General features: G+C 34.3%; 47 protein-coding genes (1 of these 47 running past the window's edge). 28 read left to right on the top strand and 19 right to left on the bottom strand.

Annotated elements, in window-relative coordinates; genetic code table 11:
• The 15 genes from EAH81_RS24170 to EAH81_RS24095 form a co-directional block, all read right to left on the bottom strand.
• Positions 1-487: the 5' portion of a hypothetical protein gene (locus EAH81_RS24170; protein WP_140511574.1), read on the bottom strand. Its footprint begins 158 nt before the window's first position; 487 of the gene's 645 nt are visible here — the first part of the coding sequence; it begins with the start codon at positions 485-487; its stop codon lies off the left edge, out of view.
• 510 nt (positions 488-997) lie between these two features.
• Positions 998-1,471 (bottom strand): hypothetical protein, encoded by a 474-nt coding sequence (locus tag EAH81_RS24160; protein WP_140511572.1) that lies wholly within the window; start codon positions 1,469-1,471, stop codon positions 998-1,000.
• A gap of 92 nt (positions 1,472-1,563) precedes the next feature.
• On the bottom strand, positions 1,564-2,460 hold the full coding sequence (locus tag EAH81_RS24155) for a hypothetical protein (protein ID WP_140511571.1): 897 nt from the start codon (positions 2,458-2,460) through the stop codon (positions 1,564-1,566).
• A 201-nt stretch (positions 2,461-2,661) separates the two neighbouring features.
• Positions 2,662-3,168, bottom strand: coding sequence for a hypothetical protein (locus EAH81_RS24150; RefSeq protein WP_140511570.1), 507 nt, complete (start codon positions 3,166-3,168; stop codon positions 2,662-2,664).
• The gene (locus tag EAH81_RS24145; protein WP_241676648.1) at positions 3,161-4,042 is read right to left on the bottom strand and encodes an RHS repeat-associated core domain-containing protein; all 882 of its coding nucleotides are present in this window, start codon (positions 4,040-4,042) and stop codon (positions 3,161-3,163) included. The genes EAH81_RS24150 and EAH81_RS24145 overlap by 8 nt, the downstream gene beginning before the upstream one ends.
• A gap of 32 nt (positions 4,043-4,074) precedes the next feature.
• Complete coding sequence (locus EAH81_RS24140) at positions 4,075-4,557, bottom strand: hypothetical protein (protein WP_140511568.1); 483 nt, start codon at positions 4,555-4,557, stop codon at positions 4,075-4,077.
• 66 nt (positions 4,558-4,623) lie between these two features.
• Positions 4,624-5,106, bottom strand: coding sequence for a hypothetical protein (locus tag EAH81_RS24135; protein WP_140511567.1), 483 nt, complete (start codon positions 5,104-5,106; stop codon positions 4,624-4,626).
• A 137-nt stretch (positions 5,107-5,243) separates the two neighbouring features.
• Entirely contained in the window at positions 5,244-5,468 is a 225-nt protein-coding gene (locus EAH81_RS24130; protein WP_140511566.1) for an RHS repeat domain-containing protein, read from the bottom strand.
• A gap of 178 nt (positions 5,469-5,646) precedes the next feature.
• Positions 5,647-6,264: a hypothetical protein gene (locus EAH81_RS24125; protein WP_140511565.1), complete on the bottom strand. Its 618-nt coding sequence runs from the start codon at positions 6,262-6,264 to the stop codon at positions 5,647-5,649.
• A 28-nt stretch (positions 6,265-6,292) separates the two neighbouring features.
• Positions 6,293-16,144 carry a SpvB/TcaC N-terminal domain-containing protein gene (locus tag EAH81_RS24120; RefSeq protein WP_140511564.1) on the bottom strand — a complete coding sequence of 3,284 codons (9,852 nt, stop codon included), beginning with the start codon at positions 16,142-16,144 and terminating at the stop codon, positions 6,293-6,295.
• Between the two features lie 199 nt (positions 16,145-16,343).
• Positions 16,344-18,311, bottom strand: a complete 1,968-nt coding sequence (locus EAH81_RS24115) for a T9SS type A sorting domain-containing protein (protein ID WP_140511563.1) — start codon at positions 18,309-18,311, stop codon at positions 16,344-16,346.
• A gap of 31 nt (positions 18,312-18,342) precedes the next feature.
• Positions 18,343-19,074, bottom strand: coding sequence for an outer membrane beta-barrel protein (locus tag EAH81_RS24110; protein WP_140511562.1), 732 nt, complete (start codon positions 19,072-19,074; stop codon positions 18,343-18,345).
• A gap of 14 nt (positions 19,075-19,088) precedes the next feature.
• Positions 19,089-19,790 (bottom strand): outer membrane beta-barrel protein, encoded by a 702-nt coding sequence (locus tag EAH81_RS24105; protein WP_140511561.1) that lies wholly within the window; start codon positions 19,788-19,790, stop codon positions 19,089-19,091.
• A gap of 548 nt (positions 19,791-20,338) precedes the next feature.
• Complete coding sequence (locus EAH81_RS24100) at positions 20,339-21,442, bottom strand: fatty acid desaturase family protein (RefSeq protein ID WP_140511560.1); 1,104 nt, start codon at positions 21,440-21,442, stop codon at positions 20,339-20,341.
• A 349-nt stretch (positions 21,443-21,791) separates the two neighbouring features.
• Entirely contained in the window at positions 21,792-23,726 is a 1,935-nt protein-coding gene (locus EAH81_RS24095) for an oleate hydratase (RefSeq protein ID WP_140511559.1), read from the bottom strand.
• Positions 23,727-24,404: 678 nt separating this feature from the next.
• Here EAH81_RS24095 and EAH81_RS24090 point away from each other — a divergent pair.
• The 3 genes from EAH81_RS24090 to EAH81_RS24085 are packed head-to-tail and all read left to right on the top strand — an operon-like array spanning position 24,405 to position 26,934.
• Positions 24,405-25,745 (top strand): glycoside hydrolase family 9 protein, encoded by a 1,341-nt coding sequence (locus tag EAH81_RS24090; RefSeq protein WP_206669111.1) that lies wholly within the window; start codon positions 24,405-24,407, stop codon positions 25,743-25,745.
• Between the two features lie 45 nt (positions 25,746-25,790).
• Positions 25,791-26,144: a glycoside hydrolase family 9 protein gene (locus EAH81_RS27775; protein ID WP_206669112.1), complete on the top strand. Its 354-nt coding sequence runs from the start codon at positions 25,791-25,793 to the stop codon at positions 26,142-26,144.
• A 13-nt stretch (positions 26,145-26,157) separates the two neighbouring features.
• Positions 26,158-26,934: a ThuA domain-containing protein gene (locus tag EAH81_RS24085; protein WP_140511558.1), complete on the top strand. Its 777-nt coding sequence runs from the start codon at positions 26,158-26,160 to the stop codon at positions 26,932-26,934.
• Between the two features lie 515 nt (positions 26,935-27,449).
• On the opposite strand, the gene EAH81_RS24080 is transcribed toward EAH81_RS24085, so the two are convergent.
• Together EAH81_RS24080 and EAH81_RS24075 are read right to left on the bottom strand one after the other, a co-directional pair.
• Complete coding sequence (locus tag EAH81_RS24080) at positions 27,450-28,145, bottom strand: LytR/AlgR family response regulator transcription factor (RefSeq protein ID WP_140511557.1); 696 nt, start codon at positions 28,143-28,145, stop codon at positions 27,450-27,452.
• Complete coding sequence (locus EAH81_RS24075; protein ID WP_241676647.1) at positions 28,142-29,785, bottom strand: sensor histidine kinase; 1,644 nt, start codon at positions 29,783-29,785, stop codon at positions 28,142-28,144. Before EAH81_RS24075 ends, EAH81_RS24080 begins: the two co-directional genes overlap by 4 nt.
• A 125-nt stretch (positions 29,786-29,910) precedes the next feature.
• Here EAH81_RS24075 and EAH81_RS24070 point away from each other — a divergent pair, with 125 nt between their 5' ends.
• Positions 29,911-32,286 (top strand): outer membrane beta-barrel protein, encoded by a 2,376-nt coding sequence (locus tag EAH81_RS24070; RefSeq protein WP_140511555.1) that lies wholly within the window; start codon positions 29,911-29,913, stop codon positions 32,284-32,286.
• 51 nt (positions 32,287-32,337) lie between these two features.
• On the opposite strand, the gene EAH81_RS24065 is transcribed toward EAH81_RS24070, so the two are convergent.
• The gene (locus EAH81_RS24065) at positions 32,338-33,159 is read right to left on the bottom strand and encodes a phospholipase A (protein ID WP_140511554.1); all 822 of its coding nucleotides are present in this window, start codon (positions 33,157-33,159) and stop codon (positions 32,338-32,340) included.
• A gap of 91 nt (positions 33,160-33,250) precedes the next feature.
• Positions 33,251-34,270 carry a hypothetical protein gene (locus EAH81_RS24060; protein WP_140511553.1) on the bottom strand — a complete coding sequence of 340 codons (1,020 nt, stop codon included), beginning with the start codon at positions 34,268-34,270 and terminating at the stop codon, positions 33,251-33,253.
• Positions 34,271-34,472: 202 nt separating this feature from the next.
• Here EAH81_RS24060 and EAH81_RS24055 point away from each other — a divergent pair, with 202 nt between their 5' ends.
• From EAH81_RS24055 to EAH81_RS23940, 24 genes are all read left to right on the top strand, one after another.
• Positions 34,473-34,988 (top strand): RNA polymerase sigma factor, encoded by a 516-nt coding sequence (locus EAH81_RS24055; RefSeq protein ID WP_140511552.1) that lies wholly within the window; start codon positions 34,473-34,475, stop codon positions 34,986-34,988.
• 49 nt (positions 34,989-35,037) lie between these two features.
• Entirely contained in the window at positions 35,038-35,937 is a 900-nt protein-coding gene (locus tag EAH81_RS24050) for a FecR family protein (RefSeq protein WP_140511551.1), read from the top strand.
• A 27-nt stretch (positions 35,938-35,964) separates the two neighbouring features.
• Positions 35,965-38,472: a TonB-dependent receptor gene (locus EAH81_RS24045; RefSeq protein WP_241676646.1), complete on the top strand. Its 2,508-nt coding sequence runs from the start codon at positions 35,965-35,967 to the stop codon at positions 38,470-38,472.
• A 317-nt stretch (positions 38,473-38,789) separates the two neighbouring features.
• Positions 38,790-39,701: a hypothetical protein gene (locus tag EAH81_RS24040; protein ID WP_140511549.1), complete on the top strand. Its 912-nt coding sequence runs from the start codon at positions 38,790-38,792 to the stop codon at positions 39,699-39,701.
• Between the two features lie 137 nt (positions 39,702-39,838).
• A complete protein-coding gene (locus EAH81_RS24035; RefSeq protein WP_140511548.1) occupies positions 39,839-40,234 on the top strand; it encodes an OB-fold protein in 396 nt (131 codons plus the stop codon).
• A gap of 2 nt (positions 40,235-40,236) precedes the next feature.
• Complete coding sequence (locus EAH81_RS24030; protein WP_140511547.1) at positions 40,237-41,082, top strand: DUF5777 family beta-barrel protein; 846 nt, start codon at positions 40,237-40,239, stop codon at positions 41,080-41,082.
• Positions 41,083-41,093: 11 nt separating this feature from the next.
• Complete coding sequence (locus EAH81_RS24025) at positions 41,094-41,444, top strand: cytochrome c (RefSeq protein WP_140511546.1); 351 nt, start codon at positions 41,094-41,096, stop codon at positions 41,442-41,444.
• Positions 41,445-41,456: 12 nt separating this feature from the next.
• Complete coding sequence (locus tag EAH81_RS24020; RefSeq protein WP_140511545.1) at positions 41,457-42,002, top strand: YceI family protein; 546 nt, start codon at positions 41,457-41,459, stop codon at positions 42,000-42,002.
• A gap of 124 nt (positions 42,003-42,126) precedes the next feature.
• Positions 42,127-42,528 carry a hypothetical protein gene (locus EAH81_RS24015; RefSeq protein WP_140511544.1) on the top strand — a complete coding sequence of 134 codons (402 nt, stop codon included), beginning with the start codon at positions 42,127-42,129 and terminating at the stop codon, positions 42,526-42,528.
• 737 nt (positions 42,529-43,265) lie between these two features.
• Positions 43,266-43,640 (top strand): hypothetical protein, encoded by a 375-nt coding sequence (locus EAH81_RS24010; RefSeq protein ID WP_140511543.1) that lies wholly within the window; start codon positions 43,266-43,268, stop codon positions 43,638-43,640.
• A gap of 306 nt (positions 43,641-43,946) precedes the next feature.
• Positions 43,947-44,249 carry an urease subunit gamma gene (ureA, locus tag EAH81_RS24005; protein ID WP_140511542.1) on the top strand — a complete coding sequence of 101 codons (303 nt, stop codon included), beginning with the start codon at positions 43,947-43,949 and terminating at the stop codon, positions 44,247-44,249.
• Positions 44,250-44,260: 11 nt separating this feature from the next.
• Entirely contained in the window at positions 44,261-44,629 is a 369-nt protein-coding gene (gene ureB / locus EAH81_RS24000) for an urease subunit beta (protein ID WP_140511541.1), read from the top strand.
• Between the two features lies 1 nt (position 44,630).
• The gene (gene ureC / locus EAH81_RS23995) at positions 44,631-46,352 is read left to right on the top strand and encodes an urease subunit alpha (protein ID WP_140511540.1); all 1,722 of its coding nucleotides are present in this window, start codon (positions 44,631-44,633) and stop codon (positions 46,350-46,352) included.
• A 71-nt stretch (positions 46,353-46,423) separates the two neighbouring features.
• Positions 46,424-46,936: an urease accessory protein UreE gene (gene ureE / locus EAH81_RS23990; RefSeq protein ID WP_140511539.1), complete on the top strand. Its 513-nt coding sequence runs from the start codon at positions 46,424-46,426 to the stop codon at positions 46,934-46,936.
• Entirely contained in the window at positions 46,929-47,621 is a 693-nt protein-coding gene (locus EAH81_RS23985; RefSeq protein WP_140511538.1) for an urease accessory protein UreF, read from the top strand. Before ureE ends, EAH81_RS23985 begins: the two co-directional genes overlap by 8 nt.
• Positions 47,622-47,650: 29 nt before the next feature.
• On the top strand, positions 47,651-48,289 hold the full coding sequence (gene ureG, locus EAH81_RS23980) for an urease accessory protein UreG (RefSeq protein WP_140511537.1): 639 nt from the start codon (positions 47,651-47,653) through the stop codon (positions 48,287-48,289).
• A complete protein-coding gene (locus EAH81_RS23975; protein WP_140511536.1) occupies positions 48,289-49,074 on the top strand; it encodes an urease accessory protein UreD in 786 nt (261 codons plus the stop codon). Before ureG ends, EAH81_RS23975 begins: the two co-directional genes overlap by 1 nt.
• Positions 49,075-49,085: 11 nt before the next feature.
• Positions 49,086-49,787 (top strand): hypothetical protein, encoded by a 702-nt coding sequence (locus EAH81_RS23970; protein ID WP_140511535.1) that lies wholly within the window; start codon positions 49,086-49,088, stop codon positions 49,785-49,787.
• 23 nt (positions 49,788-49,810) lie between these two features.
• Positions 49,811-50,701: an urea transporter gene (locus tag EAH81_RS23965; protein ID WP_140511534.1), complete on the top strand. Its 891-nt coding sequence runs from the start codon at positions 49,811-49,813 to the stop codon at positions 50,699-50,701.
• Positions 50,702-50,806: 105 nt separating this feature from the next.
• Positions 50,807-52,084 carry a RidA family protein gene (locus EAH81_RS23960; RefSeq protein ID WP_140511533.1) on the top strand — a complete coding sequence of 426 codons (1,278 nt, stop codon included), beginning with the start codon at positions 50,807-50,809 and terminating at the stop codon, positions 52,082-52,084.
• A gap of 226 nt (positions 52,085-52,310) precedes the next feature.
• Positions 52,311-53,579, top strand: a complete 1,269-nt coding sequence (locus tag EAH81_RS23955) for a hypothetical protein (RefSeq protein WP_140511532.1) — start codon at positions 52,311-52,313, stop codon at positions 53,577-53,579.
• Between the two features lie 44 nt (positions 53,580-53,623).
• The gene (locus EAH81_RS23950) at positions 53,624-55,879 is read left to right on the top strand and encodes a TonB-dependent receptor (protein ID WP_140511531.1); all 2,256 of its coding nucleotides are present in this window, start codon (positions 53,624-53,626) and stop codon (positions 55,877-55,879) included.
• A gap of 47 nt (positions 55,880-55,926) precedes the next feature.
• Positions 55,927-56,799: a helix-turn-helix domain-containing protein gene (locus EAH81_RS23945; RefSeq protein ID WP_140511530.1), complete on the top strand. Its 873-nt coding sequence runs from the start codon at positions 55,927-55,929 to the stop codon at positions 56,797-56,799.
• 645 nt (positions 56,800-57,444) lie between these two features.
• The coding region (locus EAH81_RS23940; RefSeq protein WP_140510179.1) for a transposase at positions 57,445-57,671 on the top strand (227 nt) is incomplete at its 3' end.

The raw sequence follows: 57,671 nt of genomic DNA, 5'->3' as shown, positions 1-57,671 counted from the left end.
CCATTGACGCTGTGGTTGCATTGCCAAAAACCAATTCTTCACTGTTTTTTTTACCAAAATAATAGGCTGTATTTGCAAAAGTAACAACGGTACTTGTTCCGCCTGCATTTGGTCTTCTGCTGCCTTCGGCACTGATGCCTCCAATTTTCACATCTTTGTCATAAATAATATAAAACCAAAGCTTTTTCTTAGATCTCGAAAATTTACCTGTCAAAAGGTTGGCTGTTGTTGCGTATAATCTTTCGGCTATATACTTAGTATCATCAGATGATGCATACTCGATTTTTTTAATGTCTGTACTTGCAATTTTTTCCTTTTTTGCTTCTTCATCTGTTTTGAAATGCACTTTAGAATCATCACTTTCAACCATTTCAGCAAGACCTTTTTTAATTGATCCGTCTTCCATATACAAAACTGCTTTATTGTATTTGGCATGTCCTACAGTTGCAAATAAAAAGACTATTACAACTAAAATTATTTTCTTCATTTTTTAAATATATTAACAGTAAATGTAATTGAATTTAATTTTACTATACAACAAAAACATAAGAAAAATCAAACATAAATAATTCGCGATATATCTCAATAGTTCTCAATTATTTATATCATTAACTTTTAATTTTTTCCATGTTTCGCGCCTTCTTTCAATTAAATGAAATGATACAATAAAAATTATCATTGCAAAAAGATAACAATAAATATCATCGTAATTTAAAAAACCATATGCCACAAAATAGCTAATCAGAAATGACAGAACTCCAATCATAAAACCAACAAATAAGAAAATAATCTTATTTCTTTTGCTCAAAACCAAAAAATAGATGGAACTCAAAATTACAATCATTTGCAGACCTGTTAACATTCCGCCATCTTTTCCGGAATGATAAGACAAATCGGTTTCTATTTTAAAATTAACACAAAATATTATGCTTGTATTAATTAGGATTAATAGTATTTTGAGGTAGTTTTTTTTCATTTGATTTGTCTCGTATTATTCCTAATTCGGTACATTTACATACCCATCTTCTTCTAAACTTTTTAATCCACATGTAGGATGAGTTGTTTTATATACTTTTCCCAAAGAATCAGTCAAAATCCTTATTTTAAAAGAAGGATTTCCTCCTCCAGATTTCTCGATCGTATATTTACAATTCGACTTAAATTTAAAATCTTTTGCTGATTTACCCTCAAAGTAATGAAAGTCTTTATTAATATTAATAAAGGAGAATTCATCTGGAGCCAAACTTGGATTACCTTTCCATACTAAAAACTTCCCGCCTTCATACAAAAAACCATCTGGCTTAATAGAATCATTCTGAATCAATAATTTAACTATTCTTTCATTATCACAACTTTTTATTGACTGTTTATTAATATCAAAATAAAATTGATGATCAGTTGTTTTACATGAAGAAAGCAAAATTGATAATATTAATAAAAATCCATATTTCCTTATTTTTCTATTTCTCATGAGGATTTTTCATGTTTTTAGTTTTTCAAATTTATATCATAACACGAACTAAAGAAGCAATTTGAAATTTTGTTATGATGAAATAACCAATATCATTCGTAATCATTATTTTTATATTCATAATTTTTAAAATCAATTCCTAACTTTTCAAGTTTTAGAATAAATTTCCATCCTTCAGAATTAGCCTTTTCAATCTCTTTATTCTCTTTTTTTAACTTATTAATTTCTAGAGTATCTCCTTTTATTTTTGCTAATAGGTACTTATTTACGACCTCATCTTGAATATAAAACTTAACCACTTTATTAGACGGCATTTGTACATTAATTGATATTGGTTCATTAATATCAACATTTAAACTATCAATATAGTAATTTGTTATCTCGAATTTATTCTTAAATCCTTTTAAAGCACTTGAAAAAGGAGGACTTTGATTTTGTTCCAATTTTTTATAAGGATTCGCTCCTGCTTTTATTAAGATTTTAACCATTGTCAGATCTAATGCACTAGCTTCATGAATTGCAGAAGTAGCCATGTGATAATTTCCTTCTTTATCTGTAAAATCATTTTCTACAATGTAATTTGGATTAGCTCCTTTCTCTAATAATAATCTAATATATCTTAAATCAATAGTGTAAGGTTCTGGTTTACTGTAAAAAGTACACGCATCTATTAAAACACTTCGTTTAGTAATAGGGTTAATGAAATTTGGATTAGCTCCTAATGCCAATAATTTCTTAAAGCATTCGAAATTTTCAAGTGTCAATGCTAAACTTAAAACATTAGAGCCTGAAACAGGATCGATTACTTCCAATAGTTTTATATCGCTTTTGACTAAGCTTTCTACTTTATTTAAATCTTCTTTTTCAACAGCTTTAGCTAAATCATAAGCTTTTGTATCTTTAAAAAACGTAACATTTCTATTTACTTGTTTACAACTTATTACAAATAAACAAAGTACAATAGGGACATACTTTAAACAAATTCTCATATTTTTTTGTTTTTTAATTTATATCATACACTTACTAAAAAGGCACTTTGAAACTTTATTTATATTAAAATAAGACAATATCCTAAACACATAAAAAAAGCCTCGCTTCAGTGAGGCTTTTGTGTTTATTCTATTCTTTGCCTATATTCTTTGAGTTCACAAGCGGTATGCTAGTACTAGTTTAAAAATATAATTTCTAATTTACCAAATAATTAAAACAGGTAAATTATAACGCTTAAACTGACTAAAAACATTTATAAAATCTTTATCTTGTAAAGGCTTTACCCAACCCAAATCCCTATTTTGTAAACCTATTGAATTTTTATCTAAAGATATTTCACTTTCAAAAATCAACTTATTTTTAGAATATATATAAATCTTACTTTGTATTGTAGAGACATCAGCTCCTATATAACTCAATTCCGAATTAAGTAAATTAACTATTACTTTCTCATCTTCACATTTTAATATATTCCATTTTGGAATATCAATATTTAAATTATCAACTTCTTCGTTGTTCAAGACTAAATAAACTTTACATTTTTTTATTTTATCCACTTTTATAAAATCTTTTAATTTAAAAACAGAACCCGTTTTTAAATTAAAAGAACTAACTGTTTCACTACCCTTTAATTGGATTACGAACGGCTTATACATACAATAAAAAAATACAACTATAAGCAACACAATAAAAAATTTCTTAATCATCTTTTTTCCCTTTTTTAACTATTTGCTCTCCTTTATTTGCTTTTAATAAATCACTATCTGTCCTAACACCTCCATCAAATTGTGTTCTTACATTAGATCCATTCACAGTTGATGTCGCATCTAATTTTTTACTAAATTGATCAACAACACTGTCCTCAATAATTCCACCTACTGCAGTTCTACAAGCTGCTGTAACATTTACCCACGATCCTTTTGCAAAAGCTTTACTTTTCAAATCTTTTGCATCAAAATCTTGTCCAAACAAACCACCAGTATATCCTGCATCTAAATCTCCAGGAGTAGCATGTCCAACATAATAAAAGCTAGTTATTTTATCATTTTCTCTTGAATTACCTCCTGTTTTATTATTTACATAATCAATAATTTCATCAGTATCAGACACAACTTTCATTGTCACACCAGCTTTATTTGCTAATTTTTCATACTTTGCTAGTGTTTCCTTAGTATATCCATTTTCTTTTGACCCATCACTATAAACTAGCCAAGTAACCTTTTCTGATTTTGATTGTCGATGTTTTAAAGCACCTTTAACCCTATCCAATCCATTAACTAAAAAATGTTCTCTGTTTTTATGTGGTCCTGGTTGACCTGAAACGACAATCCCTTCTTTACCATCTGGATCAATAACGGTCAGAGGACTATTAAAAGCGTACACATAAGCTCCCATATTTTGCATTTTCTCCGCCAGAGGATCAACATTCAACCAAATCGAAGTCTTCATGTCCAAATACCTAGCCCCATAATAACTCAAATTCGTTTCCCTATCTAATTCCTTCCCATTAAACAAATAAGGAGAAGAAAACGAACTCGAATGCTCTTCAAACAAAACCTCTCCAAAAGCGATATACTCCACATGCTGCGAGATAGAACCGGATAAACACTACCCTATTTTTCTTCAACCGATAATATTTTTAAAGGCAATTGACTTAATACTCTATTTTTAAACCGTTCTTCAATTTCCTTTTTTTCTGATCTCGGTAAATCTTCAAAAGTTTTCCATCCTAATAAATATTCTTTTGCACGAAAAACTGATCTAATTGAAACTCCTGCAGTAGTAGTTTTTTCAAGTGGAGGAATAACTGAGACATAATACATTTCTTCTACATTAACATTTTTTTCATTAATATAAAAAATCTTCCCTTGTAAAAAACTATATCCTGTTTCGTCCCAATCGTCATACATTTTCCAGTCTTCTGGAATCCTCAAAGAAACATTATTCTTTTCAATACTATCCAGGTAAAAATTTAATTGATTTTTATCGCAATCAAATCTGTAGACATTTCCTCCTCCTAACGTTCCTGAAAATCCTAAATTACAAGAAATCAAAAGATTCAAACTTAAAACTCCTATTAATAAATATTTTTTCATAATTATTTACCTATTTCAATTATTTCAAATGCTTTAACCATATTTACAGCAGCATCATTTGTCATCTTATACAGGTGCTCCAGTAAAAGGATCTATTGCTTTATTTTTATACATTGCTTGAATTTGCTTACTCATATCAATAAGTAATCTATTTGCTTTCGTCGATTGAGGAGATATTACTCCACCAACACCTTCTAATCCACTTGAATCATATGCTTTATCATGTAAAAACCCACCAAAATCCGCAATATTTTGTGGCGGTTGTGAATAATCATATTTAATAGGATTTCTTCCATTTTTAGGATTATCTCCACCAGCATATGTAGTCCCTACATTACCTAATCCGGGAAATGAATTTTGAGCAGCGCCTCTATCCGAAGTATTTAATACAAATTCTCCTTTTGCATTATTCCACATGAAATTTCCCTCCTTATTGGTAACAGACCACACTCCTGCTTTTTTCTGCTGACCATTATGCGATTTGCCATCAGAATATGTATACTTATTAAGTTTTGAATCAAAATTATGATACTTACCATCTGGCGCCATTACTTGAATTCCTTTTCCATTCTCATTTGGTTTCAGATATATAGTTGTAGTTTTTTTGCAACTACTTCTCCTGGAGGTGCACCTCCAGGACCTAAACCATCACCTGGTCCTGCCATACGTCCATCAGGATCAATGAATCACATCGGATTATTAAAACTAAAAACATATCCTCCATAGTTTGGCATTTTTTCAGCAAGTGGATCGACGGCATACCAAATATTATATTTATTCTCATAATACCTCGCCCCATAATAACTCAAATTCGTCTCCCTATCCAATTCCTTCCCATTAAACAAATAAGGAGAAGAAAACGAACTCGAATGCTCTTCAAACAAAACCTCTCCAAAAGCGATATACTCCATTTGTTGCGAGATAGAGTTACTTTAAAACTTTGTTTATAACAAGAATAAGACAATCTTAAACCTATAAAAAAACCTCGCTATACAGTGCAGTGAGGTTTTTACTTTTGTTCTATTCTTTGTCAATATTCTTTGCGTTTATGAGCAAGATACTTGCGGTAATTGAAAGAATTCAGTTTGGTTATTTTATTTCTTTAAATAATTTTTCGCTTTTTTTTATAAAAAGTTGATTACTTGAATCATATTTATATTCCGAAATGAAAACCTTATCTCTAATGTTAATATAAATATTTATTGTTTTATCATCTTTAATTACTAAACTATCAGAAAGATATAATGAAACAAGATTACTTTTTTTATTAAGAAATAGAACTTTTTTTGTACCTGGATAACTATTGTACTTAATACTACCATCACTAAAAACAGCTAATTCAAGATCAATTCCATGAGGAATTAATTGTGAATCTTCTTTTTTAAATCTACTACTACATTCGGAATCATTTAATTCAAATTCACTTTTCAAAACTTCGTAATATATTCTATCACTATTATTTTTTAAATATTTATATACTGAAAAAAAACTTTTTTCCTCCTTAAAAAAAATCTGGCTTGAATCAGGATACATATAATGCAAAACACTATCTGTTACGTTTCTTATATCTATTGATTTCTCAATAAATTCATTTTTAACTACTTGATTTTTTGTATTATTTATTTTTATACTTTTTTCTTGAAAAAAATTACAGCCATAAATAATAGCAAATAGAATCAAAAGTAAATTTGCTTTAATATTAAACATAGTTTCTTATTTAATTTTTATTATACACTTATTGAGCTTCATTAACCATTTTTATTACATCTTCTTTATAATCTTCTTTTCTTTTTGAACCATTATAATCTCTAATTGCATTTTCCCATTGTTCTCCTCCAAACCAATTTTTTGTTTGAGTAAGTCCTCCATTATCCGGATCTCTCAAACCTTTCTGGAATAAAATACCAATACCAGCTTTGATACTTTGTGCTGGAGTAGCTCCACCACCTTTGGTTAATCCGAATTGCTTTTTATCAGAATTCCAATCATTACTTGTTGAGCTATAATAGACATTTGATTGCATTATATCTTGAGTTGGATCATTACTTCCTCCACTTTTACCACTTCCCATAACAGTTTCTTCCATAATTATCCCTTTTACAATTGTTGGATCTAACTCAGGAACTTTACTTGATGCATCTGATAACATTTTACCACCAGTTGTTGGTACAATGTCCATTTCTTTATTTTGATTAAAAATATATGTAAGTGCCGCTATCATGTAATCATATTTCTGATACTTAGAACCTGTTGTATTTTTAGTATTACCATTGCCATCTGTATAAGTCTGTATCGTTTTAGGCATAGGCACTTGAACAAAAGCTCCAAATGGAGATGTCCCCGGATATATTGAACCTCTATTATTAGAAACATATGTTTCAAATACTTTATCATTCTTTATACGATGAATTTCAGCACCTTGAGTATTAAAGAAAACTATATCCTCTCCATTTGGATCAATAGCGTTAATAGGATTATTTGCTACAAAAACATACGAACCTATATCAGGGTATTTTTCTGCTTTTGGATCAACATTCAACCAAAGCGAAGTCTTCATGTCCAAATACCTAGCCCCATAATAACTCAAATTCGTTTCCCTATCTAATTCCTTCCCATTAAACAAATAAGGAGAAGAAAACGAACTCGAATGCTCTTCAAACAAAACCTCTCCAAAAGCTATATACTCCACGTGTTGACTTATGCTTCCATTTCTTGTGGTAATATACGAAGTACTTCCTAAATGATCCGGATGAAAGTAAAAAATGTCATTTTCTGGCATACCAATACCTGTGAAACCTTCTCCTGCTTTTACCGTTGTAGGTTCGATTGGAGGTCCAAATTGAACTGGCGGTCCGGGAACATCTCCCGGAGCATTAAAAATTGGGTTACGTGGCCATCCTTCCGGTGGTTCCTGATTTTCCTCCACTGGTTTTAGAACTCCGCTTGGGTAAGGATCACCTGTAAACTCCGGCGTACCATAAATTCCTTGTTGTGTTGGCGGACCCGGAGGTAAACCTAAACTTTTTACATAAGCATCTAAAGCCTTTTGTTGTTCGGCAGTAAGTTTGGTATAATTTACTCCTCCGGCTGTGATGCCTAATGGCTGAGCAAAAGTTCCGTTACCTAATTTACTTACGATACGTCCCGCGCCTTCAAAATAATGTTTGGTAAACTTTCCTTTGCTTATTACAAAATACGGAGAAACATAACCTGTATAATCATCTGTATGAACTATAGTCGCCGCAGTTTCGCCATTAATAGCTACGTTTTGAGAATCACCGGAACTTTTGATTACTCTTTCTCCACTCGCATCATAGGTATATTGGTGAATTCTACCGTTGTCATTGATTCCCATTAAACGATTTTCTTCGTCCCATGTCATTTTTCTGAAACTCTTTTCTTCAGTATAACTAGTTGGGTTTCCGTTCCCATCGTAGGCATATTGTCGCGGTTCCTGTTTTCCGGTTTCTACAATTTTATTTGGTGCGTTAGGATGCAATTCATTATCATAATTATAATCTAAAACATATCCTTTCTGCACATTGTTTACGGTATGTACCAAATTTTTATTGGTAATATTATGCATTTTATTGTAGCTCATATTCAGCTCATAACTTGCTTTGGTAAACTCGCCCTGATACGTCGCTTTTGCCGATTTTAATCGGTAAAAATCATCGTATTGGTATTCATGATTCGAAGTTCCGCCCAAAGTATTGTTTACGATTGGGGCCGTGTTTTTAATTCCTAATACATTTCCAACCAAATCATAACTATAACTGTTGTTCATAACTTGTCTTGCTCCGCTTTTTACCTGCAATTGCTGCAATCTGCGCAACACATCGTCATAAGTATAATTGGTTTCGGTTCCGTTACCGTACTTTAAATACTTGCGCTGTTCGAATTCGTCATAACTCAATTGTTTGATATAATCATACGTATGGCTTTCTTTCTTGCCTTGCATACTTTGCAGATTTCCGGCTCGGTTATAGGTATAATCTACCACTTCGCCATCAGGATACGTCATTTTCTGGATTCTGTTCCAGGTATCGTATTCGAATTGCGAAATATAAGTCTGTACATCTGTTGGCGTGATACGAAGCGTACGTATTTCTTTTTCGACTTCGCCCAGTTTTCCATAGAAAAATTCCTGTCCTCCGCTCGCGTCCTGCACAAACCAAAGCCTGCCTCTACGTGATGCAGTTCCATCGGCTTTGCCATAATTGTACTGTACATTATTTTGCGGGTTTTTAGGGTATTTTATAGACTCTAGTCTATTAAAATTATACTCGTATTGTATTGCTCCACCATTTGGTACCGTATTTTTGATGTCTTGCGTAATGCGTGAAGTCAAATTACCTGCCAAATCGTATTGTAAAGTTGTAGTTCCTGCATCCGGATGTGTAAACTCGATGCGTCGACCCAACCAGTCATAACTGCTTTTGGTAATATGATCCATCGCATCCGTCACTTTTATGGTTTCGCCCAAAGCATTGGTTTCAAACTTGGTGAGCAAATCATTTTGTTTGCTTGCCATATTCTGACCTGTTGCATCTGTGTAAGTTTCACTTGTTTTATTTAATGCATCGGTTTGTGTAGTATGCAATGCCGGAACTCCATCATAATCTTCTAATGCAAAAGCGGTTGTATTACTGCTTCCATCCGGCAAAGTCACTTTTACAGCACGTCCAACCTCATCATATTCCGTTGTGGTTGGTGTTACTGTTGATAATGCTGTACTAAAATTATTATCTACAGTTGTTGTCGTTGTTGGATAATAGCTGGTTGTTTGTCGTCCTAATCCATCATAAATAACCTTCCCCGAAACAATTTGTGCTTCCTGATCCGGACTTCCGGCTTGGGTAAATAAACTGGCAGTTTTCTTAACCTGCAAAGCTCTTCCCAAACCATCTGTATAAGTAAAAGTCTCAATATCCTTGTCTAATTCCGGATCGTAATTTTTGGTTTTTGCATACGGAACTTTGGCTTCCGGAAAATATTCATATGCAATTGTATATGGTTTTCCTGAGGCGATTTCATAAGGTGCTACTATAGTTGCCGGACGTCCTTTTGCATCGAGTGTAATGATATTACTCTGATCATTACGATCCGTACTTTTCAATACAACACCAAAACGATAATCGTATTCCATTTTGTTCTGATACCCAAATGCATCTTTTATTGCCGTCATATACTGATGATTATCTTCGTCAAAAGTATATTCTAATGTCATTCGCTGCGCGTTGTAATTGGCAGGTCCGGTTATTTTTTGCAGGTTTCCATACGTATCATATTCAATATCCGTAAGTGCAATTTTATCAGCTGCACTATAATTCTTTATTTGGGTAACTTCGGCAGTTGTTGTATCTATAGAAGTTGCTCTTTTACGGCGTAAACCATCAGTTGTATAAACTTCCAATTGTTTCGGAATTCCGCCATAATATGGCGTTGTACTTTCATAATAGCTAATTGTTGCCGTTACTTTATCATCGGCAGTTCCGTTTCCTAAATCTTCATATTGTGTGATGTTTCCGTTGGCATCATACGTATTAAAAGTGTTCGTTTCCAGATAATCGCTGCCGCCTTCGTACACTTTTTGATTGGCATGAATCAATCCCACAAAAATACGTTTGGCATCACATATTGGCAAATTCAAGTCAGATACCGCAACACTTGTTTGCGTATCAACATCAATAAAACTATATTCGTTTTCTGATTCCTGACGCATTTTGTCGTTTTTGTCTTTTGTATAACTGTGCTTCAAAAGATTTTTACGGAAATAATCCTGATTGTAAAATTCCTGAACAGTTGTCGAAAAAACCGAATTATCTGCCGCGTCAATTTGTTCCTGAATTACTTTTCCAAAACCATAAAATTCTCTTTCGCGACGATCATGAAATCCATCTTCATATCTGAATTTTGCAATCGAATGATCAATTCCATCACCTACGTACCCGTCAAAAATATCTACTGATTTCATCACCCATTTTGCAGAAGGATTTTCGTAGCTAGGTTTTAATAATTCATAATCAACCACATAACTATTTCCTGCGGCATTGGTAACGCTTTTTAATTTATTGGTTCTTTTGATGTTCGAAAGCTGCGCTGTAAGATGTCCATCATCTTTAGAAATAATATAATCGAGGTTTCCGTCTCCGTCAATATCGGTAAAAGTCCCTTCAGAACGATTGGTACTCCAGCCTTTACTTCCTCCAATTGTTGGTGTAATACGCAACAGCCAGATACTAATATCGATCGAAACATTGGCATTAAAACCATAACTCACGCCTTTATTTTGATTCATTTCTGCGAATCTCGGATAATCAATTGGTGCATCAAAAGAGCCACCTAAATTCAGCGAAACCAACATCTTATCATCAACATACTTTATTTTATCAGCCAATCCGTCGCCGTTAATATCCATAAAAGATTCGTCACTATCAGACTGAGATCTCGCATAATTGGCACCTCCGGAAATTGAACCTTGTTTAATACTATATCCCAAACCGGCGCTCCAATCTGTAGAAGTTCCACTGTTTAAACTATCAAAATTCCATTTTTCGACAGGTAAAAAACCATATCCTGTATTCAGAAACACATCTCCTGATTCTGATATTTTATCCGGCAATCCGTCTCCATTAATATCACTGTGCAACATTGTCGAGCGGTCTTCGCCTTTTCCTTTGGAAGCACTTACAGAAATGCTGTTTCCACCTTTTTCAGCTTCGTCTGAGGCGGTACCTTTTGCAGAATCTTTTTTAACACTTACTTTTCCAATCGTAACACTCAAGGAATTTGATGGTGCTCCGTGGCTATAACTCCCTCCAAAATTAGGTCCTTCTGAACTTGTTTTAGAGTGACTGAAATTATCCCCGATATTGATAACCTCATCCGAAACAGATCCAACAGGAGCCGTTAACTGTACGTTTCCTCCACGGATATAATCCGGAAATCTATCGCCATTAAAATCGCTCATGGTTTGCGTTACATACGAATCTCCATCGATCGATTTACTGTAACCTATGTTTGCCTGACCGGCAGAAAGTCCTGCAGAAATACTTTTACTCTTGCTTTCGTTAATCATATCAAGCGCCGAAGTACTTCCTCCTGTTAAAGTTGGCAAAGTAAAATCAGTATAATCGGCAATATCATCTTCTCCCAATCGAGAAGTTCCTATTGTTTGCCCTTTTATATAAATTCCTTCTTCCAGACCTTCCCATTTTGATCTTGCGTAAGATGGATTCAGCGAAACAAAATAACTATTGGCAACTTCATATCCTTTTCCGTCATAATTTTCGGGATCTGTATTATTCAAATCAGGTTCTGTGTTGTAAGCATCAGATTGTTTTAGCAATGTTTGATCTATAGTATCTGAAGCCAGATTTCCGTTGATAACAAATCCGCCCCAATTGTGCTGATACAATCCTAACGTTCTTTCGTCCGGATTTAAAAGGCTGTAAATAGCAAAATCATTGGTTGTGCTATTTGATACAACATCATCTGTAAGATCTGCAATATCTTTTAAATCAGTCACCTGAACCTGAATATTCAACGCATTTAATTTTGGATAATTTCTAAGAATATTTGTCGACAGCGGATTAGAAACCGTTACTTCCAACTGAATTGGAATCCCTGCAACCGCCAATGGATAATCAATTGCATTATCAAAAGAATTGATAACTTCTATCAAAGTTCCGGTTGTCAATTTATATCGTTTACGGGCTAATAAAACATTATTTTGCTTCGCCGATATAACTACGTCACCGTTATAAGTATTGACAGTTCCGGCAGGAAAAGGCGGAGCCAAAACCAAATCCACAGGCAATATATTTAGTTTTACTTTTCCGTTTACCGTTGAAGTGACACCCGGAATAGCATAATTTCCTTCTCTTTTATTGTATAATAAATGCGAAACTTCCAGAGGAACTTCTTCTAGTGTTCCGCCTGCAATTACCGGTACAGTAACTGTTGGTATAAAAGAAATGGTTTGCCAATTGATATTCGTTTCCGTTTCTAATGCCAGAGTTACTTGTGTTTCGTCTTCGAATGCCGGCAAGCTTACAGTCGACAAATCGAAAGTTGCAACATCATTTGCCAGGAAAGTTTTCTCAAATAAAACTACGGGAGCATTTGCACCATCCAGATAATATTTGGTAATCACCAATTTAATATGATCTGAAGTAACGGGCTTATTCAATATTCCATTCAATAAAACATTTCCGGCAACAGGAACTACTTTTCCGGCAGGAGAACTGCTAAAGAAATCGGTACTTGCCTGATATTTGGCTAATGAATAAGCATTTACATCTTTTAAAGCGGAAGCAATCGTAAAATCACTATCTACTAAATTTCCGTTACTATCTCTGTCATATTGTTTTACCTGTGAATAGGTAATAATTGGGTCCCAATTTACAGTATCAAAATTTCCATCTTTTACAGAGCTGACCCTGAAATATAATCGTTCTCCTTTTTCGACTGAAACTGCTGTATTTTGTTTGGTTTTTACCGAATAATCAGTCGCTCCAATAGCTTCATTCCAAATCAATTGGTTTCCTTTTTGAAAATACAAACGAACGCCATCTGCTTTATCAGTTCCGGCATTATTCACATATTCGGCACGTGCTTTTATTCGTTCCGGCGTTGTTTCTTCTAAAAGTTGATATTCATGCGAAACCGAAACAATTCCTTTTGCCGGAGCTTCCCACATACGAACGACATCGTGCAGCGGATTTTGTTTTTCTATTTCTGCTGCCGAGATCGTTGTAAATCCCGGAATCGTTACATTTCCTCCTCCAAAAACAGGAGATGGAGTTCCAGTACTGCTGTTTCTAAAAGTTGGAATTCCGTTTTCCAATCGGTTGTAGTATACTTGTCCATTACGCACAAAATCAGTTAAACCGTCGCCATTAAAGTCCATAAAATAGACTTTTGTTTTATTGGTCGAACGCTGTTCTTCGTAACCTATATTTCCATATTTTAAATTCAAATCTACTCCCCAATTAAACGAAGTTGATTTAGAATATCCAACATCACTAATATTAAGGGCTTCCAGATCTCCAAAGGAATTTTGACCTGTTCCGGATAAGTTTTTTCTATAATAAACACCGTCTTTAGTTTTAAACACTTTATCCGGCAATCCGTCTCCGTCAAGATCTTCTAAGATCACAGCAACATCAGAGGAACCCCAATTATTTCCACCATGACCACCAACTGTAAATCCTTTCAGACTTCCGCTATTAAGCGACAATCCAACACCTATACGATAACTTACTCCTGCCGTAGAACCCTCGGAACTGCTAACCAAAGAGTGCTTTCCTGAAAATAAAACATCACTGAATGACGGAATTGAACTGTTTTTAAGATTATCATTTGGAACACTCCAGGTTTGTTCCGGTCCAAACGGATTGTATTTTCCCGAAGCATCACGAATATCATCAAAATAATCTAAGGTATTCGTATAAAACAATTTGGACTCAGAATCATATTCGGAAACCGATTTAAGCAACGTTTTCTTAAAAGCTCCCAAAGTATAATTCAGTTCATAACTGCGAATCATATCGTCTTTATATCGTACTTCTATTTTTCGCAACAATTGATCGTTCAGTTGTCTGAATCCTAATCGTGCCGAAATTTGTACGTCTGGTCGGACTGTTTCTCCAAGATCTCCACTTTTTACGAAAGTGACGCTATAGTTTCCTTTTTCAGCTCCAAAACCGGTATAATATATTTTTTTAAGATACAGTTCTCCGTCTTTTTTATCATATTCATAAGTAACTGTATTTCCTTTTAGATCGACTTGCAGACAAAGTGCCCAATGCCCAATATTTCCGTTGGCATCCTGCAAAACTCCATCTGACGAAAGCCCCGAATCCGTTCCTCCGTAGTAACTTGTTACTCCGCTTTTATCTTTTACAACCCAGTAATAATTTTTAGGAGAAGATCCTTTACGGATAATTTGCTGAAAAGCACCTTCACGTCTTGGGTAAAATTGTTTGTCTGTAGTTCGTCCAACCCAGTCAACTCTATGCGAATTTGGAATTAATTGTTCTCCGGCAATCGAATATGTTTCGGTTTCTTTTGATGCATCATATCGCGGCGCTCCCCAACGGGTTTCGATACTTACTGTTGGTGCCGAAATATCCCAACCCATTCCTGCCCAACTATGACCGCCATCACTATCATATTGCAAATTAAGCGACGGCTGCATTCCTCCTCTTCCGTTTGGAATTGAAACAGAAAACCCTGTACTTGCCGTTCCTCTTCCGTTTGCAGAAGGCGGAGCAATGGATTGAATCCCAACTAACGGACTTGCCGCTTTTAGATCTTTAATACTTGTTGGTGTATAACCCGAAGTTTCCGGAGATTCCGGCATTTTGATAATTCCGGCGATAAAATCCGTAAAATGCGTTGTTTTTGCCTTAATAATTCCTTGTTTAATATCTAAGGAATCTTTGGTTACTTCTTGCCACAATCTTTTATTTTCATCGAAATAAAATACATTAATATCTTTTTCTGTATATCCTTCCGGAATGGCTTTTTTATCAAATGGAATTGATAATGTTACGGCTTTTTCAAAAATAGTTCCGTGTGGCAATAATCTAAAACCGGCATTTGTTCCTGTAACATTTACCATTGCAGAATTTAAGGGCGCAACATCGATTTTTCGTAATCCCCTTACGGAAACTACTACGTTATTTTTTAAAGCTCCAACCGGAAAAACAGCCAGAAAGTCTTTGTATGCTACTTTATTTTCGATCTGAAAATCAACAATTTTTGAGATTCGCTCTTTCGCATTTTCAATTGCTCTGAAACGCTCTACTTTCAAAAATTGGTTTGTTTCTAATCTTTCATTTATGATAATACCTGTCGAAGTTTCTTTGGTAACTAAAATAGATTTTCCAGCAGTTTCAGCATCTAATACCAATTCAAATTCAGGCTGATTGACATCGATAGCAATTCCGCCAATACTCATTTTTCTAATTTCAGAAGGAAAATTGGCTCCTTTGATGTACAGTTTATTTTCTGATTTTAATAAAGTATAATGAAATGATGGTTTTGCCGATTTGTAGACAATTCGAACATTTTTAATTTTATATCCGTTCAAAACTCCTTCGGGAGCAGTAAATAATAAGACATTATCGCCTTCTCGCAATGACTTTTCAGAAAGTAATTCGGATTGTTTGGTCCAGTTTTTATTTTGTGATAAAAATTGTCCTCCAATACTGGGCTGATTGTTTAAACTTCTCGAAATCGAAGCTGCCTGATCATAACCGTACAATTCATATTCCAGATAAGCATGTTCTTCATTTGATGGCAAAACATCCACTTTAAGATGAAAAACGTTATCATAAGCATCATCAATATCCGATTCGTCTTTGGTACCAATAATTCCTTCGGCAATATCTGCGTTGAAAGATTTTGTGGTTTTATTTTCGCTGCTATAAATTCCAATTGAATCTGTCTTTGAAATAACCGTTTCCTTTTCTGAAGTAGTTTGGGTAAATAAAGACGCTATTTTGTACGGTCCAAAATTGGCTGCGAACAAAAAAGAACCTATTAAAAATACCAGTATTATTATTTTATTTTTCATAAAGTATGATAATCGATTATAGGGCAATCGATTTATTTTTAATTATTTCAAATGTTCTATATTACTATCTGATAAATATTTTTTCACGCAGATTTACTTGTTGCGCTAAATGTTTCTCTCACAGATCAAGCAGATCAAGCAGATCAAGCAGATTTTTTAATCTGAAATCTAAAATCGTTAATCTTCATTCTTAAATCTTTTAATCTTTCACAATAACTTTGAATGTTTTAGTTCCAAAATCAGAATTCACAGTTACCAAATACATTCCTGCTGCACTTTGAATAACCTCATCATGCAAATAAGTTTCTATTTGCGTGAGTTGTTTTTGTTTAATTAGCGAACCGGTTGGAGTATAGATAGAAATCGTTGCATTTGTCTTTTTAGGAAACTGCATTGCGATAGAAAAACGACCCTCTATTGTTGGATTTGGATATAAAATCAATACGCTTGAATCTGTAATTTCCTTTCCATCAGTTGCAATTGCGATCTTGGTTGACGTTTTACATTCCTGACCGTTCAATAATCTCAATTCATAATTACCGGGCTGATCTATTAATATTTTTGGATTATTATCGATAAAATCGCCTTCATAAAACCATTGATATTCGTAGTTCCCATTTGGTAAACCAGCGCTTGCATCAAGTGTTAAAGCATTTCCTTCTGTCAACAAATAATTTGGTTTAAGATTAGGAAACGTTCCTTGTTTATCTGCTACAAAAACGGTTTCGGAATATAAATTTCCTTTTCCGTCCCTCACGATATAATCGTAAGTTCCTGATGAAAGCTGCAATCCTGAAGTACTTTTTGCCGCTTGATTCCATTGTTTTACCACAGTTTCACTTCCTTCTTTTTTAACCGTAACCGAAAATGGCGCCTGACCTCCTTCTATCGTATAATTTAATTCTCCGGATCCCATAACTCCACAAGTTGCCTCAGTAATCCAGACTCTGCTGAACATTTCCGGTGCTACTTTTAGTGTGAATTTCGTTTTACCTGTTTTTTGTTTGTCCCAGTTAAAATCTGTCAAAACCAGTTTTTCTTTGCTTGAAGTACTTGCTAAACGAACATATTCAGAATCTTTTTCGTCATACGTTCCTTTACCGGAATAATCTACCAATAACCAGTAATATGTATCTTTTGGTACTGTTCCTTTTATAAAATTTGGATTAAAATTCCAATCCAGACTTAAATCTACAGGATTTGCAAAATCCAATTGCCATTCTCTTGCAATCCCAATTGGTTCTCCTTGTTCTTGTTTTTTAACTAAAAGATTTTTCCCGTTATCACTCCAAAAAGCAAAATAATTATTCGGAATTTTATCTGATTTGCTTTTAAGTTCAATAGTCAAAAGTCCTTCTTCGGCCATATTACTGCTTTTGGGCTGCAATAATCCGCTGGAATCATCACGGCCAATTCCTGTAATGGAAGATTCAAATCCTTTATGTTTTTCGATATCCCAAATGGTTTCACCTTTACTATTGAGGTAATTTTTGATATCAAATTGCGAAAGTGAAATACCGTATTTAATGGCTAAATAACTGGCTACTTTTTGAGTTTCAAGTCCCGATAAAACTCGATTGTAAACTAGAATTTCACTTATATTTCCTTTAAATTCTTCCGGCGGAAGCTTATCAAATTTCGACTTTTGCCCGATAGTCAAAGACGATAACTTCGCAACACTATCAGTTACATTTTGCTGAAAAAAATGTATGTTGGCTTTGTGCGGTTTAATTTTTTCCTGATACGTTTGATAGGAGTATTTTTTTAAATCGACTAATCGTTTATTGGTTGCTACCGAAAGTGTTTTTTGAGGATCGTTTATGGTCCATAAAAATTGTTCTTTCAAACTATCTTTTACTTTGTAAACCATAAACAAAGTCTGCTTTCTTTTACTTTCTGATCCTAATGGTAAAATCAAAGAATCTTGTGTGGTGTCAAAAACAATACTTGGATTGAAATTAAAAACAGCTCCCTTGTGTTTTTTTTCTGATATTTTGGCTTCCTTTTTTGTTAGGCTTTCCCAATAATAAGCATCACCACTATTTCTGGATTTTATCCAAAATTGTGGTTCTTCAACTAATCCGGGTAAAACTTTCTTTTGAGAAAAAACGGAATTACCTGCCAATAAAATTCCCAAAAAAGCTATTATAAAAATCTTTCTACACATAATTCCTATGGTTTTAAACGATGGGCAACGATTAGAAATTTGCTAAGTCATCAAAGTCAAATGAGTAGCCTATAATCAATGAAATACTATTGATTTTGTTATTGTTTTCACTGTAGCGATGTCCATTTTCTTCGGTTGCCAAAGCATCTGTAAGTCCTAAAGTATAGCGCGCTCCAATAGAAAGATTGGAACTAAATTCGTATCCTGCAGATAACATTCCGTAGAAATAATTTTTTCCCGTCAAAGATTCTTTCAGTACTTTTTGAACATTGGCATCAGGCTCAAAATAAGCGCCTGAACCACCAAATACTTCCTGAGCATTTGAAGTATATTTTATATTATCACTCGCAATATTGAATCCTACGTACGGACCTGCACCTATATAAAACCCTTCGACTGGATAATATTTAAATTGCGCGCCAACATTGATATAACTGTAACCAAAGCTCATTTTATATTTGAGCCCTTTGATGTCTTCATAATTTAAATCTGTACTTTGTCCGGAATACGAAAGTTCGGTTTGAATACTGACTTTAGCATAAGGATATTTCCAATTGATAACCAAACCTGCCGTCCCGCCAAACTTTCCATCTTCGGTAAAAGTATAGCCTTCGTAAATTCCTTTTGGAACAATTACATCCGGAAGATTAGACATTTTAGAATAAATTCCGCCTGCAAAAAGTCCGTAAGTAATCTCTCTGTCACCTTGTGCAAATAGCGATTTTGTACTTACTAATAGTACAAGTATAATAATTTTTTTCATGTTTTTTATTGAAATTACCATTGATGAAAACTGTAGCCTAACGAGAAACAAATGACACTGCTTTTGTTGTTATTTTCGATAAACTGAAAGGAGGAAGAATTAGTTTTGACTACATCTTTTACGCCAAGATAGTAGCGTAAATCGAAATGAATACTTTGATGTAATTCATATCCTAAAGCAAAACACAAAGAGAAATCATCTGTTCCGTCCAAACCATCTTTATAGAATTGTCTGGTCGCAACGTCATACATTCCGTCTGCTTCATTAGATTTATAAGTAACGTTATTGGCCGATAAACTGATTCCGTAGAATGCTCCAAATCCTAAGTTCAGACCTTCATAAGGATATACTTTATACAAGGCTCCAATTTGCAAATACGAGTAATGTAAGCCTAACTCAAATTCTTTGCCTGTAGCATCCTGATAATTAACGGTTTCTCCTGATTGTCTGAATAAGATCTCAGGCTGAATGGCAACGCGGGTATCGTGAAGTTTGCAATTCATAAAAAATCCCCCTTCTAATCCATAAGCGCCTTTGCTTTCCATTACACTATTATCAAAGGTATTATCGCGTCCTTTGATACTTTCCTGCAAATTACTGATTTTAGAAAACAGTCCGCCAAGTTTTAAGCCATAGGTAATATTAGTCTCATTTTGCCCATAAAGGGCACCACTAAAAAAGCAACCAAATATTAATAAGTGTAATATTACTTTCATCCACAAAAATTTTTGCGAATATATGTATTAATATCCAATTAACATTGCTTAAAAAATCGACAAAAAGCAATATAAACCGACGAATTACGTATAATTCAATAGAAAAAAAGAAAAGCAATAAAATTAACAAAATAGTGATCGAGATATCGTCAAGCTGATTTGTTTTTTAGAATTGTTTAATGTTTAACGCATTGAATCTAATTCATAAAAAAATTATCACAATCTTGTCATTTCGACCGAAGGGAGACCCGAGCGATAGCGAACGGACGAAGTAAATCACACACGTAGCTCGACAAAGATTGGCGATTTTAGGAATGGAGTTTCTAGTGTGATTTACTTCCGTTCGCTATCGCTCGGGTCTCCCTTCGGTCGAAATGACAAAAACTTGGCGACTTCGCGTCTTTGCGTGATTTTTTTAGTGTTAATTGTCTAAAAAAAGCTTGGCTTAATGACATCGAACGTCGGGACGGAATGTATTCCAAATAAGTGAACCGCAAAAAAAAATCCATTCGATATCAAACGGATTTAATTTAAATTTTACTTTCTTTTTATATCTCTCCGATCATCATAATATTTTCTTTAACACCTTTATTTTTCAACATTCTAAAATGCGAACGAACTGCATGATAAAAAGGATAAGAAGTGTACGGAAGATCGTATTCCTGAGCATAACGTCGGATTATGGGTGTAATATAAGGATAATAGGTATGTCCTACTCCGGGAAAAAGATGGTGTGCAACATGGTGCGTAAAACCTCCGTATAAAAAATTAGCCAGTTTACTTTCTGTACTAAAATCTTTGGTAACAATCATTTGATGCATTGCCCATGTAGCAGAGAGATTTCCGTCTTGGTCTGTTACCGGAAAATGAGCATCTTCATCAACATGTGTAGAAACTAATGCTACAACGCCAAGCATGCTTCCGCATAAATGCATCGCAAACCAACTTCCTAAAACTATATACCACGGTTGATGTAATAACAACATTGGAATAAAAAGCAAATAAAAAAGGTTAATCACTTTTGCAGCAAACATTTTATAGATTTCGTCTGTCGGAATTTTGTCTACTACTTTTTTTACATAGTTGTCTTTCTTTCCAAAAAAGTCTTTAAAATCCCTGATATAAATCCAATTTAAACTGTAAAACGGATAAATCATCCACATGTAAATATGCTGATATTTGTGATAATCAAATAAAGGACTATTCGGGAAAATTCGGATGATATCGCTCTGTTTTATGTCGATATCCCATTCGGGAACGTTTGGATAGGCGTGATGAAGGTGAATATGCCTGCGTGTCCAAAGCCAATGATTACCGCCAAAAAACTCGAGGATGTACATAAAACATTCGTTGTGTTTTGATTTTTTGAAAAGTGCGCCATGAGCGGCATCATGAAAGGCATTTATAAAAAGTACAATCATAGTTATCCCGCACAAAATATAAAAGAGAAATAATAGATATGTATTATTTCCAAACAATAAAATACAGGAATAAAATAAAAAGAAAACAATTACCAGTCCCAGAGACTTAATAATATTGAATTGGTACAAGGATGAGTTTTGTAAAATGGTTTCGTTCACTTCTGTGCGCATCTTTTTAAAAAAATCATCAGTACCGGCTTTGCTATAAACCGGGCGTTTTAATTTTTCCATAACAGGTATTGCTAGAAATTCTTACAGCAAATTTACTAAAAAAAGTTAAAACACAGGATACCAAACTATTAACACAAAACAAAAAAAGCCAAATCTCATTCTAAGATTGGCTTTTGATCTATTTAGAAAATATGACAATACATAAAGAGTATCAAGTTTGTTTTTTTGCCACGAATTTCTCGAATTTTATCTAATTTTTATTTTGAAAATGTTAATGCATATTTTAATCTCTACAATCAAAATAATTCGGGGTAATTTGTGAAATTCGCGACAAACTTTTTTATATTATTTTGGCTTGATATTCGTCATGAATAGTCATTTAGAAAAATATATTATTGATTTAGACATTTTACAAGCCTTTAAACCAAACCTGAAGTTTACCAAATTGTTCCATAAAGAAAGATTCATTTTCTTCTTTTTCCTCTTTATTATCTGCTAGAACATGTTCATAATAAGTTCCTTTCAATACTTTTCGCAAGATGCCTTCACCCGGAAATGACTGATAATCATTGAGCGATTGCACCGCTTTTAGTAAATGACGAATATCATACTGCAAAGGGTTAATATCCGGAACCTGCTTATTGAGATTCAATAATCCGTAAACCGCCAATCGTGCGGTACGAACGGAGCTTTCCATCGTAAAAACAATATCATTATTTGTTTCTACAAATTGTCCCACCAATCCTAAATTTGTACAGCCTTCAGGAATAACTCTTGGTCGGTCTCCTTTGGCTCTTGGCATAAACATCGAAGTAATGTATGGCATAAATGAACTTCTTACGATAGTGTTTTCTACCACATTATCTAACTGATCGATGATTCCTAAGTGATAACATAATTCGGCCAAAATCTCGTTTCCGGTACATTGTGGCATTGTTTTTTTAATATAATCTCCATCTTTGTCCATGAACAGGGCGTAAACCCAAATTACCAATACATCATCTGGTTGAGTAGGAAAATGAGGCTGACGGTTACAGGTAAAACTCATCAACCAATTAGAATCTGTAATGGTGATAATTCCGCCCGTAACGGTTTTCCCTGAGTAAGGATCATTTACGGATAGTTCTTTTACTTTTTCTATAAAAGCAGATGGTTTACAAGTAAGTGTCGCCGATTCCCAAGAGGATTTTTTAATGTCACCGCAAAATTTCTCCGGTTTACCAAATACTTCTGACTTTGCTGCCAGGTTTTTCCATAATTTCCAACCGTCGCTTTGACCGCTGTCACTTTTGTTAATTTCTACAATGGGCGCTTTCGTATTATCTCCATAAAAAGTATCTTCGGTCATGGAACTGGTCGTTACGATAACAAAATCATCTTTTTCTATTGGGATTTCTACTTCTTTTCCATCTTGTACGGTCATGATTCCTTTTACCAGTTTTCCATCGGTATTAATAAGCATATCCAGATCTTTTACCAAAGTATTCAATTGTATTCCAACACCTTTTTCAACCAGGAATTTTCGCAATGGTGTAACAAAAGTGTCGTATTGATTGTATTTAGGAAAAACCAGACAGGAGAAATCTTTCATCCCGTCAATTGCATGTAGAAAACGATGCATATAAAGTTTACATTCTAATAAACTATGCCAGTTTTCGAAAGCAAACATCGTACGCCAAAAAGTCCAAAAATTACTGGCTAAAAACGATTCACTAAAATAATCCTGAATCGTCAAATCATCCAGATCTTCTTTTTTCTTCATAAGAAGTTTTACAATCGCCAATTGGTCTTTTTTCTGTAAACCAAATGTGCTGAAATCCTGAATTGTACCTTTATTATGAATTAATCGTGCTTTTGAAAAATTAGGATCATTATCATTTATCAAACGATATTCGTCTAATACACTGTAAGGTTCAGGCAATTCAAGCGCTGGTATATCCTGAAAAATATCCCAAAGATTTTCATAAGTCATATCCATTTCACGACCGCCACGAACGATAAATCCTTCCTCAGCATTTCCTGCACCATCCAACGAACCACCATCAATATGTGCCTGATCTAAGAAAATAATATTTTTTCCGGGAATTCGACCGTCTTTGATAAAGTAATAAGCCGCCGCCATTCCGGCAATTCCGCTTCCAACTATATATACTTTACTATTGTCGAATGATTTTGACGGAATTCCTTTATTACGTTGATAATTTCCTATTTGATCCGAAAAAGGCATTGTTTTTTCCGGAGTATTGAGTTGAACTTCTTTACTGGAATCAGGTTCATGCTCTACTTTTCCATGCTGATAAGAAGTATTAAGAATTTTGTCGAATTGTGAAGTCTTGTTGCTCATAATTTATCAATTTTTACACTTTACAATAAAGATATTAAATTATTAAGCAGTGCGTAAGATTCTAAATGTTAATAAATCACAAAATTTACATGGATTCTGACAGATATGATACGTTAAAATAAAAGATGTAAATCAAGAGTTTAAATGTGCCGTTATGTACATAAATATTAGTAGATCAAAAAAAATGTGCCTTTAGGTACAAAATATTGGCAGATCATTAAATCGGGAAATTTGATGGGCTACCGTAAGTAAGTAACAAATCGGTAGATCAAAAAAATGTGCCTTTAGGTACATAATATTGGTAGATCCATTAGATCGGGAAATTGCTAACGTGTTGTAGGTACGCAATGGTTACGTTTTGTTGCGTACCTACGGCACGCTAAATCATTATAATCAATGTTTTCTACCAACATGATGTACCTAAAGGCACATTTCAATCTGACCGAGATAAAAAGCACATCAAATACACATCACAATTTTTTAGATGAAAGCCATTATATCTGATACTATAAGGTCAATCGCATTGTAATGACTTTGTAATTCTTCAGTTACAAAAATAAAACTACCATAAAATTTTACTTTTTTGTAATTTGCTTCTTCTAAAAAGTTAAAATCTAAATCATTCTTATAGAAATTTATACTATGCTAAAATCCTGTAGACAATCAGCATGCCTAATAATGCTCCTTTTTTCTTTTATTGCTTATAGCAAACCTATTATTTATGTAAATCAAATTGGCTTTGACACCACGGGTTCGAAAATCGCAGTTATTGGTGTTGAACGAAATCTTCCTCCTAATTCAACATTTAATATTATTGATGCTATTTCTAATAAAACAGTATTTACAGCAGCAGTTGGAAAAGCTCAAAATATTGTCGACTGGAATCTTGGACAAACATTCTACAGAGCAGATTTTTCTTCTTTTCAGAAAGCCGGAAGTTATAAAATCACTTTCAATATTGCGGATCAAATCTATACTTCTGCCACTTTTGCAATTGAAGAAAACATATTGGCAAAACGCACTATTTCGTCGATCGTTCATTATTATAATAAGCAAAGAGCCAATACTCCTGAAGAACTAAATGCCGATAAAAATATGCTGTTGTATGGCAATACCAAAAGAGTCGATGTACATGGTGGTTGGTGTGATGCTTCCGGCGATGTGAGTAAATACTTTTCGCATTTGGCTTATGCCAATTTTGTATCGCCACAACAAACTCCTTTGGTTACGTGGTCGCTTATTAATACCTCAGAAACGATTTCAAAACAACTAACACAATGGAAAATAAAAGATTCATTGGATAATGAAGCACTTTGGGGTGCCGATTACATGATGCGTTGCCTTTCTGATCAGGATTATTTCTATATGATTGTTTTTAGCTATTTCGATAAAGATCCTGCTGCCAGAAGAATCGTTGGGCTTAAAGCCAATAGTGTAACTACAAACGAATATCAGTGTGCTTTTAGAGAAGGCGGAGGAATGGCGATTGCAGCTCTTGCCCGAATTTCGCAATGGAAGAAAAATGGAGAATTTACATCCAAACAATATCTGGATGGTGCAAAACGAGCTTATGCACATCTCTTGCTAAATAACACAAAATATGACGATGACGGAAAAGAAAATATCATAGACGATTATTGTGCTTTAATGGCGGCAACCGAATTATGGATTGCTACCAATGACAATTTCTACAAAGATGAAGCAAGAAAATGGGCGCATCATCTTGAAAACAGAATGACAGATCAGGGATGGTTTAGAAGCAATGACGGAAATCGTCCGTTTTGGCATGCTGCCGATGCTGGTTTGCCCGTGGTTGCATTGGTAAGATATCTGAAAAAAGAAACGGATAGCAAGGAAAAAACAGCCGCAACAAATGTGATAAAAAAAGCATTGGATTATAATATCGCAGTTACCAATACTGTAGAAAATCCGTTTGGTTATGCCAGACAAAGTTTTTTATATAAGGATCAAGTAAAAGATGGCTTTTTTATTCCGCATGATAATGAAACCGGTTGGTAGTGGCAAGGCGAAAATGCAAGATTAGCATCACTTGCAACTGCAGCCATAGAAGGCGGAAGAATCATATATTCTCAAAAAAATGATACCGCAAAAAAACCGCTTGATTTATATGCTTCACAACAATTATCCTGGATATTAGGCTGTAATCCTTATTCTGTATGTTTTATGTATGGGTTTGGACAAACCAACGTGCCTTATATGCATTCTAATTATGGTCATGGTTCAGAGAAAGGTGGTATTTCAAATGGTATTACGGGTAAAGAAGGAAATGGAGACGGTTCCGGAATCGATTTTAATATGGATGTTGAAGGTAATGACGAATGGCGCTGGACAGAACAATGGATTCCGCATTCCGCTTGGTTTTTACAGGCAATTACTGCTTTGGCAGCAAATAAATAATCAAGTGAAATCAATGAAAAACTTCCGAATAATAATCTGTTTATTAATAACGACTTGTTTCTTTCAGGGAGAATGTCTGGCTCAGAAACCAAAAAAATCAAAATTCAAAGCTTTGGTTTTATATGAAAACGGCGGACATCATTTGCCTTTTACCAAAGCTGCTAAACCCTGGCTCAACAAACTGGCAATTGACAGTAGTTTTACAATTGATTATATCGAAAATACAAAAACCATTAATGATGCTCTTTTAAAAAAATATCAGGTTTTTATACAGCTGGATTATCCTCCATATACCTGGAGTGCCGAATCTATGAAAGCTTTTGAAAAATACATGAACAATGGCAAAGGCGGTTGGATTGGTTTGCATCATGCTACTTTATTGGGTGAGTTTGACGGTTACCCAATGTGGCAATGGTTTTCTGACTTTATGGGCGGAATTCGGTTTGTAGATTATATTCCGACTTTTGCAAAAGCGCAGGTAAATCTTGAAGATAAATCTCATCCTGTACTAAAAGGAGTTCCTTCAATTTTTTTTATAGAAAAGGAAGAATGGTATGTTTATGACAAAAGTCCCCGACAAAATGTTCATGTTTTAGCTTCTGTCGATGAATCAACTTATGAACCTGTTTCAAAAATTAAAATGGGTGATCATCCCGTGATTTGGACGAATGAGCATTTTGCGACCCGAAATGTATATATTTTTATGGGACATGCGCCTGAATTGTTTCAGAATGAAGCTTATACAACTCTTTTAAGAAATTCTATTTTTTGGGCTGCTGGTAAAAAATGATTTTTTTTAACTGAAATGTATTAAATCAACTTTATACTTTTAAATATTATCAAATCCATTGGATATTTATTTTAACATATAGTCTTGAAGCTTAATGTCATTAAGTTAAGGAAAAATCTATCCCATCCCGACGTTTCGGGATCGGGACTTTGGAGAATAAATCTTTCGGAAGATCTAAAATCGGAAAGGTTTTGTCATTTCTACGAAGGAGAAATCTCCGCAAGTAACTCCGCAACGAAAATCGCTAATCTTTGTCGAGCTTCTCACGAGGATTTCTCTCCCGAAGCCTCGGGATCGAAATGACAAGATTGTGTTTAAGTCTTGTTATTTTGAGAAAATTATAGTCTAAAAAGCTTAACTTAATGACATTACCCGTCCCGAAGTTTCGGGATCGGGACTATGTGTACAAATCATGATTTGTTACTAGTTTCTTTTTCAATTATTTTCAACTATTTTAAATTCTATGTCTCTATGTGTTTAATTATTTTTTTTTGAATAAAACACAAGGGTTAATATCAAATCAATTTATGTCGGATTTCTTTATACTTTGAACGTCCAACAGGCAAAATCTCCTCATTTTTAAGTATGACGCTGTATTTTCCACCTGGTTCTACAATAAGTTTATCTGCTTCATTCCAACAAAGAATATAGGATTTATGGATTCTTTCGAAGGTTTGCGGAAGTAGTTTTTCTAACGATTCTAATGATTTGTCATGAAGTTCTATTCGACCATCTGACAAATGCAATTCCGTATAAATTCCTGCGCCTTTTATGTATCTAATATCCTGAATACTAATTAATCTAATCGTTTTTGCTTTTTTTACTGCTAAAAACTGAATATCGCGACTTGATTGTTTTTCAGGCGTTGTAAAGCGCATAAAAGCTTGTGATAATCTATTTTCATCAAAAGGCTTTGGCACAAAATCCAGTACTCCATATGAGAATGCCGTGATTGCTTTCTCAGTGTAAGCCGAAATAATAATCGTTTGAAATGATCGTGCTACGACATTTTGCAAAACATCAAAACCATCTTCTCCATTTAAATTCAAATCTAACAGCAACAAATCGATTGGATGCTGATCTATGATATTTATTCCGTTATCGAGAGAATCACAAAGTAAAATTTGTACTTCTTTATCGAAGAAATCCCTTGTCATTCTTTCGATTCGTTTGGCAATTCGAGCCTCGTCTTCAATAATCAGAATCCTCATTTTTTATCAAAAATTTTAATCGTTGTCAGCCAGCCTTCTTCTACAGCAACAGAATCAAAAGACCAATTGCTGCCGTAACTTTCGTTTAATCTTGCTTTTATATATTTAAAACCTGTTCCGCCATTTTCTTTTTTTGACTTTCTATTTTGTGCCAAAGTAAGCAGCGTATATTGTTTATAATGTTCTTCGCGAACAAAACTTAAACAAAAATTGATACAGCCTTTTTCCGGTCGAAGACTGTGCGTAATTCCATTTTCGATAATAGTATGGATAATTGCAGGTGGTATATTTTCGTTTTCATCAACGCCTTTTTCTTCCCAATTGTAGCAAACTTCTTTTCGAAAAGACATTACTTCGAGGTGTTTTCGGCATAATTCGATCTCTTGGCGAATTGGGATAAGTGTATCTTCGGAAATTGAATTCATAATGTCAAATTCATCAGCCAATGCCTGGATAAATACAACGCCTTGCTGTGGTGATTCTTCGACCCAATCAATTAATGATGTTAAGGTATTACGCATAAAATGTGGCTGAATATTTTTCTTAATCAGCTCCAGCTGTAACCTTGACGATAGCAGCAAAGAGGCATTATGAGCTTCTTCTATAGCTTTGGCTTTAATAGTATGTAAATAAAGCATACAAAGTACAATAATGGTAAACGAGATAAACAATCCAAAATCATAAACCATGAAATAATTGACGATTGCGCTGGCAACTAAACCAACCACAACGATTAATCCGCCTTTGACTTTTCGAAATGCTGCGTTGACTGCAATTAACATAGAAGCAATCCACATCGCATAACTTATTCGTATCGCAGTAATATCATAATGATTGTAATTAATGATATAGATTGTTATAAGTATGACTAGGAAAAGAAATAAGTACAATCGCTTTTTTTGGAAACCAAATTGCAGCATAAAATACCAAGGAACCAATATCGAAATTGCAAATGTTAACCAACCAACAAGCTCCAGTCGTACATAAAATTTGGTATAGGGAATATCGACGTAAAATTTAAGGTATTCTATAATGACCAAACTAAAGAAAAGCAGACAGATTATTCCGAAAAGCAATACTGTTATTTGCCGATTACTGCTATTGATATACAGAAAAAAATAATAGATCGCAGCAATGAGAAAAGCGCCCGCCATGAGATTCATAAAAGACATTATGATAAGAGGCGCACGAAGAAGCCGCAGATAACTTTCGAGTTTTACATCAATACCGCGTTGCTCCTCTCCCAACTCGGCTTGTGTTCCTATTAAGGTGACAATGTGTTGCCCTTTGTTGGCTAATTTCTCGGGAATTTGGTAATACGTTGTTTCAGTTCCCGGTACCTCAGCTTTGCCGGATTGTGCTAACTGACCATTTTTCCCTACCAAAACACCATCCCAATATACCTTAAAAGCGCCAAAACCATTTATTTGTAAACCAAGTGGTTCCGACTTATCGTCGCGTTTAAGCAACGTTACCGGAATACGAGCCTTAAAAGCAGAACCATTTAGTATTCCGGGATGATTTTGCGGAGCGCCGTTACCAATCCAATACGTTGGATCCGATTCAGAATAATCGACATCTTGTTTACAGGAAGTAAACAGAAGCAGCAAAAAAGTGATAAAAAAGGCAAATCGATACATGAGATAAAGATAAAATAAATATCGAATAGAGAAATGCATTTCAGAAGGTCATAGAGCCGTTGGAATGTTTTCAAAAGGAGCCTTTTGTTTTATCTCCTAATCTTGCAGTACTAAAACCTTATATCATGAAAGCCCATTTAATTCCTTTTCTTATCTTATTTTTTTCTATTTCTGCCGTTGGTCAGCAAACTACAATTTCGGGAGAAGTTCAGGACAAAAGCAGTAAAGAAACGTTGCCTTACGTAACAATAACCGTAAAAGATAATGCCTTAAAAACTGTCGCGATTACCGTAACTGATGATCATGGTTTTTTTAATTTAGAGAAATTACCTTTGGGTAAAATGACCGTCAATTTCAGTTTTATGGGATATCAATCTTATACGCAACCGCTTGAAATTATTTCCGGAAAAACAAAAATAGAACTTGGAATTATTGGTTTAAATAGTGATGCAGTACAATTAAATGCCGTTGAAATTACTACCGAAAAACCTAACGTTAGTTTAAAACTGGACAAAAAAGTTTTTGAAGTTGGCAAAGATGTGCTTTCACAGAATGGCTCTGCTCATGATGTCTTAAATGGCGTTCCATCTGTCGCTGTAAGTCCTACAGGCTCTGTCAGTCTGCGAGGAAACAGTAATGTATTAATCCTGATTAATGGCCGCCAGTCAGGTCTTACCCAAGGCAATGCACTTGATCAAATCGCAGCAGATCAAATTGAGCGAATAGAAGTAATTACAAATCCATCTTCCCGATATGATGCTGCAGGTTCGGCTGGAATTATCAATATTATATTAAAGAAAAACAAAAAAAGTGGTTTTAGCGGTCAGATACGATTGGTAGCCGGATCACCTAATGATAGTCGGCTGAACCCAAGTATAAATTATAAATCAGATAAAATCAATATCTTTTCTAATTTCAGCATTCGATCGTCAGATTATGTAGGTCTTTATACTACCAATCAATCTACTGTAAATAATGGTGTACCAACTATAATGAACCGCGTGCAAAATGAAGATCGCCATGACGATGGTCAATTGCTTTACTTTGGAGCGGATTATTTTATTGATGATCATCGAACTATTACGGCAGCTTTTTTAAAAAATGCAACGCATGACAATGACAAAACACATTTGCTTTATGATTACGGTAATTCTAATAATGTTCAGGATAGTCTTCTAACAAGAAAAGGCAAATCGTTAGAAAAACGCGATTACAGTCAACTAGAATTTAATTATACCCAAAACTTCAAACAACCAACAAAAAAATGGACAATTGATATTCAATATGACTGGTGGAACAGCGATAAAAAGTGGAATCTTTCGACACAGCGTTTATCTCCAACTCCACTAAATTATCCCGGTATTAGAACAACCTCAACAGGCAATAGCAAAGATTTTCTGGCGAAGAGTGATTTCATACAACCCATTGATAGTATCTCACAATTTGAATTTGGAATTAAAACCGAAATCCGCAAAGTTTCAAGTGATTTCTTAGCCGAACAGCAACAAGCTGATCACTGGGAAATTTACCAAAATATTGATAATCATTTGAACTATTCCGAAACTATTTCCGGTGCTTATACGCAATTCAATAGTAAAGTCGGGCGGTTTTCTTATATGCTTGGATTGCGGGCAGAACTTACGGATGTCAAGATAACAGATATTAAAAACAATTATAACGATAAGAAAGATTACAACAAACTATTTCCTACCGTTAATATGAGTTATAAGTTTAGTGCTTCGTCTTTGCAGGTCAATTACAGCAAGCGTATAAACCGCCCAGACTTATATGAATTATATCCATTTAATGAAGTCACGGACTTAAACGCACAATATATTGGTAATCCTGATCTTAATCCTTCGTATACAGATGTGTTTGAGATGGCTTTCCTTAAAACATGGAAAAAATTAACCCTGAATCCTTCGGTATATTATCAGAAAGAAAACAGTTATATTCAGGATTTTACCTATCGTGAAAATGATATATTTTATACAACGCCCATCAATATCGATTATGAAATACGAAGCGGTATAGAAATTTCGACATTATATAATCCTATAAAATGGTTACAGATTAATGCCGAAATGAATTTTTATCGTTTCACACAAAAGGGAAATTATCAGGGCGAAAATCTTGATTATAGTGGTAAAACTTTTACAGGTCGTTTAAGCACGCAAATTAAACTGCCTGCTAAATACAGTTTTCAGGGCCGTTATAACTTTCGTGGGGCACAGCAAAATGCACAAACAAGAAACAAAGCATTGCAATCACTTGATTTTGGTCTAAGTAAGATTTTATTAAAAGACAAAGCTACGATTGTATTTGATGTCAGTAATGCTTTCAACTTACGCCAAAACAAAAGTACCACAACCGGAACTGATTATTATTTTACCGAAAATAGTATTCCAAATGCTGCCCGATACCGACTTAGTTTTGTTTATCGTTTTAATCTAACCGATCCAAAAGTACTCAGGCAAGCCAATAGTGCTAATCGCAATTAAAACTTATTTAATAAACACGAATTTCGCGAAATGAGTAGTGCAAATTCGTGTTTAAAAAATCCCCATGCTTTCAGGTTTGATCGTAAATCCAAGACGTATCATACTTTTATGTTCCTGATAATCAATTAAACTTTCTGTATAACCCACAAACCATTGAAGCGTGAGATAATAATTTTCATTTTTATAGGGTCGCCAGTTTACCTGTGTTTGCAAAGATCCATAATTGATAAGTCCGCTTCCTTTCCTGAAAAGAATATCGGCGCTCCATCGTCCCGGCTGTATTTGGTAAGTTGCACTCGCTTCACCATAACCCACATATTTGGTAAGTTCCGGATTATCCTCTTTATCAACAAGTGGAATCCATCCTCTTAATCCAACAACCCAACGCGGAGAAATCTGTGATTTTAAAGAAAAAGCAAGCATATTCCAGGTTCTGGAGTAAATAGAATCCCTGCCATTTGATTCGTGTTCCAGTGAAATTGTTCCGTATGTCAATCTTCCGCCTTTTAAATAAAATGGACGAACGACAGCTACACCGGGATTAAAATTGATTTCTGAAAATGGTTTTGAATTGGCATAAATATCCCAAAAGGCTTTTTGAGTGTACATTAAATACGGAAAAAAACCACCCCATAAAGGCTTTGATTTTAATCGTAATTTAAAACTTACCTGATATTTTACATCGGCAGTATTTCTGGTAATAGGCTCATTTATTGGAACTCCTGTTAAAAAATAATTGTCCTTATGAACAGAAAAACTAGGCTCTTTCAACAGGGAATCTGCTGCGCGAAAATTTTTCTTATCTTCTAAAAGTTGTGAATTTGATTTGATCGAAAACAAAATGAAAAAGATCAATAGATATTTGAAATGCATTTATAATAAATTAATTTTTATAAATGTCCATTCTTTTAAGGAATCCTATTGACCCAATAAAAACAAGAGTTAACTCAATAAATCCGGAAATTTATTCTTTTTCAAAATAAAGATAATGAGTACTATAACTTACATCACGTAAACGTATTTGAGAATTATTAAACTCAAACAACTTCCAATTATCATTCAATTTACCCAGTAATTCTGAACTGAAATTTAATTTTAATTCTCTGACGCCATTTTGTATGGTACTATCCCATTGACCCGTTTCTGAAGTCGCGCCTTTGGTAGCAACCACAGATTTATCACTTTTAAAAACAAAGGAATATCCGGTATAAGAAGAAGTTTTTTCTGAATCACTAAAAAAGTACGGTATTGACCAGGAACCTTTTGTTATTGTTGCAGCAAAATCAAGCGATACAATGTTATTTTCCGGACAATAATCAATAGCGTATTTAATAGCATTTTCGAAATCTAAATTACTCGTAATTGCTTTCGTCTGATTATTATAATCTACTACAGAAATTGGATATTTTAAGGAGATATACTGAGTGCTGCTTAAGTTTTTTATAAAATTAAAAAAAGCCTCATCACTTATAATCGATACAGAACTTCCGGCTTGGTTTGCGCTATTATAGATATTAATTGTTATAGGATAATTAATATTTAACCCATTAATTTTGGATAAAAGATCAGGATTAAGATTCCAGTAATCGATTAAAGCATTAAAATCAGCTTCGTTTGGAATCAGTTTTTCGATGTAATTATAATAAACCATCGTTACCGGAAAACCAATCGTTACAACATCATTATCGTAATTATTTGCATTGATATTATCGATTACTTTTTGATAATCTGCAGTGGTATTTATTGCAATGTTTGCATTGTTGACAGTAACAGTATACGGGAGTTTTATGGTACAATAACTAGATCTGTCGATTACATTATCCTGCACCGTTTTGACCATTGCAACTCTTTGCAAATAAGTCGTCAACGGAGAAACATTTGTAACTGTTCCCTGCGGATTATAGCTTTGCTCTTCCATATCACTTTGACAAGACAATAAGAACAAGAAAGCTGCTATTGATAAATATTTTTTTAAAGGGAACATATAAACATTTTTACAAAGATAATAAAATTAAGAGAATCTGTTTTTTAATAAATTCGGCGTCAATGATTTCGTTTTCATTTATTTAAACTTCAATTTGCCATACGAAAATAACATTTCATACTACTATAAAACAATCAGCTTTACTTTTACCCTACTTAAACTAAAAACAAATACTTTTGCTACGTACAAATTGAAAATCCAAATGCCAAACAAAACCGAATCAAATACTTGTGACGAAATAATCTTTTCGTCTTTTTTCAAAAGTCACATAAAAGCGCTTCGAAATTTTCTTTTTTACAAATTTGGCAACGTAGATCAGGCTGATGATTTGGCTCAGGAAGCATTTGTAAAACTTTGGCAAAACTGCGCTTCTGTCCCGCTTGAAAAAGCAAAATCATACATTTATACTATTGCAAATAATAGCAGCCTAAATGAAATTGCACATCAGAAAGTGGTGTTGAGATATGAAAAAAACTTCACAGGTTTAGACAAAACAAATGAAAATCCGGAATATCTTCTGGAAGAAAAACAATTTCAAGCCAAACTTCTAAAAGCTATTGAAAACTTAAACGAAAAACAGCGTATTGCTTTTTTGATGCATCGAATTGACGGAAAAAAATACAGCGAAATTGCCTTGGATTTAAACATTAGCGTAAAAGCTGTAGAAAAACGCATTCATTTGGCTTTGTTAAGTCTGCGTAAAGAAATTGATTTATAAAAGTAGGGTAAACTTAATTCCAATTGTTTTAATATATAATACTAGTACAATGAAAAAAAATCGCTTATTAGCAAAATGGCTCAACAATGATTTATCGGAAGATGAATTGGCTGAATTTAAAGCAAGTCCCGATTTTGAAAAATATCAAAAAATAAAAAATTATACAGAACATTTGAAGGTCGCAGATTTAGATGAAAACGTAATGTTATCAAATATTTTGAAGCAGGAAAAAGTGGCTCCAAAAGTGATTCCACTATACAAAAATTTGATGTTTAGAGTCGCCGCAGTTTTTGTTCTGGCACTAGGAATTACTTTTGCTTTGAACAGTTTAGTATCGACAAATCAGAAAGCAAATTTTGGAGAAAAAACAACTTTTTCATTACCTGATAATTCTGAAGTGGTATTAAATTCAGGTTCTGAAATAAATTATAAAAAATGGAATTGGGACAACAACAGACGTCTGGAACTAAAAGGAGAAGCTTATTTCAGGGTAGCCAAAGGCCGACGATTTGAAGTACAGACAAGTTTGGGAAAAGTATCGGTTTTAGGAACTCAATTTAACGTTAAAGCCCGAAAAAACAGGTTTGATGTAATCTGTTATGAAGGACGTGTAAAGGTAAATTATGCAAACACCCAAATTCTGCTAACTCACGGACAAGGCGTTAGTTTTGAAAACGGAAAACAAATTAACAGACAAGTAAGTTCATTGAAACCGGAGTGGACAGAAAATCAAATTTGTTTTTATAAAGAAAATATCAGAACACTATTAGACGAAGTCGAAAGGCAATATAACATTACAATCGAATTGAATACAAAAGATACAATCTCCCTGTTTACAGGGAAATTACCCGCTAAAAATTTAGATATAGCCTTGCAAATTATTAGTACAACTTATCATTTAGAGGCCAAAAAAGTCTCAGAAAATAAAATAATTTTTGACGAAAAATAAATGTTGGCCCCCAAACAATTTCATTTTTTGTTCTTTACATTTTTCCTTGTCCTGAATCTTTTTGGTCAGGACAAAGGGAAACTTGTGCCTTTTAAAAAAATCATAATTGAAATTGAACAACAGCATAACGTTACTTTTAATTATACCGAAGATATAATAGCCGGTCAGCAATTAAGTCCTCCAAAAAAATCACTTTCCTTAGATCAAAAGCTGCAATATCTGGCAAGAAATACCAATTTATCTTTTGAAAATATTGGAAACAAATTCATCAACATTTATAAAAAAGAAAATCAATCTCAAATAATTTGCGGCTATGTTTTTTCTGCTGCAGATAAAAAACCTATTGAAAACGCGAATATTAATTTAGCCAATAAAAATCAGGTCACAACGGATTCAGATGGTTATTTTGAATTTAAAAAAGAAGATGGAAACGTATTTTCGATTAGTCATATTGGATTCCTGACCAAAAGAATTACAGCAACTAATTCCGGCTCTGAAAATTGTGTTCAAATACCATTAGAACCAGAAATCACAGAACTCGAAGAAATTAAAGCCAACGCTATTTTGGCCTCGGGAATTTCGAAAAACAAAGATGGATCATTCGAAATTAAACCGAAGAAATTTGGTATTCTCCCTGGACTTATTGAACCTGATGCTTTGCAGACCATGCAGCAAATTCCGGGTGTAAACAGTCTCGACGAAAGTGTATCAAGCATTAATGTTCGCGGTGGCACACACGATCAGAATTTATTTTTGTGGAACGGAATACGAATGTTTCAAACTGGACATTTTTTTGGTTTAATATCCGTTTTCAATCCTAATTTGGCGCATACAATTTCCATTTATAAAAACGGGAGTTCTGCGTTTTACGGAGAAAGTGTTTCCAGCGTTGTTGCGATTTCTTCGACTCCGGAAACGACAGAAAAGAACACTGTAAGCGCAGGAATAAATATGATTAATGCTGATATTTATGCGAAATACAATCTTTCGAAAAAGAGTTTCATCGAAATTTCGGCACGTAAATCAATTACTGATTTTGTAGAAACCCCTACGTATAAAGAATATTTCAATAAGGTATTTCAAAATACTACAATTACTGATTTTTCGGAAAAACAAAATATCGATTATCGAAGTGACAAAAAATTTGGTTTCTATGATGCAACGCTTAAATATGCTCAGAAAATTGGAACTAAAGATCAATTAATACTGGATTTAATTACCATACAAGACAATCTGAAAGTTTTTCAAAGCGCCACCATATATAACATAAACAGATCTGAAGACAATGTTTTGCGCCAACAAAATTATGGTGGAAATTTGTCGTGGAAAAGAAACTGGAATAGCTTCAATACTACAAAAGTCAATGTTTACAATTCTTCATATGAACTTTTGGCAAACCAGAAAACCACTCTTGGAGATCAAATTGTAATTCAGGAAAATACAGTAAACAATAATGGAATTAACTTAGAGAATAATCATGTCATTAACTCTAAATTTAGTTTCAACGATGGATATCAATATAACGAAATGGGAATTACGAATTTAGAACAGGTAATTAATCCTGATTTCTATCGTAAAGTAAAAGATGTATTGAGAACTCACGCTTTAATTTTGGAAGGAAAATTCAACGATACACTTTCCCGAGTATATTTTAGGGCAGGAACCCGAATTAATTATATTGAAAAATTCAAAAAATATATCGTAGAACCACGAGTTCAATTTAGTTATGGAATTAGTAAAAGTCTGAATTTAGAATTATTGGGCGAACTGAAAAGTCAAAATTCACAAYAAATTATTGATTTACAAAAAGATTATTTTGGTATTGAAAAAAGGCGTTGGATTATCTCCAATAACACAACAATTCCTATTCAAAGAAGTAAACAATTATCTTTAAATTTATTCTACACAAAAAATGACTGGCTTGTTGATATAGAAAATTTCTATAAAAAAGTAAGCGGAATTACCACTTCCAGTCAGGGTTTTCAGAACCAATTAGAGTTTGTTAAAACCACTGGCGATTATGAAATTTGGGGTACAGAAATGCTGATTCAGAAAAAAATGAATCACTTTCTGACTTGGTTAAGTTATACCTATAACCATAATAATTATCATTTTCCGGATTATGAATATCCAAGTTTTCCCAACAATTTTGAGGTAATGCATACACTAGCCTGGGCAGGAATTTATGAGAAAAATAATTTCAAAATTGCTTTAGGAACAAAATGGTCTTCCGGCAGACCAAAAACTTCTCCGGATCTCTCTCAAATTAATCTTTCAGATCCTGTACTGGTTTACAACAAACCGAACAATACGAATGTGCATATTTTTTCGCAGGTCAATATTTCCTCTACTTATAAATGGGAAACTACAAATGGAATTCAATACAAATTGGGAATTTCGATCTTAAATATCCTAAACAGAAAAAACGAACTCAGCGAATATTATAGAATTAGTTCTCTAACAAATTCTATAGAAGAAGTTGAAACATTCGCGTTGCAAAGAACTCCAAATGTGAGTTTTAGAGTTTCACTGTAATCTTATTTCTACAAGATTAATTCAAACATCTTATTTTTCTTTTTAATTTTTTTACAAATTATCAATTCTTTGGTAGGGTAATCTACGTCAAAGCTGTTTTACTATTGAATCCTATCAAAAAAGTAAAACATGGTTCCTTTAAAAAATTTGACTCTATATTTTTATGACAGTTCGTAACATAAACAATACGATTATGGAACGAAATCTTAATTAAAAACAGATACGACTTCTTAATATCGATCAAACAACAAAATACTTTACTGTTTCTGTAAAGTACATTTTTCCCTTTTTCTAAAAATTAATCTAATCAAAAAATCATGAAATTAAAACAAATTAAATTCGCTTTAGTTGCTCTTATAGCAACAACATTTTTTGCAAGCTGCAGCAGTGACAATAGTGATAGTCCTACTCCGGCTCCTCCTACTACTCCAGATTTAAAAACAGAAGTTAACCTTTCTACAAGTGCGACATTAGGTTCTTACCTATCTGATAAAAGCGGAAGGTCTTTATATGTTTTCGCAACAGATTCAAAAGGACAAGTATCTTGTACAGGAGGATGTGAAACTTTATGGCCCGCTTTTGTTGTAGATAATTTAACTGCAGACAAGTTGGGTACAGGATTAACATTGTCAGATTTTGGTACTGTAACAAATGCATCTGGCAAAAAACAAGTAACCTACAAAGGATGGCCATTGTATTACTATGCGCCGGTTTCTGCAGATGATGGATATGGCAACGGAGGTAAAAATGTAGCTGAAGCTGCCGGTAAAACAACAGGAGATGGTGTTGGCGGAACCTGGTTTATTGCAAAACCGGATTATTCTATTATGCTCGCAAAAAGCCAGCTTGTAGGACACGATGGTAAAAACTACAAATCAGATTATACTGTTGGAGATGGTTTAACTACTTATTTTACAGATGCTAAAGGATTGACATTATACACTTTTAAAAATGATAATTTCAATAAAAACAATTTTACAAAATCAGATTTTTCTAATAACGCTGTTTGGCCAATATATGAAACAGATAAAATTGTTGTTCCTTCTATTCTTGACAAATCAAAATTTAGTGTTATCACCGTATTTGGTAAATCTCAGTTGACTTACAATGGATGGCCGTTGTATTATTTTGGACAAGATGCAAGCGTAAGAGGTGCAAACAAAGGAATTAGTTTCCCTGCTCCTGCAGTTTGGCCGGTACCGGTAAAAGATTCACCACTTGCCATATAAACGTCAAAGAATTTAGTTGATTCCTTTATATAATACCCAGGTATATTTCAGATTAGTCCAATATCTCTTGGACTAATTTGAAATAACAAAAAAGAAGATTCTACTACACGACGGTAAATTTAAAATCCCAAATCCAAATGACTAAAACAACAATCAAAGTTCTGGTAATCATACTATTGATCAGTTTTGGCCCTTACTATGTCTATCAAAATATTTTATATAAAGATGCCAGAGACATCAATAGTGAAAAATCAATAGTAACAATTACTGCTGAAAATTTAGAAAACGAATACAATAGCAATCCCAAACAAGCCGACTCTAAATATTTGAATAAAACAATCGAGATTGAAGGAAAAGTTTCTGAAGTAACTGATTCTACTCTGGTGATTGATGGCAAAGTATTTTGCAAAATGAATGAAAAAGTAAAGAAAACTTTAAGGAACAAACAGATCAATATAAAAGGGAGATGCATTGGTTTTGATGATTTATTCTCACAAGTAAAATTTGATCAATGCAGTATTCAACAACATTAAATATGAAAAAAAAGATATTCTTAATAGCCAGTTTATTAATCTGCCTTTATAGTAACGCCCAAGAGGATTTACTGTCAAGCCTGGATTCAACACAAGTTGTTGATAAAAGCGTGACAGCAACATTTAAAGCTTTGCAAATTGTAACCTTACAATCGACAAAATTACCTGCCAAAAAAGAGTTTTACATGGTAATTTCTCACCGATTTGGTTCTGTAAAAGGCGGAATTTCCGAGTTCTTTGGTTTTGATGATGCAACCACAAAAATTGGAGGAATTTATGGTGTAACAGATTGGCTTTCGGTAAGCGCATCACATCATACTTTACTAAAAATAAATGAAGCTTCGGCAAAATTCAGACTTATAAAGCAAAGCGAAAACTTTCCTGTTGATATTGTTGGTTATAGCACTATCGATTTTAATAGCGGATTAAAAAAGGATGATTATCCTAAAATTGAATTTTCTGACCGACTGACTTATGTCAATCAGATTCTGATTTCAAGAAAATTTTCTGATCGGCTATCTTTAGAATTAGCGCCATCATTCATCCACAAAAACCTATACAATCCTGGTATAGAAAACGACAACCAAGTCACTTTAGGCGCAGGCGGACGATTAAAATTAACCAAAAGACTTTCTCTTAACTTAGAATATGGGCAGAATTTTAATAAACCTGGCTTCTACAACAACCCATTATCAGTTGGACTTGACATAGAAACCGGAGGTCACGTTTTTCAATTGCTGTTTACAAATTCTCAATCAATGACCGAAAGTGGTTATCTGACAAGTGCTGCCGGCGATTGGGGAAAAGGCGATTTTTTCTTTGGGTTTAATCTATATAGAGTTTTTTAAAAGTATAAAATATGAAAAAAATTATCTGCTTATCCGGTATTATACTGTCATTGTGCAGTTGTGAATCTAATACTTACGAAAGTCTGGAAGAGACCACCGTAATCGTTGGAAAAGTTACTTACAATGCAAATGTCAAATCTATTATGGATGAAAATTGTATTGGATGCCATAATTCCAATTCAACACTTATTCCTTTAGAAACCTATACGGAAGTTAAAGATGCTCTCTTAAATACTAATTTATTAGAGAGAATCCAGATGCAAAACGGAACGCCGGGACAAATGCCAAAAGCAGGAAGAATGCCGCAGGACAAAATAAATGCAATCCTGCAATGGAATACGGACGGATTATTAGAAAAATAAAATAATATTAAAATGAAAAAAATAATTGTACTGCTATTATTATTTGTTGGAATATTAAATGTTTCGGCTCAAAAATATGCAACAAAAACCGGAAGTTTAAAATTTGAAGCTTCTGTAGATTCTTTTGAAGAAGTTGCAGCAGAAAATAAAAATACATCGGCCGTTTTAGAAACCTCAACGGGGGAAATTGCCGTTCTGACTCTTATGAAAGGATTCCGATTTAAAGTTGCCTTAATGGAGGAACACTTTAATGAAAACTATGTAGAATCAGATAAATTTCCGAAAGCGACATTTAAAGGAAAAATTGAAGATTTTGATGTGTCAAAACTTTCGGCTACAGCCAAAACAGTCAAAATTTCAGGCGATTTAACGCTGCACGGAAAGACAAAAAATATAACCGCAACTGCCAAAATTTTAAAGTCGGGTGATAAGATCACAGTAACCGGAAATTTTGATGTAAAAGCAGCTGACTTTGCTATCGAAATTCCGAAACTGGTTAGTAAAAAAGTATCGGATAAAATCAAAGTAAGTTTCAATCTTCCGCTTACAAAGCTTTAAAAAGCGAAATATCATTATGAAATTTCTTGATTTCATATTTGCAAATTATTAAACATGACTAATTCTATGAGGTCAGTTTCATGCCGGACTGACCTCTTTTCTAACAACTTTAAACTTCATCTAAATGATCTGCAAAAATTATGTTGTTGCCGGAGAAGATGTCAATGATATTATGGTCATGGAAAATACCGCATACATTTCATACACACTTAGATTATTATATCATTTTTTGTTTGATAACGGATTTTCGAAAGAAAAACTCAATACTTTGCATTTAGGCTTGCAAGAAGGAAATCACACATTAGTTTGCTATAAAAATCTAATGTTTACCGAACCTTTTTTTGTGGAAATGAAACATTGCTATATAGCCGACAAAATCAATATTAAAAGCTGTTTTTTCAACTCAAAAAACGAATGCTGCGCAGAAGTCATCAAAGAAGTAGAATGGTTTGACCCTATTCGCAGAGAAGTTATTGCGGCGCCTAAACAAATTCTGAAACATTTTAATTCGAATGGCAGAGCTTGAGTTTAGAATTATGTCTGAACGTAAAAAGATCCAACCCTTCGTCCATCGCTATTGAAAATCGGGATGTTCAATCTAGCTGAACTATGACGTTACCGAATTATTTATAATTTTTTCAACCCTTATCCTACTTTTCCATTTCTTAGCTTCCAATTCCCGCTTATAAACCAATGTCATTAAGTTAAGATATTTTAGATTTGTTCCATCGGAACACCTCATTGGTAGAAAAAAATGCATCGGGAGAAACATCGTCCCATTGGGACGTTTGAGAATTGTATATGTAATGTGTATCTGTTTTACCAATAATTATTTATAAAATCAAACGTTCCTACGGAACGTGAAAAAACGCCATATTTATTGGGCTACCAATGAAATGTTCCGATGGAACAAAAACAAATTGTTCCATTACATTTTCCTTAACTTAATGACATTGGCTTATAAGCTAGTTAGGAAATAATAACGGAGGCATTTTCTTCTCTCCCAACCTCTGATTTAAATTCAGAATCACAACTCAAAGAACTTATCTTTTGTAAAATTCTAAAATAACAGCTATTTACAAAAAAACAAAAACTCTTACATTCAATGAATTAACAAAGCCTGACGGATATTTTACAACTCAAATAAATAGGTCCAACAGGTTGAAAACTGCCTTTTTATATTTTGTCCCGATTTTGACTATTTTAAGTGATCTTTTTGATAGTGGCCAAAACATCTATCAGTATACCTTTACCTTCATGATAATGAAAACAAAAAAAGGATCAATTGGGCGTTACGCCATCTTCTTTTTCACAATTTTTTGTGGTGTTTTCTTTATGCTTAAAAGTGAAAATCATCCGTTATTAAAAACTAATAATAGTAAATATTCACAAAAAACAGAGAGCCAAATTTCGGTGAATGTTTTTAATCTATTCGATATTCAGGAAGGAATTGGTATAGATGACGACTTGAATCAATTAGTATTTGATGCTAATATAATAGTTGAAAAATGGAGTACTTATACTTTAAATCTTCATTTTAATTCTTCCCAGCCGGTTATTATAACCACTCATAACTATTCGTATATCAATTTACCACGATATATATTATTTCATTCTCTACGAATTCCCAGTTGTTAATTCCTTTTTTTAAACTTCACTTATAAGTTTAAAATTATGGGTAAAATTTAGCTTGTACTTTTGCAAAAAGCAAATCGACAAGTTTCTTTCCACTGCCAGCCAGCGTTTTAAGATTAATTCTCAAAATATACCGGCAAAACAAAAAACAGCTATTCTTATAACCCTCATTCATTCTTATTAATAGGCATTAAACTGTAAATGAATTATTTACTGATTAAACATTGCCCTTTATACATTCACTGTATTTTTTTAAAACTTTTAACAAGATAAATAATACAATATATCCAATTTTTAAAATAAAAAACTATGCACTTAACACCAAGAGAAATTGAGAAGCTCATGTTGCACACAGCAGGAGAACTTGCTCTAAAAAGAAAGGCCCGAGGTCTAAAATTAAATTATCCGGAAGCAATCGCTTTAATTAGTCATTTTTTACTGGAGGGCGCAAGAGATGGCAAAAGAGTTGCCGAGTTAATGCGAGAAGGAGCTCAGATCCTCGCAAAAGAGGATGTAATGCCAGGAGTAGCTGACATGATTCATGATGTCCAGATTGAAGCTACTTTTCCTGATGGAACCAAGTTAGTAACCGTACATGATCCAATTCGTTAATTCCAATTATTATGACACCAGGAGAAATTTTTGTAAAAGAAGGTACAATCATCTGCAATGAAGGCAGAGAAACTGTAAAAATAAAAGTGACCAATACAGGAGACCGCCCTATTCAGGTAGGTTCTCATTTTCACTTTTTTGAAGTGAATAAAGCCATGAGTTTTGATCGTGAAAAGGCTTTTGGAAAAAGGCTAAACATTGTCGCCAGTACAGCTGTTCGTTTTGAACCCGGAGAAGAAAAAGAAGTAATACTTGTAGCAATTGGCGGAAACAAAAAAGCAATGGGCTTCAATAATCTTGTTGACGGATTGGTAGATTCTGATTCTAAGAAAAAAGAAAGTTTAGCTAAAGCGAATCAATTAAATTATAAAAATTCATAACATGAGTTTAAATGTAGACAGAAAACAGTATGCCAATATATTAGGTCCAACTACTGGAGACAGAATCAGATTAGGGGATACCGAAATAATTATTGAAATCGAAAAAGATTTTACCCATTATGGCGATGAAGCCGTTTTTGGAGGTGGAAAAACGGTTCGTGACGGGATGGGACAAAATGTTGAATGCACAAGAGATCAGGGAGTATTAGATCTTTGTATCACCGGAGCAACTATTATTGATCACTGGGGAATTGTAAAGGCTGATATTGGAATCAAAGATGGCAAAATCATAGCTATTGGTAAAGCCGGAAATCCAGATACAATGGATGGAGTATCTCCTAATATGATTATTGGGGCTTCTACCGAAGTGCATGGCGGTAAAGGGTATATCGTAACTGCCGGAGGAATAGATACACACATTCATTATATCTGTCCACAACAGATTGAAACTTCTCTTTATAGTGGTATTACAACCATGATTGGCGGAGGAACGGGACCAAATGACGGAACAAACGCAACGACTTGTACGCCAGGAAAATTCAACATTCAGAGAATGTTGGAATCAGCAGAAGAATTTCCTATGAATTTAGGCTTCTTTGGTAAAGGAAACTGCTCTGCAGAAGCACCACTTGAAGAACAAATTGAAGCAGGAGCATTAGGTTTAAAAATTCACGAAGACTGGGGCGCTACAGCCGGAACAATTGATACTGCACTTAAAGTAGCAGATAAATATGATGTTCAGGTAGCTATCCATACCGATACTTTAAACGAAGGCGGATTCCTGGAAGATACCATGAGAGCTATCAACGGAAGAGTAATCCATACCTTCCATACAGAAGGTGCCGGTGGTGGACATGCTCCTGATATAATTAAGGCTGCAATGTATCCAAATGTCTTGCCTGCTTCCACAAATCCTACTCGTCCTTACACAGTTAATACAATAGATGAACACCTTGATATGCTTATGGTTTGTCACCATTTGAGTAAAAATATCCCTGAAGATGTAGCATTTGCTGATTCTCGTATTCGTCCTGAAACTATTGCTGCCGAAGATATTTTACACGATATGGGAGTATTTAGTATTATGAGTTCCGATTCTCAGGCTATGGGAAGACCTGGAGAGGTAATTACCAGAACATGGCAAACGGCAAGCAAAATGAGAGAGCAACGTGGTCAGTTAGAAGAAGATGAAAATACACAAAATGATAACTTCCGTACAAAACGTTATGTAGCGAAGTACACTATTAATCCTGCTATTGCTCACGGTATTTCTAACTATGTTGGTTCTATCGAGCCAGGCAAGATAGCCGACTTGGTAATCTGGAAACCAGCATTATTTGGTGTTAAACCTGAGATGATTGTAAAAGGAGGCTTTGTAATTGCCGCTAAAATGGGTGATCCAAATGCGTCTATCCCTACTCCTCAGCCAGTGATTTACAGAAATATGTTTGGAGCCTATGGTCGTGCTAAATTCACAACTTGTGCAACTTTTGTTTCTCAGGCTTCGATTGATAATGGATCTATTGCTGATTACAAATTAGAAAAAATGATCCTTCCTGTAAAAAACTGCAGAAACATCTCTAAAAAAGATCTTATCCACAATGATAAAACACCAGTAATTGAAGTGAATTCTGAAAACTATCATGTAACGGTAGATGGTGTACATATTACTTGTGAGCCGGCAGAAACGCTTCCATTGACTCAATTGTATTATTTATTTTAATAGTAGTATCCATTAAAAAAGACCTAGCAGATTTTTATAAGCTGTTAGGTCTCATATAAAAAATAAAAACGATGACCATCAGTGAAACTTTAGGTACTATTTCGGATAGTACAATTAACGGAAAATCGATAGATTATCTCGACTTGGAATGGTTCGAATCGACAAAGAGAATTCAACGTAAAAAAACACGTCAGGGAGAAGATGTTGCAATTAAATTTCTTAGAGAAGGACAACGCCTTCGAGAAGGAGATATTCTTTTTGAAAATGAAAAGAAAATAATTGTAGTCAATATTCTGGAGACCGAAACTATTGTTATTTCTCCGTCTTCGATGCTCGAAATGGGAACAGTGTGCTATGAAATTGGAAACAAACATATTCCGCTTTTTATACAAGAAGACAAAGTGTTGCTGCCTTTCGAAATGCCAATGTTCAGATGGCTGGAAGTGAGTGGTTTTAAACCTGAAAAACAATCCGTGAAATTATTGAATCTGCTAAAATCGAATGTAGAACCGCACGGACATGGAAGTTTGGGTTCAACAATTTTTACTAAAATCCTTAAAATGGCAGCTCCAAAAGATGAATAATATAAAATTTTTAGCCAGTCTTTTGCATATTTCAGATCCTACATTGCCTATTGGTGGATATTCTCATTCAAACGGACTTGAAACGTACATACAAAATAAAGTTGTACACAACGCAGCAACTGCACAGGAATTTGTAGAAAATATGCTTAAGTATAATCTCAAATACAACGACGGTTCTTTTGTGAAATTGGCCTATGAAGCTACTGAGTCTGGAGATTTAAAAGCCATTTTAGATCTGGATCAGGAATGTAACGCATTAAAGTGCCCAAGAGAAATCCGTCAGGCAAGCCAGAAATTGGGATTGCGTTTGATTAAGATATTCAAAAGACATGAGAATTTCCCGTTTATGGAAGCTTATGAAGAAGCTGTTCGAAGTCACGAAGCAAGTTCTCATTACTGTATTGTTTTTGGAATGTATTGCAGCCTGATGAAAATCCCTTTGCAAGAAGCACTTTTCGGATTTTACTATACTTCTACCGCGGGAATGATTACCAATGCTGTAAAATTAGTACCACTGGGGCAATTGGACGGGCAGGATATTTTGTTTCGCCTATATCCGATAATGGAAAAAACGGCTCAGGAAACTATAACATTAGAGCGGGAGTATGTAGGACTATGCAATACCTCTTTTGACATTCGCTGCATGCAGCATGAAAGACTGTATTCAAGACTATACATGTCCTAATTAAAATTAAGAATTAATTTATAAAAAAAATGGAAAATAGAAAATATATAAAAGTAGGAGTTGCCGGGCCAGTAGGTTCTGGAAAAACTGCTTTATTAGAACGATTGAGCAGACACTTATTCGGAACGTATGACCTTGGTGTAATTACAAATGATATCTATACCAAAGAAGATGCAGAGTTTATGGCTAAAAACAGTCTTTTGCCTCATGACCGCATTATTGGAGTAGAAACAGGAGGATGTCCTCACACAGCTATTCGCGAGGATGCAAGTATGAATCTTGAAGCAGTAGATGAGTTGGCAAACCGATTTCCTCATATTGAATTGATTTTTATTGAAAGTGGCGGAGATAATCTATCAGCAACCTTCAGTCCTGATCTTGCTGATGTTACCATCTTTATAATCGATGTTGCTGAAGGGGAAAAAATTCCAAGAAAAGGAGGACCGGGTATCACAAGATCAGATTTGCTGGTTATCAATAAAATTGATTTGGCTCCTCATGTAGGTGCAAGCCTTGAAGTGATGGAAAATGACGCAAGAAGAATGAGAAAAGGAGCTCCTTTTATATTTTCAAATCTTAAAACGGATGTGGGTGTGCCGGAAATTATAGGCTGGATCAAAAAATATGCTTTACTGGAAGAATGTGAAGAACCGAATCTAGTAAGATAATGGACAGTCGCTTACATATTATAGCAGGTTATAAACAAGGAAGCTCCTATGTAAAAGACCTCTATGTATCTCCTCCTTTTCGTGTAGTATCCGTAGGACAACGCAAAAGTGACAATAAGCTTTACCAAATTGTGATGAGTACCTCGCCAGGAATTCTAAGCGGTGACCGTTACCAATTGGATATTGCTTTAGAAAAAGGAGCGGCGTTGCAGCTACAGTCACAATCATATCAAAGATTATTCAATATGAAAAATGATGCTGTGCAGCAACTTACTATCTCAATGGAGGATGATACTTCTTTTGCATATGTCCCGCATCCGGTGGTGCCACATGAGAATTCTAATTTCAAAAGTAAAGCCGAAATCCGTATTGGTACCAACAGCCAAGTGATAATCAGTGAGATTATCACCTGTGGAAGAAAACATTCCGGAGAGCTTTTTAAATTGAAACGTTTTCAGAATCTTACAGAGATTTATCATAAAAATAAATTGGTCGTAAAGGACAATGTGCTTATCCAACCCGATCTGATTCCTGTAAATAGTATAGGAAATCTGGAAGAATTTACGCATCAGGGAACACTTATTTTTTATAGTACAAAAGAAAATGTAGATAAAAATATCTTAGTCGATACGATCTATTCTATTATTGAATCACAAGACGAGATGGAAATCGGTATTTCGGCAATGGAAGATAACGGATTCGTTATTAGAACACTGGGACATGGCGGAGAAGTAATGTATAATTTTTTCCTCAGGGTTCAGGAAATTCTTTGGGAATTAGAATAAAAAAATAAGTTATGAATACTACTATTTGGGCATTAATACTAAGTGCTGTATCTATCAGTTTTATCCACACGGCATCAGGGCCAGATCATTATTTGCCATTTATTGTGTTGTCGAAATCAAAACAATGGAGCAAAAGCAAAACAATCCTGCTAACAATTGCCTGTGGTTTTGGCCACGTTTTGAGTTCTTTGGTTTTAGGTACTATCGGGGTTTTTATGGGATGGCAGCTTAATAAGTTTTCATGGTTTCAGGAAATCAGAGGCAATATTTCGGGTTGGGCATTGCTCCTTTTTGGTGTAATCTATCTCATATACGGAGTGATTCAGACCATAAAAAACAAACCTCACAAGCATTTTGATGTTCTAGGAGATAATGTTTACGTATATGAACATAATCACGGAGAAGTCGTTATGCCCCAGAGCCGAATAAAAGTAACGCCTTTTGTGTTGTTCATGATTTTTGTCATGGGACCAAGTGAACCACTTACACCGCTTCTTTTTTATTCCGGGTTAAATCGTTCCGTGACCGAAATTGTTGCATTAGTAGTGCCATTTGCACTTACAACTGTAGCAACAATGTTGGGCATGGTTTTACTTGGACGATACGGATATTCAACTTTTTTCAAGACCGACAAACTAGAACGCTATATGAGTGTTGTAAGTGGCGCAGTAGTCACTGTATGTGGTATTGGAATGGTCTTTCTAGGATGGTAAAATCAAATAAAAAACAATTCACAATGAATAAAATTTTTACAAAAATTCCTTTTATCGACAATGTATTAAAAGGGATCGGGCAAATTATGCTTCAGGAAAACAGATGGACAGGACTCTTGTTTCTTATTGGTATTTTTATAGGAAGCTGGAAAGGAGGTGTCGCTATTTTGCTGGCTACAAGTGCCGGAACATTTACAGCTATGAAACTGGAATATGACAAATCCGAAATTAATGCCGGATTATATGGTTTTAGTGCAGCTTTGGTGGGAGTGGCTTTGTCTTTTTTCTTTCAGACCACACTATTAATCTGGATTCTTATTGTTTTGGGTGGTGCACTCGCAAGTATCATTCAGCATTTTTTTATTAGCAAAAAAATTCCCGCATTTACATTTCCCTTCATTGTTATAATTTGGATATGTGTTTTTGTACTGCATCATTTTACAAATATCCCGCCATCTGAAATGATTAGCGCAAAACCGGAAGCTGTAGCTTACAATGAATTTATAACACCCATAAACGGCTTTGGCGAAGTTATTTTTCAAGGAGGATTATTATCCGGAGTCATTTTCTTTATCGCAATTTTTATCAGCTCTCCTGCAGCAGCTTTATATGGCCTTGCTGGATCTTTACTGGGGGCTTATTTTTCTTATATAGATGGAGAATCGATTGAAGGGATTCATATGGGACTCTTTGGTTTTAACGCGGTACTTTCGGCTATTGTTTTTTCAGGTTTCAAAAAAAAAGACGGTTTGTGGGTATTAGTCGCAGTCCTGATAACAGTTGCTATTGATGACATCCTGATTGATCATAATATCCTGACTGAATTTGGAGGAGTATTAACTTTTCCATTTGTTCTGGGAACGTGTATTACATTACTTATTCAGAGACTTTTTATTCCTAAAAAACAAAACTAAACTCATCTTCTTTCTTAAATCAAATTCAAACAATAACAGCTTTTCCTGCCTTAATGGTACAATGGGTGAGCTAAAAATTACACCAATTATTTAAAAATAAACAAAATGGCATCAAATAAAACAAATTCAGTACTAGCAAGAAATACAGAGAATGCTCCAAAAAGTATCGGTTTACATTCACAAACTGTAGCGTTTTCACATTATAATAATCTTTCGGCTCAATTACCAATCGACCCAAAATCCGGTAAAATTGTAGCTGGTGGTATAGAAGAACAGGCAGAACAATGCTTTAAAAATATCAAGTCAATTCTAGATGGCATTGATCATGTTATGAACGATGTTGTTAGAATCACTGTATTTATCAAGAATATAAAAGATAGTGATGCTGTAGACGAAGTTTACAAAACATTCTTTCCAACTTATGTTCCAACACGAACTACAGTTGCCGTTGCTGCTTTGCCTATGAATGCTTTGGTACAAATTGAAGCACTAGTTTCAAATGGCGAGGGTACAATTCCCAATGCACCTCAGGCAGGTAACCTGATAAAACTTATCAATAACACGGCAAATGCACCTATGAGTACTTTGTCTGCGCAAACAGTATCATTCTCCCATTACAATAATATTTCAGCTCAATTACCTATCGATCCAGAAACTGGCAGATTGGTAACAGGCGATGTAAAAGAACAAGCCTTGCAGTGTTTAAAAAACATCAAAACAATTTTAAACAGTATCGATGTTCCTTTTGATGATATTGTAAAGATTAATATCTTCCTTAAAAACCTGTCAGACATTGAAGCTGTAGATGAAGTTTATAAAACATTCTTTCCTGATTCTGCTATTGCAAGGGCTGTAGGGTATGTTCCTGCAAGAACAGTTGTGGCCGTTTCGGCTTTATCTATGGATGCTTTAGTGCAAATCGAAGCAGTGGTGTCACACGGAGACGGAACTCCTCCGCAAGCTATTGAAGACCGACACGGAATCGTCATAAAAGCAAACAATACTGAAAATGCACCAAAGAATTCTTTATCTACACAAACGGTAGCATTCTCTCATTATAATCACATTTCAGCTCAATTGCCTTTGAATCCAAAAACGGGTAAAATCGTAGCTGGAGGTGTAAAAGAGCAGACTGAACAATGCTTAAAAAACATCAAGGCAATTTTAGAAAGTATCTCCCATACTATGGAAGATGTGGTTAAGGTTAATATTTTCCTTAAAAACATCACAGATAGCGATGCTGCAGACGAAGTTTATACCACATTCTTTCCAGGCGGTATTCCTGCAAGAAGAACAGTTGGCGTATCGGCATTACTACAAGATGCATTAATCCAAATTGATGTCGTTGTATCAAATGCAGAAGGAACACCTCCACAATTATAACAGTCATTTATTTAGATGAGAATAGCATCTCATTTTGATAAACATTCAACTCAAATTATAATTTATAAAAAGGGGATAATCGCATTATCCCCTTACCCTTCTGCTTTATTTCTTTAGATTTTTTTTATCCAAAAAAACTAAAAAAGTATTTAGCATTGGACAAATACGGTTGTTTCTTATTGAATTCAGAAATCAAAAATTGCCTTATACTTAAAATAAAACAATTATGAAAAATAGTAAATTCGCATTTTTATTCTTGTTTGTTACTGGTTGTTATACAGCACAAGCACAAATTAATTTTCCTTCGCAACAAAAAACAGATGAAGGAAAACCGCTTTATGAAATGGAGTTTTCTCCTCGTTTAAAATTAAATGGCTATTTAAATTTGGGAGGTAATGATATGAATTCCCAATCCATCAACTTAAATTCAGCCGATCCCTACAATCCAATCGATCAGAAAAATGCAGGTTTTAATATGTACCAAACACAGCTAGCATGGAAAACTACCTATAATGGATTTTCGAAAGGCCCATTAGTTACTTATGTCGAAGCACAATGGTGGGGTGCTCCCGGTGCAGGCGGTAACTTACAGTTGAGAGTGGCCTACGTAGATTACAATCATTGGCATATCGGTCAGGACTGGACATTCTTTGGGAATGGCGTTCCAAGCTGGTACAATACACTAGATTGGGAAGGACCCAATAGTGGTACATGGGCGCGTCATCTACAGGTAAAATATTACAATGATTTTGGTACTGACAAGTCCTGGAAGTTTGAGGGTGGTGTCGAAACTTCTTCTGAATATCTTAAAATCGCCGGCGGAGTTACACCCGGTCAGTTTTCTGTAGATCCAATTGTAGCCTTTACCAAAAAACTGCATGACCAAACAGGTTTCTTGCGTTTAGCCGTTATGGGACGTACTCTTCGTTATGAAAAAGACACAAATGCTAATGCGATGACAATGGGATGGGGTGTAAATGCCAATTACAAAACCATGCTTAATGAAAAGAGTTATTTTATGGCTCAGGCGGTTGTTGGTTCCGGTATAGGAGGTTCTTATACTTTATCCGGTGCCTTGTTTGGTAATGGAGGTGCAGGAAATATGTATGACGCAATTTATGACCAAAACGGCAATTTTAAAACAGTGCCTATCTACGGTGGTTCTGCGGGCGTAGAATACTACTTTGGAGAAAAGAAAAGGTTACATTCTAATTTAGTTGTGGGTTATACTACCATGACGTATAATGCACTTCCTATTTCGCTGGTAAATAGTAAAGTTATAAATGATAATTCAACTGCAGATTTTGTTACCAATAATTCGAATTCCAATACACGAATTGCTTTGCCCTCTGCTACTATCAATGCTATGTATGATATAACCAAGAACTTCTTAATAGGTTTAGAATATGATACTGGCGCCAAACAAATCATCAATACCAATACACAGACTTCTACAGTCAATCGCATTGCTTTAGGCATGATGGTTGGATTCTAGTTTTTATCAATGCCTTCGCTCTGACATTCCATATTAAAAACAAAATGACGACAATTAAAAATACAATAGTCTTCCTTGTCTTAATGATAAGTGTAGCGTCTGTAGCACAAAAAAAAGAAAGCGGAATGCAAACTTTCCTTAAAGATACTGACAGCAAATTCCCAATAGGTAACGCCTTGATAGAATACAATCACGGAAACATACATACCCATTCAGAACCGGATGGTTCATTCAAATTGCATATTCAATCCTATCCGGATACGCTTGTAATTAGTCATGAAGGATATGATCAAAAGAAATTGGTTGTTAATAGCAATACAGAGTACGAGAATAAAGTCGTTTTTCTTCAGCGAAAACCTATTGAGATTTCAGAAATAATTATTAACCACACTTCATTTCTTTCAGATATCACAAAGGTTGATCTTAATAAATTTCCGGTAAATTCGGCTCAGGATTTGTTGCGCAAAGTCCCGGGTTTGTTTATTGCCCAGCACGCCGGAGGTGGAAAAGCAGAACAAATTTTTCTGAGAGGTTTTGATGCTGATCATGGAACGGACGTTAGTGTAAATGTAGACGGAATGCCTGTAAATATTGTATCGCACGCCCATGGTCAGGGATATTCGGATTTGCATTTTGTGATTCCCGAAACCATCAATAATATCGATTTTGGAAAAGGGGCCTACTATGCTGACAGAGGAGATTTTAATACTGCAGGCTATGTAGATTTTAAAACATACAGCTCTTTGAAAAACAGTATGATTAAACTCGAGGCAGGTTCTTTTAACACTAAAAGAATTCTGGGAATGTTCAATATCATAAACGATCCCAACAACAAGAAAAATTTCTATATAGCAACAGAATACAATTACACCGATGGACCTTTTGATGTAAAACAAAATTTCAACAGGCTTAATATCTTTGGGAAATATAACCAGTGGATAACCGATAATGATTATTTCAACATTCAATTTTCTACCTTCAATTCTTCCTGGAATGCTTCAGGGCAAAATCCGGAACGTGCCGTTAATGAAGGAATTATTGATCGCTGGGGAAGTATTGATCCTACTGAAGGAGGAAGCACTTCCCGTACCAATATTCAGATGAATTTTAAACACATCATTTCTCCATCAGAGCGTATTGAAGCAATGGGTTGGTTCTCTAAGTATAATTTTAATCTGTATTCTGATTTTACCTTTTTCCTAAATGATCCCATTCATGGAGATGAAATTCAACAAAAAGACGGCAGAAATATTTATGGCAGCGAATTTAAACATATCAAAAATTTCACCCTCTCTAACAGTTCTATGGAACTGATATCCGGAATTGGATTCCGAAATGACAATATTGGTACTTTACAACTGAATCATGTGTATCACAGAGATTTATTATTGGATAAAAAAATGGATGATACTGGCGTAGAAACCAATTTGCATGCCTATTCAGAATTGATATGGAAAACCGGAAAATGGACTGTTGCTCCAGCGTTAAGACTGGATCATTTTATTTTCAACATGCATAATTTGCTGGATCAGGAGCAGTTGCCTTCCGGACAATCATCAGAAGCAACCAGACTAAGCCCTAAGCTTAATTTGTCTTATGCTTCCAGTGACAAAGTTGTGTGGTTATTAAAAACGGGTATGGGGTTTCACTCTAATGATATGAGGGCAGTAATCCCTCAAAACGGGCTTAATACCTTACCGTATTCCCTAGGAGCTGATTTTGGAACAAGACTTCATCCCTTCAAATCATTGATCATTACACCCACAATATGGTATTTGTTTCTACAACAGGAATTTGTTTATGTAGGTGATGATGCCGTAGTAGAACCTTCTGGAAAATCAAAACGTTATGGTTTCGATTTAGGGATTCGTTACCAGCCATTTCCAAACCTGTATGTAAATGCTGATATTAATTATTCTCATGCCCGATTAATAGAGGAACCAAAAGGAGAAGATTACATTCCGTTGGCACCAATACTTACCAGCACCGGATCGATAAATTGGGATTTTTCGAAAGGTTTTTCTATAGGAATGCAGTATCGCTATCTGGGTGACAGACCAGCAGTTGAAGATAATAGTCTCAGAACAAAACCTTATCTGGTAAATGATTTGATACTTTCTTACACCCGTGCAAAATGGGGTGCTAACTTGCAAGTCAATAACTTGTTCAATGTAAAATGGAATGAAGCACAATTTGCTACAGAAACCCAATTGAAAAATGAAGCAGTACCCATTACGGATATTACTTATACTCCGGGAAGTCCTTTTGGAATAAAATTAGGACTATTTTATAAGTTTTAAATAATATTCATTATTAAATTTACACAATCTATAATATTATAATTAATATGGAAACACTTTCTAATTTTCAATATAAAAAGCTTTTTCTTCCTAATATTACAGAAAAAATACTTTCTAATAATGCAGATATACAGCTTTACAGACTTGAAGATTACCTAAAAGGTATTCTTATGCCAGTAATTCCGTATCGCACCACTTTTAATTTTGTTCTGTTTATTACCAAGGGACATCTTAAACAATATCTTGAAAACAAAGAATATCGTGTAGAAAAAGGAGGTGTTATTTTTATCAAACAAGGAACAATTACGGCAACTATCGAATTATCTGATGATGTTGAAGGTTTTTTCTTAGCCTATGAAAACAATATTGTATCTGAACAGGAATTACCCAAACATAAAACCAGCATTTTTTTTATGCCCCCTTTCCTAAATTTGGATAACCTTACTTACGGAACCATTAAACAATTGCTTACCATTATGGAACAGGAATTATGGCTTAACGCGTTAAACTTAAATGAGATAATTATTACTATGCTTCATCTTATTTTGGTTAAAATATTAAGTACAGATTCTGATAGTCATCATAAATCAGTTACTCGTCCTATGGATTTATCTCTCCAGTTCCGGGATATTTTGTTCAAATATCACAGAGAAGAAAAAAGAGTTACATTTTATGCAGATAAACTATCTGTCACAGAAAATTACCTTAATAAATGTGTAAAAAATATAACTCAAAAATCACCAAAACAATGGATTAACGAAATGGATATTAATTATAGCAAAGCACTTCTTCAGTCCAGTAAAGACATTGCTGAAATTGCTTATCAGCTTAATTTTCACACAGCTTCTCATTTTACGCAGCTTTTTAAAAAAATTACCGGAATTACACCTAAAGAATATAGGCTCAAATTTTTGAAATAAGATTGTATTTTCCAAGTAAAAATAAAACTCTAATTCATTTATTTTAATAAAACTAGAGTTTTCTCAGATAGAAAAATTTCTATCAATAAGGCAATAAAAATATTGAAAAAGAATAGCATAAAGACAACTGCCAAATTACACCCATAAAAAAGGGAACAATCAAAATTGATCATCCCTTTAAGTGAACTGATGGTACAAAATTCGAACGTTTTATTAGGACACTAGAAGACTTTAAATAAAGTCAATTAATCTTATCTTTTAAAAATAGTAATATCTTAGCCAGAAAATAAAATTGACTTAAATTTCTTAAGCAATGAAATTGAATGTATTTAAGGTATAAATAATTAGCAGAAGGCCTTCACAGAATATCTAAACAAGCACAATAAACCTGCGGAGAAACATAAAACTTTTTGTAGTGTAAATAATTTTAACGCAAAGCCACGCTAAGATTTTATCTAATGGTATGTTTAAAAAACACAAAGTTCACAAAGCTTTGTGGATGCAGCTTTGTGAACTTTGTGTTTTCTGAGCGTTTAAATAAGTAAAAATCTTAGCGTACTTTGCGTTAAAATTCATGGATCAATCTCAAAACCTGGGGAGGAAATGTCAAAATAAAATAAGAACTTTGTAATCTAAGAATTTTATATGACCCCTATAGAACTTTTGAAGTTTATGCTTCCTGATTTTTTAGTAGAACATTTTGAAGTAGTTTCATCTACTAATAGCGAAGAAATATTACACCTCTATTTTGAAGAGAATTCTAAACCTCCAGAAGAGTTTAATAATCTTCAATTAGTATCAAAGGGTTTTCAAGATGAGATTACAATTCAGGACTTTCCTCTGAGAGGCAAGTTGGTGTATTTACATATCAA

The sequence above is a fragment of the Flavobacterium pectinovorum genome (assembly GCF_006438875.1).
GTDB lineage: Bacteria > Bacteroidota > Bacteroidia > Flavobacteriales > Flavobacteriaceae > Flavobacterium > Flavobacterium pectinovorum_A.
This window is presented reverse-complemented; position numbering and strand designations above follow the sequence as displayed.

Excerpts from the sequence above, each read along its gene's own strand:
- EAH81_RS24160 (WP_140511572.1), bottom strand. The coding sequence starts at position 1,471 with ATGAGAAATAGAAAAATAAGGAAATATGGATTTTTATTAATATTATCA.
- EAH81_RS24155 (WP_140511571.1), bottom strand. The coding sequence starts at position 2,460 with ATGAGAATTTGTTTAAAGTATGTCCCTATTGTACTTTGTTTATTTGTA.
- EAH81_RS24150 (WP_140511570.1), bottom strand. The coding sequence starts at position 3,168 with ATGATTAAGAAATTTTTTATTGTGTTGCTTATAGTTGTATTTTTTTAT.
- EAH81_RS24140 (WP_140511568.1), bottom strand. The coding sequence starts at position 4,557 with ATGAAAAAATATTTATTAATAGGAGTTTTAAGTTTGAATCTTTTGATT.
- EAH81_RS24135 (WP_140511567.1), bottom strand. The coding sequence starts at position 5,106 with ATGGCGCCAGATGGTAAGTATCATAATTTTGATTCAAAACTTAATAAG.
- EAH81_RS24130 (WP_140511566.1), bottom strand. The coding sequence starts at position 5,468 with ATGGAGTATATCGCTTTTGGAGAGGTTTTGTTTGAAGAGCATTCGAGT.
- EAH81_RS24125 (WP_140511565.1), bottom strand. The coding sequence starts at position 6,264 with ATGTTTAATATTAAAGCAAATTTACTTTTGATTCTATTTGCTATTATT.
- EAH81_RS24120 (WP_140511564.1), bottom strand. The coding sequence starts at position 16,144 with ATGAAAAATAAAATAATAATACTGGTATTTTTAATAGGTTCTTTTTTG.
- EAH81_RS24115 (WP_140511563.1), bottom strand. The coding sequence starts at position 18,311 with ATGTGTAGAAAGATTTTTATAATAGCTTTTTTGGGAATTTTATTGGCA.
- EAH81_RS24110 (WP_140511562.1), bottom strand. The coding sequence starts at position 19,074 with ATGAAAAAAATTATTATACTTGTACTATTAGTAAGTACAAAATCGCTA.
- EAH81_RS24105 (WP_140511561.1), bottom strand. The coding sequence starts at position 19,790 with ATGAAAGTAATATTACACTTATTAATATTTGGTTGCTTTTTTAGTGGT.
- EAH81_RS24100 (WP_140511560.1), bottom strand. The coding sequence starts at position 21,442 with ATGGAAAAATTAAAACGCCCGGTTTATAGCAAAGCCGGTACTGATGAT.
- EAH81_RS24095 (WP_140511559.1), bottom strand. The coding sequence starts at position 23,726 with ATGAGCAACAAGACTTCACAATTCGACAAAATTCTTAATACTTCTTAT.
- EAH81_RS24090 (WP_206669111.1), top strand. The coding sequence starts at position 24,405 with ATGCTCCTTTTTTCTTTTATTGCTTATAGCAAACCTATTATTTATGTA.
- EAH81_RS24085 (WP_140511558.1), top strand. The coding sequence starts at position 26,158 with ATGAAAAACTTCCGAATAATAATCTGTTTATTAATAACGACTTGTTTC.
- EAH81_RS24080 (WP_140511557.1), bottom strand. The coding sequence starts at position 28,145 with ATGAGGATTCTGATTATTGAAGACGAGGCTCGAATTGCCAAACGAATC.
- EAH81_RS24075 (WP_241676647.1), bottom strand. The coding sequence starts at position 29,785 with ATGTATCGATTTGCCTTTTTTATCACTTTTTTGCTGCTTCTGTTTACT.
- EAH81_RS24070 (WP_140511555.1), top strand. The coding sequence starts at position 29,911 with ATGAAAGCCCATTTAATTCCTTTTCTTATCTTATTTTTTTCTATTTCT.
- EAH81_RS24065 (WP_140511554.1), bottom strand. The coding sequence starts at position 33,159 with ATGCATTTCAAATATCTATTGATCTTTTTCATTTTGTTTTCGATCAAA.
- EAH81_RS24060 (WP_140511553.1), bottom strand. The coding sequence starts at position 34,270 with ATGTTCCCTTTAAAAAAATATTTATCAATAGCAGCTTTCTTGTTCTTA.
- EAH81_RS24055 (WP_140511552.1), top strand. The coding sequence starts at position 34,473 with ATGCCAAACAAAACCGAATCAAATACTTGTGACGAAATAATCTTTTCG.
- EAH81_RS24050 (WP_140511551.1), top strand. The coding sequence starts at position 35,038 with ATGAAAAAAAATCGCTTATTAGCAAAATGGCTCAACAATGATTTATCG.
- EAH81_RS24040 (WP_140511549.1), top strand. The coding sequence starts at position 38,790 with ATGAAATTAAAACAAATTAAATTCGCTTTAGTTGCTCTTATAGCAACA.
- EAH81_RS24035 (WP_140511548.1), top strand. The coding sequence starts at position 39,839 with ATGACTAAAACAACAATCAAAGTTCTGGTAATCATACTATTGATCAGT.
- EAH81_RS24030 (WP_140511547.1), top strand. The coding sequence starts at position 40,237 with ATGAAAAAAAAGATATTCTTAATAGCCAGTTTATTAATCTGCCTTTAT.
- EAH81_RS24025 (WP_140511546.1), top strand. The coding sequence starts at position 41,094 with ATGAAAAAAATTATCTGCTTATCCGGTATTATACTGTCATTGTGCAGT.
- EAH81_RS24020 (WP_140511545.1), top strand. The coding sequence starts at position 41,457 with ATGAAAAAAATAATTGTACTGCTATTATTATTTGTTGGAATATTAAAT.
- EAH81_RS24015 (WP_140511544.1), top strand. The coding sequence starts at position 42,127 with ATGATCTGCAAAAATTATGTTGTTGCCGGAGAAGATGTCAATGATATT.
- EAH81_RS24010 (WP_140511543.1), top strand. The coding sequence starts at position 43,266 with ATGAAAACAAAAAAAGGATCAATTGGGCGTTACGCCATCTTCTTTTTC.
- ureA (WP_140511542.1), top strand. The coding sequence starts at position 43,947 with ATGCACTTAACACCAAGAGAAATTGAGAAGCTCATGTTGCACACAGCA.
- ureB (WP_140511541.1), top strand. The coding sequence starts at position 44,261 with ATGACACCAGGAGAAATTTTTGTAAAAGAAGGTACAATCATCTGCAAT.
- ureC (WP_140511540.1), top strand. The coding sequence starts at position 44,631 with ATGAGTTTAAATGTAGACAGAAAACAGTATGCCAATATATTAGGTCCA.
- ureE (WP_140511539.1), top strand. The coding sequence starts at position 46,424 with ATGACCATCAGTGAAACTTTAGGTACTATTTCGGATAGTACAATTAAC.
- EAH81_RS23985 (WP_140511538.1), top strand. The coding sequence starts at position 46,929 with ATGAATAATATAAAATTTTTAGCCAGTCTTTTGCATATTTCAGATCCT.
- ureG (WP_140511537.1), top strand. The coding sequence starts at position 47,651 with ATGGAAAATAGAAAATATATAAAAGTAGGAGTTGCCGGGCCAGTAGGT.
- EAH81_RS23975 (WP_140511536.1), top strand. The coding sequence starts at position 48,289 with ATGGACAGTCGCTTACATATTATAGCAGGTTATAAACAAGGAAGCTCC.
- EAH81_RS23970 (WP_140511535.1), top strand. The coding sequence starts at position 49,086 with ATGAATACTACTATTTGGGCATTAATACTAAGTGCTGTATCTATCAGT.
- EAH81_RS23965 (WP_140511534.1), top strand. The coding sequence starts at position 49,811 with ATGAATAAAATTTTTACAAAAATTCCTTTTATCGACAATGTATTAAAA.
- EAH81_RS23960 (WP_140511533.1), top strand. The coding sequence starts at position 50,807 with ATGGCATCAAATAAAACAAATTCAGTACTAGCAAGAAATACAGAGAAT.
- EAH81_RS23955 (WP_140511532.1), top strand. The coding sequence starts at position 52,311 with ATGAAAAATAGTAAATTCGCATTTTTATTCTTGTTTGTTACTGGTTGT.
- EAH81_RS23950 (WP_140511531.1), top strand. The coding sequence starts at position 53,624 with ATGACGACAATTAAAAATACAATAGTCTTCCTTGTCTTAATGATAAGT.
- EAH81_RS23945 (WP_140511530.1), top strand. The coding sequence starts at position 55,927 with ATGGAAACACTTTCTAATTTTCAATATAAAAAGCTTTTTCTTCCTAAT.